Raw genomic sequence first — 56,991 nt, 5'->3', positions numbered from 1 at the left:
GTGATTTCACGAATTGTTCATAGTATTTTTATGTGTTTTTGTTACAATATTTAGGGAGAGGAGTGGAATGATGCAAGATATTAGTATTTTTTTAGCGTTTGGCGCCGGGTTCTTATCATTTATTTCCCCATGTTGCTTACCGCTTTATCCGGCATTTTTATCGTACATAACAGGTATGTCGGTTTCTGAATTGAAAGAAGAAAATGCAATGCTTCGCAAAAGAAGTATGATACATACAGCGTTTTTCTTACTTGGATTTTCAATTATATTTATTGCAATTGGATTTGGTACAAGTTTTATTGGAGGAATCTTTACTGACTATAAAGATTTAATCAGACAGTTAGGTGGTATCTTTATCATCGTGTTCGGTTTAATTATTGTCGGGGTGTTTAAGCCGAAATTTTTAATGCAAGACCGTAAATTTACATTTAAAAATCGTCCAAGTGGCTATTTTGGATCAGTACTAATTGGATTAGCCTTTGCAGCAGGGTGGACGCCATGTACCGGACCAATTCTAGTGTCCGTAATTGGATTAGCAGCAACAAACCCAGAATCAGCAATGATTTACATGATTGCTTACATACTAGGGTTTGCTATCCCGTTTTTCGTACTGTCATTCTTTATTACGAAAATGTCTTGGATTAAAAGAAATAGTATGGCCTTCATGAAAATCGGAGGATATATTATGATTGTTATGGGTGTCTTCCTATACTTTAACTGGATGACGAAAATTATCGTATATTTCTCAAGTTTATTTGGTGGTTTTACCGGTTTTTAGTATTATTCTGCGAAAATGTTGGAAATACTAACGGAAAAGCATATAATGAAAGTATATTTTGCATATAGCCACAAAAAAGGATGAGAAAATATGAACATAGTTGTTTTATCCAGTATCGTTGCTGTTTGTATGGCTGTCGGTGCGATGTTTATTCGTTTAAAAGCAGCTAAGAAACCTGCAACATTGAAAAAAATTATACTTCCACCATTTTTTATGAGTACGGGCGCATTGATGTATGTTTTTCCTGAATTTCGATTAACTCCAGCAGAAATGTTAGAAGCGATTGGTGTCGGTTTGATTTTCTCTATTTTTCTTATTAAAACATCTAAATTTGAAATTAGAGGACAAGAGATTTATTTGAAGCGTTCAAAAGCCTTTGTTTTTATATTAATTGGACTACTTGTAGTGCGGATTGTATTTAAAACATACTTAAGCCAATCTCTTGATTTAGGACAACTTAGTGGCATGTTCTTCTTACTAGCGTTTGCGATGATTGTGTCATGGAGAATTGCAATGTATCGTTCCTTTACGAAATTACAGAAGGAAATGGAAAAAGAAGATGGTTTTTATAATGAAAAAGATATGAAGCTAACTTAAAAACTGTATATGTACCAAATAAAAAGACAGCGTCAAAGGCGCTGTCTTTTTATCGAAAATAATATGGAGTTACTTTGCGAGTAAAGATTGATAGTTAGAATAATCAATCTTTTTTTCTTGTAGTTTTTTTATTAAAAATTTATGATCACGCTTTGGTGTGGCAATGATATATCCTTTAATAATTAAGTCTTGTGTAATTTGAGAGGCATTTTCTTGTAATGCAAGTTCCCCGATTTTTCCAGCGATCTTTGATTTTGCAACATCGCGAAATAGTTCTGGAACAGGACTTACAAGCTCTTCTAACAATTGTTTTTGTTCGTCAGCCCATAAATGTCTCGTTTTATTTATGTAGTGTTCTTCCCAATCTAGAATGGACATGCCGTCTTCTTTTGGTAAACGTTTTAAAAATTTTCTGAACATAAAGTATCCACCGATAGACATAAGCCCTAATAAAATAACCGTCCATAATACAATGAACCAACTGAACCATCCTTCGAGCAAGCATATCCCCCCCTTAATGATAGCGGTTTTCTTTTATTCATATTATATACAGTGAGATTCATAGAAAGCAAGAACGCTTGGTCATTTTGACCAAGCGTTATAGTTTAAACGAAGTATAGTTGTTCAACACATAAATTATTATTATCGTCTTCAACATACTCAATAATAAGTGTGCCAACTTTACGATCTTTATCTTCAGTTGTGAAAATAGAGTAAGAAGTAAAACGTGTTTTTGATAGGCCGCTTATATGTGTAGGTAAAGAAATGTAGTCGTTATCGCGGAAGAATTCCATCAGTTCAATATCCTCAAATTCTTTTCGGTCAACTTGTTTGTTTGTATAGCGGCGTTGAAGTTGTTTTAAAGATTCATTCCAAGAAATTGCTTTTGTGTCGTATACCATTGTTCTATCTCCTTACTGTATGTAATTATTAAGAACATACGTTCTAATATAGTATACTCTTTTTATTAGAAAAGGGAAAGCAAAAAATAATGTAAGCTTGGATTTCCAAGCTTACATTATTGATGCGTCCGTCATAATCTCTATTTTTCATTATAAGTTAGATAAGAATAAGAAACAAGATGATATATATAATGTTGAGAGTTTTCAAAATTCTGTATATTATAGGTGTACTAAAGTGTAAGGGAATGATAGGCGTGGCATACGTAATTTCACTGCAAGGGCCGATGGCTAGCGGAAAAACAACATTAGCAAAAAGATTAGAAAAGAGAGGGTTTCGAGTTATAAATGAAAATCCATATCCAATTGTAGAGAAGCGAAAAAAATTGAATTTAGATATGAATTCAAAAGTAGGGTTTATTATGAATCAAAAAATGTTTATGGAAGCAAAAATTAAGGAGTTTCAAAATGTGAAAGATTCAGTCGTAATTTTTGATCGCGGACCAGAAGATATTGAGTTTTTTACACTCTTTTATCCAACGATTATAGGGGAAGAGTGGGATATAGAAGCTGAATTGAAAGATGAATTATATGAATTAAGAGAATGCCGTTCGGATGCGATTTTTTACTTAGATGTTACGAAGAAGAATGTATATGATAGAAAAAATAATGATAGAACAAGAAACAGAAGTACGTTTGAGGAGCAATTTAAATTAGTAGAAACTGAAAAAGACTGGTATAAACAATTTCCTGTAAATTATGTGGACACGAATAGATTAACAGTGAACGATTTAGAGGTATATTTTATGGACTGGTTAAAGGAGAGAGGGCTATGAAAAAAATACTTTTATTTGTATACCCAACATTTGCAGAGTTTGAAATAACAGTAGCAACGGCATTGCTGAAAACGAAGTATGAAATCATAACAGCGGGCTTAACAAAAGAAGTGATTATAAGTGAAACTGGGTTGCAAGTGCAGCCACATATAGAAGTAAGTAAAGTACGTGTAGATGAGTATGAGGGGATACTTATTCCAGGTGGAGAAGAAGTACAGTTGGAAGATGCAAAATCTCTTTTTTCAATCATTCGTCAATTTCATAAACAAGAAAAATTAGTGGCGGCAATTTGCGCTGGACCGTATGCGCTAGCAAAAGCGGGCTTATTTAAGGGGATTTCTTATACTGCGACTATAGATTATCAAAAGTTCGATTGTTTTCCAATAGAAAATTTCGTGTATAAAGAAGTTGTGCAACACTCAAATATCATTACAGCACAAGGGCATGCATTTGTACCATTCGGAATAGCAATTGCCTCTTATTTTGGAGTGGCAGACGAACATAATACCAATTTTTATGGTGGTAAAGGCAATGTAGTAATGGAGAAACTTTTACGAGAAAACGTGTAAAAGCTAGCAAATGCTAGCTTTTTTCTTTTTGACATCGATAAATTGCTAACGTTTTCGGATCGCGCCATATACTGTTATGAAGTGATAATTCATTTTCTACTTCTTCTTTTAGCCATTCCTTCATTTCCGCGTGAAGATATGTATTATCAGGTATATTTAGCGATGGAAACATGCTAGAAATATAGTTTACTATTGGAGTAGCATGATGAAAAACGAGCGCATTATGAATAACTGTTTCTTCAACAGTTGGAAAAACGGATTGTAATATCTCTTTACCGTTTTCTAAACAAAATGGAGTGACTGATGATGTTGTTTTCGGTAAATCAAATGCGTCTAACATGCGGTTACACATTTCAACTGTACGAGGTAGTGTAACGCTAGAATTTGTTGTAGCTAAAAGTGAGCCGCCGGGACGAATTACTTTATGGAATCCTTGAATTGTTTTTTCAACATCTTTCATGTGATATAACATATGTCTTGCAATTATTAGGTCATAATAATTTGTTTTGAAAGGGAGTTTACTAGCATCCCCTCGTTTCCATTCTATTAAGTTATTTGTCTTAGCAGCCTCAGCAAGCATAGCTTCGGATTGATCCAATCCGGTTAATGGGCCTTTATGACCATTTGTTTGTAAAAGGGAAAGGAATTTTCCACTAGCACATCCAACCTCTAATATGTTTTCTTCCCCTTGAAGTTGTAAATGTTTAATGACAATCGTATCTAAATCTACGTGTTTTTCTTCGTAATGTACATGTGTGTCTATGCGTGTTTGTAAATGGTTGCTAACGTTATATTGACGTTTTACATCGTTCATTTTTTCACATTCCACCTTCGTGCAAAATTGCTGAATCGCATGTGTTAATACGTCGGTTTTCTTTAAACCTTCGTAATGGAGTGCAGCTTCAAACCTTGCAAGTAATTTTTCTTCAATTCGAAAATGAATATCTTTTCGCTTCGTCATTGAAATCTCGCCCTTTTGCATCTGTTAGTGAGACTATAGCATGCTTGGAAAAATTGTGTAAATAATTTGTGTACACAAATGGAGGGGATGAAAAAATTGTTTGAATGTGAGTTTAAACTATTGACGATTTAACCGTCTTCATATATTCTTAAATTAAGTAATATTCAAATAATTCAAAAGAAATGAGAGAGTCACATGCTTCTTCAAGGAACACATCGAATTGGTCGTATGGCCATGCTGTTGGCACTTGCGGATGAAAATGAAAGTCCTGTATTATCCATTCCGAAAGGTTGGAAGTATTGTACGGGGAAAGTGGGTTCGATGAATTCGCAAAAGGTTGTCGCAGCAATGGAAACAGCGGCTAAGAGCAACCAAGTTATTGAAACAGATGTTTACAGAGAAACACATGCACTTTATCATGCAATTATGGAAGCTTTGTACGGAGTGACGAGAGGTCAAATTCAGTTAGCAGACGTTCTTCGTACAGTAGGACTTCGGTTTGCGATTGTGCGCGGTACACCATACGACGGAAAAAAAGAAGGCGAATGGGTTGCTGTTGCATTATATGGAACGATTGGTGCACCTGTAAAAGGATCTGAGCATGAGGCGATTGGTTTAGGAATTAATCACATATGATTTGCCCATAGTCTATTAGTTAGAAGGGGGCCTTACTTTTTTTAGGACAGAAGTCTGTCTTAAAAAGATAAGGTCCCCTTTTGCCTTTTTAAGGAGGAAAAATGATGATTACGTTAACAGGACATACATTGACAGTTGAAGAAATGAAGAGGTTATTACTTGAAGGAGAAGGTGTAACAGCTTGTCCAACTAGTATGCAAAAGGTAGCGGAGTGCCGCGAAGTAGTTGAGAAAATTGTAGAGGACGGAAAAGTCGTTTACGGTATTACAACTGGATTTGGAAAGTTTAGTGATGTGCTAATTCAAAAAGATGATGTAAAGGCACTTCAACATAATTTAATTCAGTCACATGCATGTGGGATAGGTGATCCATTCCCGGAAGAAGTATCGCGCGGAATGTTAATTTTACGAGCAAACACGATGCTTAAAGGAGTATCAGGCGTAAGACCGCTTGTTGTAAATATGCTTCTTGAGTTTGTAAATCGTAAAATTCACCCAGTTGTCCCGCAACAAGGTTCGCTTGGTGCGAGTGGAGATTTAGCACCTTTATCTCATCTTGCGCTCGTATTATTAGGCGAAGGTGAAGTGTTCTATAAGGGGAAACGCGTTCATGCAATGGTTGCTCTTACAGAAGAAGGTCTTGAGCCGATTGAACTTGAAGCGAAAGAAGGTCTTGCATTAATTAATGGTACGCAGGCGATGACAGCGCAAGGAGTTCTTTCTTATATAGAAGCAGAAGCAACGGCGTATCAAGCTGAATTAATTGCTTCGATGACAATTGAAGGGTTACAAGGCATTATTGATGCATTTGATGAAAATGTTCATAAAGCACGTGGTTATAAAGAGCAAGTGGATGTAGCAAGCAGAATTCGTGACATTCTTCATGATAGTAAGTTAACAACAAAACAAGGAGAACTACGTGTACAGGATGCCTATTCACTTCGCTGTATCCCGCAAGTACACGGTGCTTCTTGGCAAGTTTTAAATTATGTGAAAGAAAAGCTAGAAATTGAAATGAATGCAGCGACAGATAACCCACTTATTTTTGATGGCGGAGAAAAAGTAATTTCAGGTGGTAACTTCCACGGTCAACCAATTGCATTTGCGATGGACTTCTTAAAAGTAGGGATGGCAGAACTTGCAAATATTTCAGAGCGTCGTATTGAGCGTTTAGTAAATCCGCAATTAAATGATTTACCTCCATTTTTAAGTCCAGAACCAGGACTTCAGTCTGGTGCAATGATTATGCAGTATGCAGCAGCGTCACTTGTTTCTGAAAATAAAACGTTAGCACATCCAGCGAGTGTAGATTCAATCCCGTCGTCAGCTAACCAGGAAGATCATGTAAGTATGGGAACAATTGCTTCACGCCATGCACATCAAATTATTCAAAATGCAAGACGTGTTCTTTCAATTGAGATGATTTGTGCGATGCAAGCGGCAGAATATCGCGGAATTGAAAATATGAGTACAGTGACGAAGAGTTTCTACCATCAAGGGCGTCAGCAAGTACCTTCTATTACAAATGACCGCATATTCTCAACGGATATTGAAAATATTGCACATTGGTTAAAAACGAATTATTCGATAAAAGAAAGATTAGATGTAAACGCAGCACTATAAAATGAGAAAAGGGAGAGATTGAAATGGAAAAAGTACAACAAACAATTCGCGCGCCAAGAGGTACAGAGTTACAAACAAAAGGTTGGGTGCAAGAAGCAGCACTTCGAATGTTAATGAACAATTTAGATCCTGAGGTAGCTGAAAAACCAGAAGAATTAGTTGTATATGGCGGAATTGGCCGTGCAGCTCGTAATTGGGAAAGCTACAATGCAATCGTAGATTCATTAAAAACGTTAGAAAGCGATGAAACGTTACTTGTTCAATCAGGAAAACCAGTAGCAATTTTTAAATCGCATGAAGACGCGCCGCGCGTTCTATTAGCGAACTCAAACTTAGTACCAAAATGGGCGAATTGGGATCACTTCCGAGAACTAGAGAAAAAAGGACTTATGATGTACGGACAAATGACAGCTGGTAGCTGGATTTACATTGGAACACAAGGGATTCTACAAGGAACATATGAAACATTTGGTGAGGCAGCTCGTCAACATTTCGATGGTTCATTAAAAGGTACATTAACACTTACTGCTGGTTTAGGTGGTATGGGTGGTGCACAACCTCTTGCTGTAACGATGAATGGCGGTGTTGTCATTGCGATTGATGTAGATAAGCGCAGCATCGATCGTCGTATTGAAAAGAGATATTGTGATAAGTATACAGAATCATTAGAAGAAGCATTGGCTATTGCAAACGAGTATAAAGAGAAGAAAGAGCCTATTTCAATTGGATTATTAGGTAATGCAGCAGAAATTTTACCTGAGTTAGTAAATCGTAATATTATCCCTGACTTAGTTACGGACCAAACATCTGCTCATGATCCATTAAACGGTTATATTCCAGTAGGTTATACGTTAGAAGAGGCAGCGAAACTTCGTGAAGAAGACCCAGAACGTTACGTACAATTATCAAAAGAAAGCATGACAAAGCACGTAGAAGCAATGCTTGCGATGCAAGAAAAAGGCGCAATTACATTTGATTATGGAAATAACATTCGACAAGTTGCTTTTGATGAAGGTTTGAAAAATGCTTTCGATTTCCCGGGATTTGTTCCAGCATTTATTCGTCCATTATTCTGTGAAGGAAAAGGACCATTCCGCTGGGTAGCTCTTTCTGGTGATCCAGAAGATATTTATAAAACAGATGAAGTAATTTTACGAGAATTCGCTGACAATGAGCATTTATGTAACTGGATTCGTATGGCGCGTCAACAAGTGGAGTTCCAAGGACTTCCATCACGTATTTGTTGGTTAGGTTACGGTGAGCGTGCGAAGTTTGGCCGCATCATTAATGAAATGGTGGCAAATGGTGAATTATCAGCACCAATCGTTATTGGTCGTGACCATTTAGATTGCGGTTCAGTAGCATCTCCAAACCGTGAAACAGAAGCGATGAAAGACGGTAGTGATGCAGTAGCAGACTGGCCAATTTTAAATGCATTAATTAATAGTGTAAACGGTGCGAGTTGGGTATCTGTTCACCACGGTGGCGGCGTTGGTATGGGTTATTCACTTCACGCTGGAATGGTTATTGTTGCAGATGGAACAGAAGCAGCAGCAAAACGTATTGAGCGCGTATTAACTTCTGACCCTGGTATGGGTGTTGTTCGTCACGTTGATGCAGGGTATGACTTAGCAGTGGAAACTGCGAAAGAAAAAGGCGTTAACATTCCAATGATGAAATAAGGGGGAGAAAACATGCTGGACACTTTACTAATAAATATCGGTCAATTACTAACAATGGATCAAGAAGATGGCTTGTTAAGACGGGAAGCGATGAACACGCTTCCTGTTATCGAAAACGGTGTGGTTGGAATTGAAAATGATGTAATCACTTTCGTTGGAACAGCGGAAGAAGCGAAAGGACTTCAGGCGAAAGAAGTTATTGATTGCGGCGGAAAAATGGTTTCTCCTGGTCTTGTCGACCCGCATACTCATCTTGTATTTGGTGGATCTCGCGAAAATGAAATCGCACTAAAATTACAAGGAGTTCCGTACTTAGAAATTTTAGAACAAGGTGGAGGTATTCTTTCAACTGTAAATGCAACGAAACAGGCGTTGAAGGAAGAGCTTGTTCAAAAAGCGAAATTCCATTTAGACCGTATGCTATCTTTCGGAGTTACTACTGTAGAAGCGAAGAGCGGTTACGGATTAGATGATGAGACGGAATGGAAACAATTAGAGGCAACTGCACAATTACAAAAAGAGCATCCGATTGATTTAGTTTCCACATTTTTAGGTGCTCATGCAGTTCCGAAAGAATATAAAGGTAGATCGAAAGAATTTTTACAATGGATGTTAGACCTACTACCAGAAATGAAAGAGAAGCAATTAGCGGAGTTCGTTGATATTTTCTGTGAAACAGGTGTGTTCTCTGTCGAAGAGTCAAAAGAGTTTTTATTAAAAGCGAAAGAGCTTGGCTTTGATGTGAAAATTCATGCAGATGAAATCGACCCTCTTGGTGGTGCGGAAGCAGCGGCAGAAATTGGTGCAGCATCAGCGGACCATTTAGTTGGCGCTTCTGATAAAGGGATTGAAATGCTTGCAAATTCGAATACAGTAGCAACGTTATTACCAGGAACAACTTTCTATTTAAATAAAGAAAGCTTTGCTCGTGGTCGTAAAATGATTGATGAAGGTGTTGCAGTTGCGTTAGCTACAGACTTTAACCCAGGTAGCTGTCCAACTGAAAATATTCAGCTTATTATGAGCATTGCGATGCTAAAACTGAAAATGACACCAGAAGAAGTGTGGAATGCCGTAACGGTTAACTCATCATATGCCATTAACCGTGGTGATGTAGCTGGGAAAATTAGAGTTGGTCGTAAGGCAGATTTAGTTTTATGGGATGCTTACAATTATGCTTACGTACCGTACCATTACGGTGTAAGCCATGTAAATACAGTATGGAAGAATGGTAATATTGCATATACAAGAGGTGAACAATCGTGGAGCACGGCCACTATTTAAAGAAAAATGCAAAGTTTATTGATCGTGAAGTGACAAAATGGAGTGAGATGATTAAAGATTGGGAGGAAGGCGTAGAAATATTCGGTGCTGCCTTAATTGGAGCACCCCTTTCTAAACCATCTATTAGTCATTCAGGAGCAAGTTTTGCTCCAAAAACAATTCGTGCGATGTTAGATGCATACAGCACATATGCAATTACAGAAGAACACGATATGAAAGAAAGTGTCTTATATGATTGCGGCGATATTACGATGCATGTGACGGATATAAAAGAAAGTCATAACCGAATTGCGAAAACAGTTGGTCATGTAACGAAAGTAAATCCGAACATCATACCAATCGTTCTTGGTGGTGACCACTCGATTAGTTTTCCGAGTATAACAGGCTTTGCAAACAGTAAAGGAAAGGTCGGAATTATTCAATTTGATGCTCATCATGATTTACGTAATTTAGATGATGGAGGCCCGTCAAATGGTACACCATTCCGTAGTTTACTAGAAAATGATGTCATTACAGGAAAACAACTTGTTCAAATTGGAATTCGTAATTTTTCTAATGCACGTGCGTACCATGAATATGCAATAGAGCATGGCGTAACAGTGTATACAATGAAAGACGTACGAGAGCGAGAAATAAAAGATATTATCACGGAAAGTATTGAAGTATTAAGAAAACAAGGTGTGACTTCTATTTATATTTCTCTTGATATGGATGTACTAGACCAAGCGTTTGCACCAGGTTGTCCAGCAATTGGGCCTGGTGGAATGGATAGTACGACTTTACTAGATGCGATTGAATTCCTTGGTAAAGAACCGCTCGTTCAAGGGATGGATATAGTAGAGATTGATCCAACTCTTGATTTCAGGGATATGACGAGTAGAGTAGCAGCGCAAGTGATTATGAGTTTTCTTTTAGCGAGGGAAATAGTTAGTAAGCAGGTTAGTATATAGACGGAAAAGTAGATCTTTATCTATGCCTTATCAAAAACACATTACTACTCAAATGTAGTGATGTGTTTTTATGTTAAAAGAGAATGGATGTTTGTGGAACCGTTAATAAAATTGCGGGTTTTTATAGTGTATTATGTAAATTTAATTTCTTGCTTCTGAAGTATTGACGTGTAAAATAATTTTATGATAAAATAAAAATTTTGCTAAAAAACTAAAAGTATGTTAAGCTTGAGAAGGTTACCATATATGGAGGTGGATTATTTGTTTCAAATTGGCGATAACATTGTTTATCCAATGCAGGGAGCAGGTATAATTAAAGCCATAGAAGAGAAGGAAGTCTCAGGAGAAAAACAACAGTATTATGTTATAAAAATGTCGGCTAGTAATATGGAACTAATGATTCCAGCAGGGAGAATATTGAATTCGAATATACGACCAGTTACGGATATAACCGCATTAGCACACATAATGCATATTTTTCAACATGGGGAATCAGATAGATTACTTACGTGGAAACAAAGGTATAAATTGAACACTGATAAAATAAAGACGGGTAAAATGCAAGAAGGTGCTGAAGTTGTGCGTGATTTAATGCGTATACAGAAAGAAAAAGCACTTAATGCAAGCGAAAAGAAGATGTTAGATAACGCATATGAATTTTTGATTAGTGAACTGGGATTAATTGAAGGTATCACAGAAAATCAGATAAAAAGCTTTTGTTAAGGTTCATTACAAATAATGTATTATATCCCAAAAAAGATTTTGAATTTTTTGGGAACATAATTATAGAAAATTTATCATTTCAAAGACATTCAACTCTTTCACACCACTTTTAGAGCATTACCTCTATTGTTATTACTACAATCAAATCCATTTTTATTTTTAAATTTCATTTATGAATGTTCGAAGTTTAATTGAATACTTCGATAAAATAGTTACTTGATTTTTGCAATCCTGATTCACACTGGCACGGACGAGGAGCCGTAAGGATGAAAGAGAGGTAGGGCTTTCATTGTTTTAGGTATATAAGTTATTATTTTTAGAAGAATACTGAACCATATTCACTTCTATTGATAAGGTATTTTTTATATTAAAGAGATAAATGAATTGACAGCCATATATGTTCAACAAAAAAGGTTTCCTTCTAAGGAAACCTTTTTAATATTATTTATAGCATTTTATTTTTTTGATATTCGAATGTTTTATTGTAAAGTCGTAAAAATTGACGTTACTATCTAAAAGTAAGTATGATGCGATTATAGTAAGATTTTTTAGGGGGAAAAAAGATGACAAGTTCAAGTAATAAAGCAGCGAGTATTTATGAAGGAACAAATGTAAACGCTGGTGGATCTTTTGAAAACGTTGAAGAAACAAAGTTGTTTGATCCAATTCAAATTGGAGCTTGGTCTCTTCGTAATCGTATAGCAATGGCACCGATGACAAGATGCTTTGCAGATAATGAGACTGGAGTAGTTGGCGCTGATGTAGTGGAATACTACAGAAAACGTGCTGCGGATGGAATTGGACTAATTATTACAGAAGGAATTGTCATTAGTCCGAGAGCAAAAGGGAACCCAGGAGTACCAGGTATTTATACACAAGAACAAATCAATTCTTGGAAACCTGTTACAGAGGCAGTACATAAAGAAGGCGGGACGATTATTGCTCAAATATGGCATGTTGGGCGTATGAGTCATCATGAAATAATTGGTGGTCAAATGCCGCAAGCACCATCTGCTATCGCTGCAGAGGGAAATGTTCCACGTTTTCGTAAACCGTTTGATACGCCAGAAGCAATGACGTTAGAAGAAATACAAGAAGTGATCGGTCAATACGCACAAGCTGCGAAAAATGCGATCGAAGCTGGATTTGATGGAGTAGAAATTCACGGTGCACACGGATATTTAATCGATCAATTTACGTATGAGTTTGCGAATAAGCGAACAGATAAATATGGCGGTAATTTAAAACAAAGGTTAACGTTTATGAAAGAAGTAACGGCGGCTGTAATAGAAGCTGTTGGAGCTAATAAAACACTTCTTCGTTTCTCTGCTTTCAAAGGTGATAATCCTGCTTATATGTGGGAAAACCCTGAGCTTGCAATTGAAACGTTCGTAAATATGTTCAAAGAAGTTGGATTAACGATGATACATCCTTCAACGATGAACTATACGCAAGAGATTGCTGACGGAAAGAATTTTCATCAACTAGTAAGAAAATATTGGGATGGTACGATTGTAGGGGTTGGTAATTTAAATCCGAAAGAGGCCGAAGAAGCGTTGCAAGAAGGAACGATTGATGTAGTGGCATTTGGCAGACCGTTAATTGCTAATCCAGACTTTGTTCATCGAATTAAACATGCTGAAAGTTTAGTTGAATATGACGCGAAAGAGCATCTTGCTACGTTAGTATGAATAAAGATAAAAGGAGAGCACATCGAGTGTTCTCCTTTTATTATGGGATTTCATAGGGGGAAGCGGGATGAGTGAAACGCTACTCGTTATTATTAGTATATTACTATTTTTAATGTTGCTTTTAATCGTCTTTTTTATCATTACATTTTTTATAAAAAAACGAACACATCATTCTATTTTAAAGTTACATCCGTACTTAGGAAGAATGCGCTACTTACTGGAAAAGATAGGGCCTGAATTTCGACAATATTGGTTTGATCATGATACGGATGGAAAGCCTTTCTCACGTTATGATTTTCAAAGTGTTATGTTTTTAGCGAAATATCGCTCTGAAATACTTGGTTTTGGATCAAAACGAGATTTTGAATCTTCTGGCTATTATATTGCTAATACATTATTTCCAATATTAACTGAGGAATTAAGTGTGAATCTCACGCAAGAGCGGGAAGGTAAAAAGTACGTGATTCATAAAGAAGGGTTATTTTCAAGAAGAGAAAAATTGACAGCGGATACAACGAATCTTTGGCTGTATGAAGAAGAAGATGCAATTATAGTCGGTGAGAACCGTAAATATCCGTGGAAGCTACATGGCATGTTTGGTGCATCTGCGACTTCTTACGGCGCGATTGGAGAAAATTATATTTTAGCGAGTGGTTTTGGAGCAAAAATGGCAGGCGGATCGTGGATTAATACTGGTGAAGGTGGCGTTATTCCAGAACATTTACATACAGGAGCGAATATCGTTGCGCAAATTGGTCCAGGGTTATTTGGATACCGTGATGAGGACGGTAATTTTTCAATGGGAAAATTCATGGAGAAAGCGAAAGAAAGTAATATTAGAGCATTCGAATTGAAATTTGGGCAAGGTGCTAAAATACGTGGTGGTCATCTAGAGGGACAAAAAGTAAATGAGAAAATTGCTTCTGTTCGCAACGTCAGAAAGGGAGAGACGATTAATTCACCGAATCGATTTTCATTTTTAAAGAATGCAGCGGATACACTTTATTTTATTCAACAGTTGCAAGAAAGCGGCGGTAAACCAGTTGGAATGAAAATTGTAATTGGTCAGCAGGAGCCTTTGGAAGATTTAATAAAAACAATGAAAGAACTAAACATTTACCCAGATTTTATTACAATAGACGGTTCAGAAGGCGGATCAGGGGCAACGTATAAATCGATGGCAGATTGTATGGGACTGCCACTTATTCCAGCATTACTTACATTTATCGATACAGCAAATTATTATGGTGTGCGTAACAAGTTTAAAGTATTTGCATCGGGTAAATTAATCACACCAGATAAAGTGGCGATCGCTTTAGCGATTGGAGCGGATGCTGTAAGTTCAGCCCGCGGATTTATGATGGCAAGCGGCTGTATTATGGCTCTTCAATGTAATTCTGGCCAATGTCCATCTGGTGTAGCTACGACGAATCCGCATTATCAAAAAGCGTTAGATCCGTATGAGAAGAAGTGGCGAGTCATGAATTATATTATTAGTATGAGATATAGTTTATTTTCATTAGCAGCGGCAGCCGGAGTGAAGAGCCCGCGCCATTTAACGAGAGAGCATATTGTGTTTAAAGATGAGGTGGGGAGAGTAGTTCCTCTTTCGGAATTGTTTCCTATAGTAAATCAAACCTAAAAGTATATTTGATATGTAAGATTTTTTAAAGGAATAATCATATTTTTGGAAAAATTAGGAGTATAATAGGGAAGTATTTTAAAAATGACTATTTTTAGGGAGAGATTCACTTGCAGCAAGGTTCTTACAGTATTACAATTTTTTTACTCGTCATAGGGCTCGTTATATTTAGACGCATGCGCTCTATGAATCGACCAATTAATAATAAAGGAAGACGACTACTATTGCCATTATTTTTCTTATTACCAGGTTTTTCTTTATATGCTGCACCGATACAACTTGCTGATTGGCAAATTGGTATAGCTGCTGGGATCGGACTGTTATTGTCAATTCCACTTATTATTTTAAGTGGGTATGAAGTCAGAGAAGATGGTCAAATTTATGCAAAAAAAAGTATCGCTTTTATTGCTACATTTTTAGTTATCGTTCTTTTACGTGCTTATTTTAGAAGACATTTACAAGGTTTAGATCCAAAGTCAATCGGCATTCTTTTCTATACTCTTGCGGTTTGTTATATAGTACCTTGGCGTATTGGATGCTATATGAAATTTCGTAAAGTATATGTAGAGAAAGCGAAAATTGAGACGTCAATAAGCTAAAAGTCATACATTTGTATGGCTTTTTCTTTTAAAATTTATCGGGTAAACGAATGAAAATAAGGTGTGAAAAAACACTGTTTAATCTTCTGAATATTATTACTTTAATTTCTTGAAAAATCATTGTAATCCACTGGGATAAAGGCGTTTATAAAGGTTTTCACATGTAGTAAAAAGTGCTCGTTCACTTGAAAGAACAAAAAATGTTTGTTAAGGTAGGGAACCATAAGCGAAAACAAGAAAATAGAAAAAGTCATTTTTCGAAATTTTGAATGGCTTATGGAATAAGGGAGAGATTTGGTGAAGATTGAAATTATGGTTTCGCTTGCTATTTATATGGCAGGTATGTTGTATATCGGATATTGGTCTTATAAGAAGACATCCGATTTATCAGATTATATGTTAGGTGGAAGGGGACTCGGTCCAGCAGTTACAGCTTTATCAGCTGGTGCTTCTGACATGAGTGGTTGGATGCTAATGGGATTACCTGGTGCGATGTATGCAACAGGATTATCAAGTGTATGGATTGCGATAGGTTTATTAATAGGTGCTTATGCAAACTATTTAATCATTGCCCCACGTTTACGAACGTATACAGAAGTGGCAAATGATTCAATTACAATTCCAGACTTTTTCGAGAATCGGTTTAAAGATCGTACGAAAATACTTCGTTTTGTCTCCGCTATCGTCATTTTAGTATTTTTCACATTTTATGCGTCGGCTGGTTTAGTTTCAGGTGGACGTTTGTTTGAAAATTCTTTCAACCTGGATTATAAAATTGGTTTATTTGTAACAGTGGGTGTCGTTGTTGCGTATACACTATTCGGTGGCTTTCTAGCCGTAAGCTGGACGGACTTTGTACAAGGTTGTATTATGTTTATTGCGCTTGTACTAGTGCCAATTGTTGCTTTTACGGATGTAGGTGGTGTAACAGAAACATTTAATACGATTAAACAAGTCGATGCATCGCATTTAGATATGTTTAAAGGGACCACAATACTTGGCATTATTTCATTTTTAGCATGGGGACTTGGGTATTTTGGTCAACCGCATATTATTGTCCGTTTTATGGCAATCACCTCTATTAAAGATTTAAAGACTTCTCGTAGAATCGGTATCGGTTGGATGACGATTTCAATTATAGGTGCAATGCTTACTGGTCTAATTGGTATCGCTTATTATGCTAAAAATAATGCGACATTACAAGACCCAGAAATGGTCTTTGTAACATTCTCAAATATTTTATTCCATCCGTACATTACAGGATTTTTATTATCAGCTATTTTGGCTTCGATTATGAGTAGTATTTCCTCACAATTACTTGTTATTTCAAGTGCAGTAACGGAAGACTTCTATAAAACATTTTTCCGTCGTAACGCAAGTGACAAAGAACTTGTATTTATCGGTAGATTGTCAGTATTAGTAGTAGCTATGATCGCAGTTGTTTTAGCGTATCATCCAAGTGATACAATTTTAACACTTGTAGGTTATGCTTGGGCTGGATTTGGTTCAGCATTCGGACCAGCCATTTTATTAAGTTTATATTGGAAAAGGACGAATAAATGGGGCGTTCTTGCAGGTATGATTGTTGGTGCAGTAGTTGTTATAGCATGGGTACAAATTCCAAGTTTAAAAGCAATTATGTATGAAATGGTACCTGGATTCTTCTGTAGTTTATTAACTGTTATCGTTGTAAGTTTATTAACGAAAGAACCCGTTAAGGCAGTTTATCGTGAATTTAATGAGATGGAAGCAGTACTGGAAGAAGAAATGAAATGATTTGCAAAAAGAGTAAACGATGAATAGCGTTTACTCTTTTTACATGTAAAATGAAAGTAAGGACTTATTGACAATAAAAAATAAGTAACTTATAATAAATCTTGAGTTCGAGATAAATAACATTCTAAATCAAGGTTTATTATAATTATAGATTGAACAAATGTTTTTTTGTAGATTATCTCGAATTCGAGATGATTTCTATAGGTTAGACACTAATGCGTAATTTTATAATCGATATCTCGAATTCGAGATAAAATTATAATGACGGATTTTACTTTGTAGCATGGACAAAATGAATAATGAATTTAAATGTAAAAGAATTTTTATAATGAAATAAAAAAGGAGTGGAAGAAATGGAAAAGAAAACAATGGGAATCCATCACATTACAGCGATTGTAGGGAATCCACAAGAAAATGTAGATTTTTATGCTGGTGTATTAGGGTTACGTTTAGTGAAACAAACAGTGAATTTTGATGATCCAGGTACGTACCATCTTTATTTTGGAAATGAAGGAGGAAAGCCCGGAACAATTATTACGTTCTTCCCATGGGCAGGTGCTCGTCAAGGTATTATTGGCGACGGTCAAGTAGGAATTACGTCTTACGTTGTACCAAAAGGTGCAATGGAGTTTTGGGAAAATAGATTAGAAAAATTCGATGTTTCGTATACAAAAATGACTCGTTTTGGAGAGCAGTATTTAGAATTTGATGATCCGCATGGTTTGCATATAGAATTAGTTGAAAGAGAAGAAGGCGAATTAAATAATTGGAGTTTTGGAGAAGTTACACCAGAAGTAGCAATTAAAGGGTTTGGAGGTGCTGTTCTTTTATCTGCACAGCCTCAAAAAACAGCTGAATTGTTAGAACATATTATGGGTCTTGAGAAAATTGGAGAAGAGGGTGAATTTGTTCGATTCCGTTCTTCTGCTGACATTGGAAATATTATTGATTTGAAATTATCAACAATTGGTCGTGGCCAAATGGGCGTTGGTACAGTTCATCATATTGCTTGGAGAGCGAGTGACGATGCTGATCAGCTAGACTGGAAAGAGCATGTGTCTCGTTTTGGATATCACGTAACTCCTGTACAAGACCGAAATTATTTTAACGCGATTTATTTTAGAGAACATGGTGAAATCTTATTTGAAATTGCAACAGATCCTCCTGGTTTCGCTCATGATGAATCGTTAGAGACGATGGGTGAGGAATTAAAGTTACCGGAACAATATGAACAACATAGAAAACAGATTGAACAAACGCTTTTACCATTTGAAGTGAGAAATTTAGATTAAAGTGATTGAAAGGGGAAAAGGATTATGATGAAACATGTTTTTCAAAAAGGAAAAGATACGTCAAAACCAGTGTTGTTATTACTTCATGGCACAGGTGGTAATGAATTAGATTTACTACCACTTGCAGAAATAATTGATCCGGAATCGGCGGTATTAAGCGTTAGGGGAAATGTGTTAGAGAATGGGATGCCGCGTTTCTTCCGCCGATTAGCAGAGGGCATTTTTGATGAAGAGGATTTAATTTTCCGTACGAAGGAATTAAATGAATTTTTAGATGAAGCGGCTAAAGAATATGAATTTGATAGAAACAACATTGTAGCTATCGGTTATTCGAATGGAGCAAATATCGCAGCAAGCTTATTATTCCATTACGAGAATGCATTAAAAGGTGCTGTGCTTCATCACCCAATGGTACCTAGAAGAGGAATGCAATTAGCAAATTTAGCAGGGAAATCTGTGTTTATTGCTGCTGGGACAAATGACCCAATTTGTTCATCAGCAGAGTCAGAGGAATTGAAGGTATTATTAGAAAATGCAAATGCAAATGTAACAATGCATTGGGAAAATCGAGGGCATCAATTAACAATGGGTGAAGTAGAAAAAGCAAAAGAGTGGTATGACAAAGCATTTTAAAAAAAGAAGCATCTGCTAACGATTAGCAGATGCTTCTTTTTTATTTAAGACTGGATTGCAAGATGAGATGAAGAAAGTGGCAACTGAATATCAACGATAGTACCTTTATTTAATTCGCTTGAAATGTGTAATTTACCATGATGTTCTTCAATTATTTTGTAACATATCATTAAACCTAGTCCTGTGCCTTTTTCTTTTAAACTATAAAATGGTTCACCTAAACGAGAGATACGATTTTCTGGGATACCGCAACCTTCATCCATAATGCGTATTAAGATAAAGGAATCTTCTACTGGTTTTGTTTGTATTAAAATATTTCCGCCATTTGGCATTGCTTCTATAGAATTTTTTAATATATTTATGAAAACTTGTTTTAATTGGTTACCATCACATTGAATATCATGTTTGTAATCAAAGTGATCCATAATGATATGAACACTATGCATAATAGCAGTCGGTAAAATAAATGTGACTACCTCTTCAATTAAAGTTTGTATGTTACAAGTTTGCATAGACAATACTTGTGGTTTAGACATTGCCATAAATTGACTCGTGATAGATTCCATTTGTGAAATTTCGCTTAACATCACATCGACATACCATTTATTTTCCTCATTTATTTCAGGGAGTAGTAATGTTAAAAAGCCTTTTAGAGAAGTGAGCGGATTTCGAATTTCATGGGCAATTCCAGCTGTCAGTTGTCCGACTACCGCGAGCTTTTCTGATTTTCTTAATAACTTTTCAGTTTCTTTTAGCTCGGTAACATCTCTTCCCATCACGATAAGACCTTTACGGGAACCGTCGGGATGATAAAGAGGGACTTTTGATATGCTTAAGATTAGGTCGGAATCATCCCTATGTATAATAAATTCTTCTCCATGAAGAATTTGCCCTTGTTGCCATGCGAGTTCATCAACTTTTTCACAGTGTAAAAAACCTTCTCGGTACGCTTCATTATATTGAATGAGTTCATTGTCCTTTTTTCCGTGATAAGGTACATGGTGGAAATTGAAACATGTAAGGGCGTAGTCATTTGCTTCAAGCCAACGGCCTTCATGATCCTTAAATATAACAAATGCAGGCATTGCATTCATTAATGTACGTAATCTCTTCTCACTTTCTTTTAATCTTTGTTCAATTCTTTCTGATTTTTCAAGAGGTTTCATTATTGCATATACACCGGTTAACCGATTTTTTGAAAAGATAGGAACTAGTTTTGTTATGACATCTAGTAAATAGCCGCCTTTATGATAAATAGATAGGATATACTCTTGTTGATTGTCCGCTTTAGTAGTTTTTATATATTGTAATACTTGCTCAGAAATATGAGCTTCTAAAATAGAGGTAATGTTTTTACGTTCTAATTCTAAAGAAGTGTAACCAAGTATTCTTTCAGCAGAAGGATTAATATGTAAAATAGTTCCCTCTAAATTGAGTGAAATAATACTATCAGGATTGTGTTCGAACAGAGATGCGTACATTTCTGTTAATGAACGATCGTGCATATGGTTTCGCAAACGTCCAGAAATGCTCGGATGACGTTTTCTTTGAGTTGATGAAATTTTTTTACGACTCATAATATTTCCTCCGTACAACTAGCATCTAAAAAGATTTGTCTATTCATAACTATAATATAGGTATAACCCATATTTCTATAAAAAATGAAGTTACAGAATTGAATTTATTTTCTTTTTTTACTAAAAACATAAAATGCAGTAATAAGAGAATCTTATATCGTTTTATTATTTCTTTGTAAGTTACATTGAAATGATTTTGTTATAACATAAGGGTAGAGGGGGGATGGAAAATGAAAAGTTATATTAGAGGGATTGATCACGTGCAAGTAGCTGCACCTGTAGGGTGTGAAGAAGAGGCACGTGATTTTTATGGGAATACAATTGGTATGGAAGAAATTCCAAAGCCAGAAGAGTTGAAAAAACGAGGTGGATGTTGGTTTAAGTGTGGAAATCAAGAAGTCCATATTGGTGTCGAGCAGAACTTTACACCAGCTAAAAAGGCTCATCCAGCTTTTTATGTGAATGAAATTAATGAATTTAAGCAAACGCTTATAGAGCAAGGTGTCAAAGTGATTGATGATTATGCACGACCAGATGTAATTCGATTTTACGTGTCAGATCCATTTGGAAACCGAATTGAATTTATGCAAAATAAAGACTAGGTGGATTCCCACCTAGTCTTTAACTTCTTCTGAAAAGTCCTAACACTTCTACAGTTTCTGTAATATTAACGAATGCATTCGGGTCGATTTCAGAAATTGTTAGTTTCATACTTGCTAATTCTTCACGAGAAACGACTGTCATAAGTACACGCTTTTTCTCGCTTGAATAAGCGCCTTCGCCATCAAGTAACGTTATTCCACGTACAACAGTTGAAAGAAGCTGTTTTTTCATTTTTTCTGCTTCATTTGTTACAATCATAAGTGTAACTTTACGATGTTTTGTATGAACAGCATCAATTACTTTACCAGTTACATAAATTGAAAGTAAGCTTGTAAGTGCAACATCCCAAGTGAAGAAGAATCCTGCGATTATTACAACGACTGTATTTAAAACAATAAGGAATCCGCCAAGTTTAATGTCTCGCTTGCGGGATAAAAGCATACCGATAATATCAAATCCACCAGTGGATCCATTACAGTTAAAAACAAGACCAATACCAGCTCCGGCGATGACACCTCCGAAGATAGAAGATAACAATGGATCTGTTGCTACGACTTTTACTGGAACGTAGTATAATGCAACAGATAATACAACTACAGAGACAACTGTGTTAAAAATTACTTTTTTTCCAAGACCTATGTACCCTAAAATAAGGATAGGTAAGTTTAATACAAAGTTAATAATGCCTGTGTTTACAGGGGTTACAATCCCTAAAATAATAGCAATTCCGCCAATTCCACTACTTAAAATTTTGTGGGGGATAAGGAAAAGATTAAAGGCAACCGCAATAATAATAGAACCGATAATAACACCAAGGAATCTGACCATTTCTTTCCCGTCCTTCACTGAAAAATTCATATTATTTCAAGATTATATATGATATTGAAAGTTTTGGGTGAAAACAGTTTATTTAGGTAAATTAGATTAATCAAAAGAATTTGAGTATTTTATCATTTGAAAGGGGATACAGTTGTGAAGATAAAAACATATCAACAGAAAAGCCCGTTGAAGCAAGAATGTGAGGATTCTTATTTTTGTAATAAAGAAAATAAGATTTATGGTGTATGTGACGGTGCAACACCACTTGTCCCGTTTCGTGATGAAAAGGGACATAATGGAGCATACATCGCTTCGCATTTATTTGCAAGTTATTTTACTGCATTACGAGAGAATCATAGTTTACAATTTGCAGTTGCCAAAGCAAATGAAGCATTGCAAAGCAAAATGTTAGAATATGAAGTAGACACGAGAAAAAAAGAGTATTTGTGGTGCACATGTATCGCGGCAGTCCAAATAGTTGGTGAGAAAATTGAATATGCGCAGCTTGGGGACTGTATGATTGTCGTAACTTTTCAAAATGGAACGATGCAAGTATTAACGAAAGACACAGTTGAAGGAATTAGTAAACGAGCAAAAAAGAAGAGGGAAGAAGATCGTAAAAAAGGATTATCTGTACCAGAAGAATATGTTTTTCAAGATGTTCGAGAACAGTTAAAATACAATCGTTATCTTGCAAATATGCCAAATGGTTATTCAGTTGCAAATGGAATGAAAGAAGCGATACATTATTTACAACATGGTGAATTACATACAGATGAAGTGAGTGGAATTTTTATTTGTTCAGACGGGTTATTTCACCCAGATTGGTCATTAGAACAAACCGTTGCATATATAAGAAAGAATAGTATAAACGAATATGTAGCAATCATTGAAGAGCTAGAAGGCGAAAAAAGAATAAGGCCAGATGATAAAACGATTATTATGATTGATTTTTAAGAGGAGGCAGTTCAAATGGAAATTAAATGTGTCAATCTAACATTTCAAGATGAATTAGTTCCTTTAGAAAAAGTAAATAAACTGATTATTCACCATACAGCTGAAGATGGATGGGACGTGTATAAAACGCATGAATTTCATCAAACTGTAAAAGGGTGGAGCGGGATTGGTTACAACTATTTTATCGAAAAGGACGGAACTGTAGTGGAAGGGCGAGGTTTACATATTGGAGCGCACGCGAAAGACCATAACCGTCATACAATTGGAATATGTATGACGGGAAATTTCGATAAATACGATCCCACTCCTGCACAAGTGAATGCATTATATTCTTTATGCAAAATGTTTATGAAGCAATTTGCTATAAAGAAAGAAAATATACTAGGTCATAGAGAGTTAGAAGGAGTTACAAAAAGCTGTCCTGGTAATCGTTTTTCTATGGTAGAGTTAAGGAAGATATTATCTTAAATATAGAGGAGTAACAGCGATGATGAATATAAAAATACCAAATGATAAAAAAGAAGAGCTTGTAGCGCAAATTCAGCAATTTTTCATGGAAGAAGATTTAGATGAAATTGGACGTTTCCAAGCAGAGCGTTTAATAGAAGAAATGATTAAATTAGTTGGACCATTTGCATACAATCAAGCAATTGGAGATGCAAGAAAGCTTGTAAGTGAGAAATTAACGAATATCGAAGAAGATTTATACGTGCTAGAGAAGAATGAAGGAAAATAAAAAAAGAGCCGATGGGCTCTTTTTTTATTTGATTGATAGCAAAAAAACATGGAGAAAACACGGAAAGGACATTGAAAATACACCTTTTATTTTTAGAATATTCTTAGTTTTAAAATACTTCAGAAAGGAAGATTGTAATGAGATTAACGCCAAGAGAAATTGATAAACTGCTAGTAGTTGTTGCGGCTGATTTAGCTTATCGACGAAAGGAGAGGGGGCTTAAGTTAAACTATCCAGAAAGTATTGCTATTATTACGTATGAAATTTTGGAAGGAGCAAGAGATGGTAAAAATGTAGCGGAATTAATGGAGATTGGAAAAACCATTTTAAGTGCTGAAGATGTTATGGATGGTATTGCAGACATGATATCAGATATTCAAGTTGAGGCAACTTTTCCTGATGGAACAAAATTAGTAACTATTCATCAACCAATTCATTAAAGGAAGTGAATGTTATGATTCCAGGGCAATATATCCTTGCGAAAGAAGACATAGTATGTAATGGAAATAAAAAAGCAACGAAAGTCAAAGTACTAAATCAGGGAGATAGACCTATTCAAATTGGATCTCATTACCACTTTTATGAAGTGAATGAGGCGTTAAAATTCAATCGAAGTGTAGCAATTGGACGACATTTAAATATTCCAGCAGGTACAGCGGTAAGATTTGAGCCTGGAGATGAAAAAACGATTGAATTAGTTCCATATTCAGGGGAACAAGAAGTATATGGATTTAAAAATAAAGTGGATGGCGATATTCAATCTTATACAAAAAGAGGGAGATAGCATGAGTTTTAAGATGTCACGTAAACAATATGCTGATTTATATGGTCCAACTACAGGAGATTCTATTCGTTTAGCGGATACACAATTATTCGCACATGTTGATCGAAATGCCACTGTATATGGTGATGAAGCTGTCTTTGGTGGAGGAAAATCAATTAGGGATGGTATGGGACAAAATTCACAACTTACAAGAGAACAGGGGGTTGTGGATGTTGTTATTACCAATGCAATTATTATTGATTATACAGGAATATATAAAGCGGATGTTGGTATAAAAGATGGAAAGATTTCAGCAATAGGTAAGAGTGGTAATCCTTCAGTTATGGATAACATTGATATCATCATTGGAACATCAACGGAAGTAATTTCTGGTGAGCGGAAAATCGTTACAGCTGGAGGTATTGATACACATGTGCATTTCATATCCCCACAACAAATTGATACAGCATTAGCTTCAGGTATAACAACTTTAATTGGTGGGGGAACAGGACCGGCAGAAGGGACTAAGGCAACTACAATAACACCTGGATCTTGGAACTTAAGAAAAATGCTAGAAGCAGCAGAAGCTTTTCCTGTAAACCTTGGGTTTTTAGGGAAAGGAAATAGTTCAAGTCTACCTGCCCTGGAAGAACAAATATTTGCAGGGGCTATCGGATTGAAAATCCATGAAGATTGGGGAGCGACTTCTTCAGCAATTAATCACTCGTTACAGATTGCTGATAAATATGATATTCAAGTCGCTATTCATACGGATACTTTAAATGAATGTGGTTTTGTGGAAGAAACGATAAAAGCTATTGATAATCGTGTTATTCATACGTACCACACTGAAGGAGCTGGAGGTGGGCATGCACCAGATATTATAAAGATTGCTGCGCTGAATAATATTTTACCATCTTCAACGAACCCGACCTTGCCATATACAGTGAATACGCTGGATGAACATTTAGATATGCTCATGGTATGTCATCATTTAAAAGCGAATATTCCAGAAGATGTAATGTTTGCAGATTCAAGGATTCGAAAAGAAACAATCGCGGCAGAGGATATTTTGCAAGATCTAGGGGTTTTCAGCATGATTAGCTCTGACTCACAGGCGATGGGAAGGGTTGGCGAGGTTATTATTCGCAATTGGCAAACTGCCGATAAAATGAAAAAGCAGATTGGTAGTTTAGAGGGAGATAAAGAATATAACGATAATAATAGAATTCAACGTTATATAGCTAAGTATACAATTAATCCAGCTATTACACATGGGATTTCAGAATATGTTGGCTCTATTGAAGTAGGAAAGTATGCAGACCTTGTAATATGGGATCCACAATTTTTCGGTGTTAAGCCAGATATGGTTTTGAAAAATGGGATGGTAGTGATGGCATTAATGGGAGACGAGAATGCTTCGATTCCTACCCCACAACCATATTATGAAAAAAAGATGTTTGGTGCATATGGAAAAGCAGTACAGTCAAGTTCGATTACATTTGTATCGAAAGTAGCTTATGAGAATAATATTAAAGAAAAATTAGGTTTAAATAAAGTTGTATTACCTGTTAAAAATACGAGAGAGATTTCGAAGCGAGATATGAAACTAAATAATGCAACACCAAAAATTGAAGTAGATCCGCAGACATATGAAGTTAAAGTTGATGGACAAGTAATCACGTGTGAAGCAGTAGATATACTACCTATGGCTCAAAGATATTTTTTATTTTGATATAACGGGGGAGATAAAATGATTATTGAAAAAATTAATAACAACGTATGTAATATGAATAATTTTTCAAATACAACAAAGCATCTTGATAAAATATCGATTTCTAGTGAGCTTTTACTGAAGAGGGTTCAGAAATTATATTCAGAATCTGGTTTTGAAATTGGGGTGTCTTTAGATAGTGGAGAAACATTAAAGAACGGTGATATTTTATATGAAGATGAAAATCGAATTGTATATATTGAAGTATTACCAGAAGAGGTGATTGTAATTACTCCAACATCAATAAAAGAAATGGGAATTATTGCTCATAACTTAGGAAATAGACATTTACCAGCACAATTCGATGAAGGGTGCATGATTTTGGCAAATGACTACTTAGTAGAAGATTTACTTAAAAAGGAAGGTGTTCCTTATCAAAAAGAAAATAGAGTATTACCAAAACCATTCAAGCATGCTTCACACAAACATATTTAACCTATTTAACCTACTCCAAATTAGTGATTCGAACTTCCCAACAGGAAGTTTTAGTCACTCTTTTGGATTAGAAACGTTTATTCAAGAGGGACAAGTTACAAATAAAGCCGAATTTTTCAAATGGGTTAATCGATATATAAAGGTCCAATTAACATACACGGATGGCTTAATTTGCAAATGTACTTACGAAGCAATTAAGACTAATGAGGGAGAACAAATTACATTTTTAGATGATTTAATAACAGCACAAACACTGCCTTTTGAATGTAGAAAAGCAAATAGAATGATTAGTAAAAGTACTTCTAAATTATTGTGTGAATTGTTCTCATTTGTAAATTTAAATATATATAAAGAAAATATTATGGGTAATAAATTACAAGGTCATCCGAGTATCGTATACGGAATATTAGGGGCGGAATTGAAAATGACAATAGAAGAAACGCTCTTAGTTTTCTTATACTCAAGTGTTGGAAGTATAATTCAAAACGGTGTGAGAGCCATTCCTCTTGGACAAACAGATGGTCAAAAATTATTACAAGAATGCCATGAATTAATCTGTGAATCTATTGATAGAATTCAAATACTTTCATTAGAGGATTTTGGATTGAATGATCCTGAATTCGAAATAAATCAAATGCAACATGAAGATGTAAATGTAAGGGTCTTCATGTCATAGGGAGGAAAAAATAAAATGATAAAGCCTATTAGAATTGGTATCGGTGGCCCAGTAGGTGCTGGGAAAACAATGTTAGTTGAAAAGTTAACAAAACATCTAAATACAGATTATGAAATTGCAGCAATTACAAACGATATTTATACGAAAGAAGATGCAAAAATTTTATTGAAAACAGGTGTTTTACCAGAAGATAGAATTATTGGTGTAGAGACAGGAGGGTGCCCGCATACAGCAATTCGAGAGGACGCTTCTATGAATTTTGAAGCAATTGAAGAACTTATGATGAGACATAATAATTTAGATATTATTTTTATTGAAAGTGGGGGTGATAATTTAGCTGCCACATTTAGTCCGGAGCTAGTGGATTTTTCAATTTATATTATTGATGTGGCACAGGGAGAAAAGATTCCGCGTAAAGGTGGACAAGGAATGATCAAATCTGATGTATTTGTAATTAATAAAACGGATTTGGCACCTTATGTAGGGGCTGATCTTGGAGTTATGGAGCAGGATACGAAAAATTACCGACATAATAAACCATACTTTTTTACAAATTTGAAGGATGAAGAAGGTTTGCAAGAATTAATAAATTGGATGCGACAAAACATTATGTTAGAAGGATTGAAAAAATGAAATCCCCTACAGGTGTCTTAAATATTGATGTGATGGAAAAGAGACATAAAACCGTACCTATTAAGGTTTATCATAAAGATGCCTTAAAAGTAACGCAGCCAATATATTTGGACGAGTATGGTAGAGCATATTACTATATTATGAATTCTGGTGGAGGCTATTTAAAAGGAGATTTCTATTCTATAAATATAAATGTTGGTAAAGATGCGAAAACATATATAACAAGCCAATCGGCAACGAAAGTTTACAAGACTCCAAATAGTTATGCTTTGCAAGAATTGAATTTTTATATTGGTGAGAATGCTGTTATGGAATATCTACCAGACCCGTTAATTATGTACAAGGATGCAGCATATAAGCAAAAAACCAATATATATATGCAAAATAATTCTACATTGATTTTATGCGATTCAGTTACGCCCGGTTGGTCGCCAAATATGGAGAAGTTCACATACCAATATTTTGATTCGTTAACAAAAATATATATGGAAAATAAACTTGTAGTATACGATCATCTATTGTTAAACCCTTTCAAAGAGTCGTTAGATCAAATGGGAATATTAAATCAATATTCCCATTATGGTACTTTCATAGTTATTAATGAGAACATTACAAATGATTTAATTGCAGCATTGAAAACATCACTATCTAACACTAACAATATGAAAATTGGAATATCTTCTACACCATGTAAAGGCTTTGTCATACGCATACTTAGTCATAATACAGAGGATATCGAGTCTATATTTTTTCAGTGTCATCGTTTTGTTAGAGAGCATTGTCTACATGAAGAATTAACATCCTATCGAAAATATTAAGTAAGAGAAGGGGATACTATGACTAATGTGGGATTATTGTTTGTCGGTGCAGTTCTATTTATGAATTCACTAGCAGCTTTTAAACTCATTGATAGCAAAAGTGTAGGATACTTTAATTTATTTGTAGGGGCATTACAAACTTTGACACCATTATATTTATTATTTACAGGAAGTCAATCCGATGAGTGGACTATCCTATCTAGTGGAACTATTTTTTTATTTGGTTTTACTTATTTATATGTTGGTCTTACGAATATATTAAAACTTGATTCTTCAGGTGTAGGTTACTATTCTCTTTGGGTTGCTATCATTGCAACGGTTATGGGAATAGTGAATCAATTACATGAGAGTGGAAGTTTACAAAGTACAATAATTTGGTTCTTTTGGGCATTCCTTTGGTTTTTATTTTTCCTACAAGATGGATTGAAAAAGAAGATTCATATTTATGTAGGTATTGTTTGCTTCGTTGAATCCTGGATTACTGCAACAGTACCAGCTCTGTTAACACTTACAAATCATACAGACGTGTTAAATAATTTTGTAATTATTTTAGTGACTATTATAACGATTGTAGTTTTTATTATGGCACTTTTCTTTTTCAAAAGTATTCAATTTAAAGTAGAAAGGGTTAGTAACTATGTGGAAAAGTGAACTAAAAAAGGCAACTAACTTTTTTGTTATTATTATATTTCTTCATGTGCTTGGAATTCTCTTATTATTACCGGCACTGTATAAAGGTAATAGCATAATCGGAATGGCTATTATTGCATATTCTTTAGGATTGCGTCATGCGTTTGATAGTGATCATATTGTCGCAATTGATAATACTGTTCGGAAATTAATTGAAAAAGGTAAAAACTCACAGGGGGTGGGATTTTACTTCTCACTAGGACACTCTACAGTAGTATTTGTGATGATTGTATTAATTGCTTTAATTGGAAAAACTGCAAAACATGGGATGGAGAGTTTTTCAACTATAGGCGGTATTATTGGTACAATCGTTTCTAGTACATTCCTTATTATTATCGGTCTTACCAATCTGTTGTACCTTATTAAAGTGTTACGAAGTCAAGAGGACAAACAGCTAGAAAACCTGGGATTTATATACCGTTTCACGCAGCGCTTATTTACATTTATTGATAGTCAGAAGCAATTGTATATGATCGGTTTTTTATTTGGGCTTGGTTTTGATACAGCGAGTGAAATTGGATTAATTGCTCTTTCTACAGTAACTGCAACAAGTCAATCTATTCCACTTGTAAGTATATTTGCTTTCCCCATTTTATTTGCTGCAGGAATGTCATTGATGGATACATTAGATAGTACATTCATGAATACGAATTATAAGTGGGCAATGGAAAATAGTCGAATAAGAAATTCATATAATGTATTAATTACCTCAATATCTGTTATAACGGCTTTTTTAATAGGGGGGTATCAACTATTATCTTTGCTTATTGAAAGCTATAATTTACAGGGACCGTTTTGGAATCTCATACAGGTAGTTAATTTTGATTATCTGGGTATATGTCTTGTAGTATTCTTTATTATTTCTCTTACTGTTTTTGCTGTATGGAATAGAAATGCCTTTAAAAAACCACTTACAAAGAGTATAGAGAAATAAAAATATATCATATGTTATTTGGTTCATTATATATAAAGTAAAATAAAAACACGTTAGATGAAAATACATCTAACGTGTTTTTATTATTTATGTTCCTTATATTCATGTACTTGTTCTTTCACATTACCAACTGTATCTTTAGCGGTGCCTTTCACCTTATCCCATTTTCCTTCAGCTTGTAACTTCTTATTGTCAGTTACTTTCCCGACAACTTCTTTTACTTCGCCCTTTACCTTATCAATGGCACCTTCTACTTTTTCTTTTAAACCGTGTTCGTGCTTAGTCATACATTTCTCCTCCTTGTAGTTTGATTAGAATTTTCTTTTCATATTGCAAGTTGAATGATGTATCTAGTAATAGCGTAACAAATTTAGTTTGAATATTCAAATGATTAACGGGATAGAAAAGGAATTGTCATAAAATGTTTAAAAATGTAACGGAAGGAGAAAGAAAGTAAATTATATGTCTTTTGCAGTCCATATCGATTTCGTATAAGCGATTTTCATATGGGCACGTTCCATATTATTTTGACTGCCGCTACCGAACCTTGCTTGTCCAACTATTAAAGTACAATTGGATTCAATAGCTGTCTTAATTCGTCTTTGAATTAATGCAGTGTGACAGCCTTTACGCTGAAATTCTGGCAAAGTAGCAGACGCAGCTAATGATGCGACACCTTTATTTATATACAGGACACCAATACCAGCAGGGATATTTTGAACTGCAGCTATGAAAAAATGCCATCCTGGTTCATTGTAAAGAATTTCGTTATTTTGGCGAACAGCATCTTTTGTAAAGGATGGCATATTAAATCCACGTACATATATGTCTGCAAAAATATCAAATTCATTTTCTTTTAGTTTTCGTATTGTAATATTAGAAGGAAGAAGTGATGAATCCTCTCTCGGTATACTATACAAAGCAGTATGGAAGCTAGATTGGTAAAAACCTTTTTGAGATAAGTATTGAAATAATTCAGTTGTACCTTGTGCTGGGGTAATTTCAAAACGACAAGGGATTTGTAGTGATTCATAATAAGAAATGATTGCATCAATCGCATCTGCATTTGTAATACCTTTTACCGTATTAAAAGCAGGACCGGCAATTATTTTTGATGAAAAGGCAGTGGCACTACCGAACTTTTTCATTTGCACTTGCATTGGATTTCCGATTATTGCTTGTAGTCCCTCTAATCTAGAAGAGAGCATATCAATTTCTGCATTTTCAATTTCTGTTGCTATATCGAGTGTCATAACAGTAGTCATAAAATTCCTCCATTAATAAATATCTTTCATAGTACATATACGATTTTTGTTTTGAGATTCCTGTTGTAATGTAAGAGAATAAGAAGTTTTTTGGAAGGGAAATGGAATTGAACTGTCGAAGGGAGTAGAAACAGATTAAAGGTGGTGCTCTCATGAAACAAAAAGCCGTGCAGACATGCTCTAATTGTGGTTCTCAAAACATAGGAGAAGGTGAGTTTGTCGGATATGCACAAATACGGAAAAAGGAAACGATGTTCACATCTTCACCGGTGGATGCTTATATTTGTACAGACTGCGGAAATATCCTTTCATTAAAAGTACGACATTATGAAAAGTTTAAGCAGAAGCCGTTATGATTATTGAAAAGTGTTTTTATTAAAGAAGCTAATAGGAGTAATATTTTACATATATATGAATATGCCTTATATAAAGAGATGACAACATATACTGTGTGGGATGCTTATTAATCGTTGCACAACATACAAAAATATATAGAAGAAATTGTGAATTAATATGAGAAAGAAAATTAGCCCTTCTTGGAATATTTCATATCGAAAACTCCTTTAAATGAATAAGGGAGTTTTTATTTTTTTGTAACAATAATTACCTTTAATTGTTATAATTTGTTATTGGAATGAAATGTTTGATTAATGTCATAATCGTAGAAGAAAACTAGCTAAATCGTATGAAAAACCACTATATAACACATTCGCAACCGTAAGTTGACAAAGTGCAACCGCGGGAAGATAGAGATAAGGGGAATGTTTACATACAATTTAGGTAAGAAAACAAAGGGGGACACACATATGGGATTTGGTGAAAAGCTTTTTAAATTAAGAAAGGAAAAGGGCCTTTCTCAAGAAGCATTAGCTGAAAAATTAAATACAACAAGGCAAGCGGTTAGTAAATGGGAAAACGGTCAAGGTTTTCCTGAAACTGAAAAGTTAATAATGATTGGAAATGTATTTGAAGTATCACTTGACTATTTATTAAAAGAAACTGCTGAGCAAAGTAACGAAAAGGAAAATGGTTATTATGTAAGTAAGGAAATGGCAGAAGGGTATGTAGTGTATGGACAAAAAATTTCTAAATATATTGCATTAGGATTTAGCTTGCTTATTTTATCTACAATACCGTACTTATTATTTAAAGAAAATGCAACAATGTCTACGTTTCTTGTCATTATCATTGCAGTGCTTGGGATCGGAGCAATGATGGCATCTGTAACGATAGAAGAGAGTCGATACAATGTATTGAAAAAGGAAGAACTACTATTTGATCAAAACTTTCTAAAAGAATTGACCAAAAGATATGCGACTATTAAGAAGAAGTATACGGCAGTAGTGATCGTTGGATTTTGTTTTATTGCAGCAGGAGCGATACCGTTTTTATTTGAGAAAAAACGAATTACTTCAGGAGAACTCGTACAGTATTATCCTTATTGTGTTGTACTTATTGCTATCGGAGTTTATCTTTTTGTACGTGTGTTAGGAGTGTTAGAGACGTATCGGATTTTAGTAGAAAATAAGGAATACAGTAATCGTTTTATTTTTAAATTGAAAAAGAAAGTAAGGAAAAAGGTAGATAGTTTATAAAAAATAAAAAACATGTTTCGAATCAATGTATTCAAAACATGTTTTTTATCGTTCTGAATTATTTCCAGAGAAATAATTCAGAAAATACAGAAAAATGTCGTAATCATTTGTAGAAGTCTGTTATAATAAACGAAAAAATGAAAACGTTTTAAAGGGGGACATAACCAATATGATGATGAATGTACCGCTAACAATTAGTTCTATGATGGAAAGAGCAGAGAAACTGTTTTCGAAGAAAGAAATTGTTTCACGGACACATGATACAGTTACAACGTTAACGTATAAGCAGTTAGGGGAAAGAACGAGAAGACTTTCCAGTGCGTTGAAAAAGCTTGGAATTAAAGAAAGTGAACGTGTAGGAACGTTAGCGTGGAACCATCATCGGCATGTGGAAGCGTATTTTGCTATTCCAGGTATTGCTTCTGTTTTGCACACAATTAATATTCGTTTATCTCCTCAACATATTTCATACATTATTCAGCATGCAGAAGATCGAATTCTACTTATAGATGAAGATATTGTACCACTCGTTGAAAGTATTCAATCCGAATTATCAACTGTACAAGCCTACATTGTTATGACTGATAAAGATGAGCTCCCAAAAACTACACTTCAGCCTGTATATCATTATGAAAAGCTATTAGAAGAAGGCGATCCCAATTTCCAATTTGTAAAAGATATTGATGAAAATACACCTGCTGGTATGTGTTATACGTCAGCGACTACAGGAAATCCAAAAGGTGTTGTATATACGCATCGTAGTACTGTATTACACTGTATGGCACTCGGTTTAGCTGATACAGCTGCTTTATCGGAAAGTGATGCAGCAATGGCAATCGTCCCGATGTTTCATGTGAACGCTTGGGGACTTCCTTTTGCGGCTACTTGGTTTGGATCAAAACAAGTTCTTCCTGGACCGATGTTTACTCCGAAAATTTTATTAGAGATGATTCAATCAGAAAAAGTGACGTTAGCTGCGGGTGTGCCGACAATTTGGCTCGGCATATTACAAGAGTTAGAAAATAATAGTTACGATTTATCTAGTATGACGAGAATACTATGCGGAGGTGCAGCGGCGCCGAAAAGTGTTATTAAAGCATTTGAACAGAAACATAATGTTCCGTTCATACATGCATATGGTATGACTGAAACGAGTCCACTCGTAACACTTGCACGTTTAAAAAGTTATGAAACGGAATTATCGTATGAAGAGCAACTAGAAATTCGCTCCAAACAAGGATATCTTGTACCTGGTGTCGAGATGAAAGTAGTCGGTACAAATGGTGAAGTGAAGTGGGATGGTACTGAGATGGGAGAATTATGTTTACGAGCACCTTGGATCGCTGAAAGCTATTATAACGATGATCGTACTGTCGAAGGTTTTCGCGATGGATGGTTATATACTGGTGATGTTGTCACAGTCGATGAGGAAGGTTGCGTGAAAATTGTTGACCGTACGAAGGATGTTATTAAAAGCGGGGGAGAATGGATTTCTTCGGTCGATCTTGAAAATGCTTTAATGGCACATGATGCTATATTTGAAGCGGCTGTCGTTGCAGTTCCTCATCCTCAGTGGCAAGAGCGACCAATTGCCTGCGTTGTTCAAAAGAAAAATAGTACGGTTACAAAAGAAGAAATATATGAGTTTTTAAAACCACAGTTTGCGAAGTGGTGGTTGCCAGACGATATTGTTTTTATGGAAGAAATACCGAAAACATCTGTTGGGAAGTTTTTAAAACAGGCGCTTCGGAAAGAACTGGAGCATTTGCATAGAGAGAAATAAGTGAACTTCTATTTGTAAACTCTAATACATTAATGGTTGACAAAAGAGGGGTGGAAAGATAATATAATTTTTGTGATATGTTATCTAAAATAAATTTTAAGTTTACAAATAGGAGAAGCAAATATGAATACAAAAAACTTAGTTTTTGTCGCTTTATTTAGTTCTATTATGGGAGTGTTAGGGTTAATACCTCCGATTGCTCTTTCTATTACACCAGTTCCAATTACATTGCAATCACTCGGTGTTATGCTTGCGGGTGGGTTGTTAGGCTCACGACTAGGTGCATTAAGTCAGCTTATTTTCTTACTTATTGTAGGAGTAGGAGCACCATTACTTGCTGGTGGACGCGGTGGCCTTGGTGTATTTGTTGGACCAAGTGCAGGATATTTACTTGGTTACATTATTGGGGCGTTTGTTATTGGTTATTTAATTGAGCGTTTACGTGAAGTTTCTATTATAAAAGTATTATGTATTAATATAATTGGTGGTATTTTCGTAGTTTATGTATTTGGTATTACTGTACAAGCGTTCTTAATGGATGTTTCTGTATGGGAGACAATGAAAGTGAGTGCTGTGTTTTTACCAGGGGATTGTATAAAAGCAATTATTGCGGCAGTTCTCGTAACAAAATTACATCGTTCATTGAAACATATTATTACGCCCGCTTTAAAGAATGGAAAATATACAAATGCGGGATGATAAAGGGAAGAAACACGTTAATTGCGTGTTTCTTTTTATTATTTTTGTAAAGAAAGGACGTCTCATATGAGTGTTACAAAAGAATACAAAAAGCATGCTTCTTTACAACCAAATAAAATAGCGATAAAGGAAAATGATAGAGTATTAACATATAAAGAGTGGTTCGAGTCAGTTTGTAAAGTAGCAAACTGGTTAAATGAAAAAGAATCGAAGAATAAAACAATAGCAATCCTATTAGAAAATCGTATAGAGTTTTTACAACTATTTTCTGGTGCCGCTATGGCCGGGTGGGTTTGTGTTCCGTTAGATATAAAGTGGAAACAAGATGAGCTCAGAGAAAGAATTGAAATCAGTAATCCGGATATGATTGTGACAGAACGATATAAGGTAAATGATCTATTAGATGAAGAAGGAAGAGTAATTGAAATTGATGGGTGGAAAAGAATGATAGAGAAATATCTTCCTACATATTCCACTGTAGAAAGTGTACAACATGCTCCTTTTTATATGGGATTTACATCAGGATCAACAGGAACAGCAAAAGCATTTTTACGTGCACAACAATCGTGGGTTCATAGTTTTGATTGTAATGTACATGACTTTCATATGAAAAGGGAGGATTCGATTTTAATAGCTGGGACGCTCGTTCATTCTCTTTTCTTATACGGGGCAATAAGTGCATTATATGTAGGACAAACGGTGTACATTATGAGAAAGTTCATTCCAAATCAAGTACTAGATAAGTTAGAAACTGAAAATATATCAGTTATGTATACAGTTCCGACAATGCTTGAATCTTTATATAAAGAAAATAGAGTAATAGAAAATAAAGTGAAAATTATTTCGTCAGGAGCGAAATGGGAAGCTGAAGCGAAAGGAAAAATAAAGAATATATTTCCTTATGCGAAAAGATATGAATTTTATGGTGCATCAGAGTTAAGTTTTGTAACAGCACTAGTCGATGAAGAAAGCGAAAGAAGGCCAAATTCAGTAGGAAAACCTTGTCATAATGTGCAAATTCGAATATGTAATGAAGCAGGCGAAGAAGTACAAAAAGGTGAAATAGGAACTGTTTATGTGAAAAGTGATCAGTTTTTTATGGGATACATAATAGATGGGGTTTTAACACGGGAGTTGAATGCAGAAGGCTGGATGACAGTGCGAGATGTAGGCTATGAAGATGAAGAAGGCTTTATATATATTGTTGGTAGAGAGAAGAATATGATTTTATTTGGAGGAATTAATATTTTCCCAGAAGAAATAGAAAGTGTATTACATGAACACCCAGCTGTAGATGAAATAGTTGTAATTGGTGTGAAAGATAGTTACTGGGGTGAAAAGCCCGTCGCGATCGTAAAAGGAAGTGCTACAAAGCAACAATTAAAGAGTTTTTGCTTACAACGATTATCTTCGTTTAAAATACCGAAAGAATGGCATTTTGTAGATGGAATACCTTATACAAATAGTGGGAAAATCGCTCGTATGGAAGCAAAAAGTAGGATTGAAAACCGGGAGAAGATATATGAATAGAGCGGTTATTGTAGAAGCGAAAAGGACGCCCATTGGTAAGAAGAATGGGATGTTTAAAGATTATGAAGTTCAGCAATTAGCAGCGCCGCTTCTTACGTTTTTAAGTAAAGGAATTGAGAGAGAGATAGACGATGTTATATTAGGGAATGTTGTTGGACCGGGAGGGAATGTTGCAAGATTATCTGCTTTAGAGGCAGGACTTGGCTATTATATTCCTGGTGTAACGATTGATCGGCAATGTGGTGCTGGATTGGAAGCGATTCGCACCGCATGTCATTTCATTCAAGGCGGGGCAGGTACTTGTTATATCGCAGGAGGAGTAGAGAGTACAAGTACGTCACCTTTTCAAAAAAGAGCACGATTTTCACCTGAAACAATTGGTGATCCTGACATGGGAGTAGCGGCTGAATATGTTGCGGAGCGTTATAACATAACGAGAGAAATGCAAGACGAGTACGCTTGTCTTAGTTATAAGCGGACACTGCAAGTGTTAGAAAAAGGATATATACATGATGAAATATTTTCTTTTAATGGATTATTAGATGAATCTATAAAGCTAGAAATGAATTATGAACGAATCATTAAAAGAACAAAGCCCGCATTTTTAAAAAATGGTACAGTAACGGCAGGTAATTCATGTGGTGTAAATGATGGGGCATGTGCTGTTCTTGTTATGGAAGAGGGGAAAGCTCGGAAATTAGGTTATAAACCTGTTCTTCGTTTCGTTCACAGTGCTGTGGTTGGAGTGGATCCTAATCTCCCGGGAACGGGTCCAATATTTGCGGTGAATAAATTATTAAATGAAATGAATGTAAAGGTAGAGGACATCGATTATTTTGAAATAAATGAAGCGTTTGCTTCAAAAGTTGTAGCTTGTGCAAATGAATTACAAATTCCTTACGAAAAATTAAATATAAATGGTGGTGCAATTGCGCTCGGTCATCCGTACGGTGCATCTGGATCTATGCTTGTAACACGCTTGTTTTATCAGGCGCAAAGAGAGTCTATGAAATATGGAGTTGCTACATTAGGAATTGGAGGTGGGATAGGGATTGCGCTATTATTTGAGAAAGTAGAAGACTAGCGAGGTAACTAGTTTTCTACTTTTTGAGGAATATAAACATTACTACCAGGCTTCGCTTTCATTTCGTTCCAAGCAGCAATCGCATCAGCTTTTGCTTTCCCTTTATTATTTGGATCTTCGAAAAAGTCACGAGTAAAGCGATTGTATTCAAATTGTGCACCGATAGTTGTTTTGTATGTAGGTTCTTTTTTTCGTTCGTTTTCTTCATGCCAAAAAGCTACCGCGTCTTCATATGTTTTTCCAACATTCTCTTTGAAAAATTTTTGAAGAGCTACTGTAAAGCGGAAGTTTGTTCCGATTTTTTCTTTGAAAAAAGCACGAACATCTTCGCTACAGCGGTGATTTTTAGTAATAATCGTTTGAAGAGAAAGGTCTTTATAGGATAGGGAAGCTTTAGTAACCTTTTGAACAGAGCTGTTTTTTAATATTTTACCAGTAGTTAAATAATGTGAGATACGCTCGGTTATCTCGATCTTAGAGCCACTAGCTGGAAAATCATGTTCACGACAAAATGTTTGCAGTTCTGCTTTTAACCAATAATAGTTTTGGAAATCTTCAAGTGATATAGACTTAGTTAAAGGTGGACGCATGAATATAACAACTTCTTTCTTCCATAATTTCCTTTAATTATAAAACGTATGTTCTTTTTGTGGAAGGATTAATTTGTAAATTTAATAGGGAAGGAGATTATATATGGAAAATGTAATGCAAGTTCGAGTTACGGGAATTTTAATTGAAGATGAAAAAGTATTGCTAGTAAAGCAAAGAGTTGCTAATAGAAATTGGTCTTTACCTGGAGGAAGGGTAGAGAACGGTGAAACGTTAGAAGAAGCAATGATTCGAGAAATGATAGAAGAAACAGGGTTAGAAGTTAAAATTAAGAAGCTACTCTATGTTTGTGATAAACCGGATGCCAGTCCATCTTTACTACATATTACATTTCTACTTGAAAAGATTACAGGGGAAATTACGTTACCCTCAAATGAATTTGATCATAATCCGATTCATGATGTACAAATGGTGCCGATTAAAGATTTAAGTCATTATGGTTTTTCGGAAACTTTTATAACTCTTATAAGTGAAGGTTTTTCAAATGCAGGGAGTTACCAAGGATTGAAACAAAATATTGGCCTGTAACTATAGGGGAAGGATAGCTATTAGCTATCCTTCCTAAAAATGTTTTACACCGCCGACTGTAAAGAAGAAACAAGCTGATTTAAAAATTCATCTCCGCTCATAATTGCTTTCCCGCCGCCACGGGCACTCTTTTTATTTCCGCCACCTTTTCCTTCAATTGGAGGAAGAGCATCTTTTAAAAGAGCATTCATATCAAGCGTTACAGTTTTTCCGCAAGCGAGAATACATTGTAATTTGTCCTCGTTTTCAATAACGAAATATGTAATTGCATGCTCTTGTTGTTCTGTAATAATAGCGGAAAGCTTTGCGATTTCTTGCATAGAACGATTTGTAAATACTTTAGAAATAAGTATGCCGGCATGTATTTCCGTAGGGTGTTGAAGTAGTTCATTTGCCTCTGCAAATAATAATTTTTCATTCATTGTTTGTATTGCTTTTTCGTTTTCTTTTTGAGAAGTAAGCAGTTGCGCCACTTTTGCTGGAATATCAGTTTCGCTACTGTTTAATTGTTTAGAAATATCTTTCATAATTTGTTGCTGTTGTCCCATTAATTTAAGTGTACGCCAACCAGCGATAAACGTTAAGCGTATACCACCTTTATTGCGCTCCCATCCTAGTACTTGAATAGGACCAACTTCACCAGTTCGTTTCGGATGCGTTCCACCACAGCCGTTGTAGTCAAAGTTTTCGATAATAACAACCCGTATATTTTCTGTCATAGTCGGTTCTTTACGAAGAGGCAACGTTTTCGCTTCTTCTAAGTCCATCCACAGAGTACGGATTGGATGGTTTTCAAAAACAATTTTGTTTGCAATTTGTATTGCTTTTTCAACCGTTTCTGCATGAAGATTTTCTGTTTCTAAATCAATTGTTACCGTTTCTTTACCAAGATGGAATCCAATCGTAGGTATGTTAAAATGATCCCAAAAAGCAGCAGATAAAATGTGCTGAGCTGCATGTTGCTGCATATAATCAAACCGGCGCTCCCAATTGATTTTACCTTCTACGTCTTCTGTGTGTAATTGTTCTGCAATGAAGTGGCGGATTTCTTCGTCGATTTCTTCAACATCAAATACAGCAATACCATTTAAAGTTCCAGTGTCGTGTGGTTGTCCGCCACCAGTCGGATAAAATGCGGTTTCGTTTAAAACAACGTATAAGTTACCGTCTTTATCATAATCTTGCTTTATAATTTTAGTAGTAAATTCTTGCTTATAAGCGTCAGTGTAATATAATTTGTGCTCCAATTTTCTTTCTCCTCTCGCATTAACTAGTTTCATTGTAAAGCAATTGAAATTAGTTTCCTAATATTTCAGAAGAAAGAAACTATTTTTAGAATTTTCTTGCTATAATAAGAAAAAGAAAATGCGGGGGTGGAATGAATATGTTATATGAAAACGGCGTAGATAAACTGCTTAGTTTAAGCAAAAATATTTCTGAACTGTATCGAGAATTAAATGAAATGACCCGGATTTTAACGGATTGTAATCGAGAAAGTGTTAAGTTTGATCGGTTATATGTAAAAGAGGTACTGTGGAAGAAAGAAGATGTAATAGAGAAATATGACCAGCTGCTTGTGCAACTTTGTATAAATGAATGCTTTGATCTAAAAAGTGTCATTACAGGCGAATATAAGTATACATATGAAGAAGTAGAGAACATCGTTTTACAATTTAATGAGAAGTATAATGTTGCAATATTAATTAAAGATGTTTGTAAAGAATTACAGTTTACATATGGCATAGATATGGATATAACGAGAACAACGAGGGTATCAACAGCTCAAGTATAAAAAGGGAAAAGAAAGCAGATCCTTTGCTTTCTTTTTTTTATGTAAGAATTGGGAGAGAAGGTTTGAAGATGAAGGGGAAGTTGCAAAATATTCATCCGTTAGGAATGACAATTATAATAGGGACTTTATTTGCGAGGTTTGCCACGTCAATGAGTATTCCTTTTTTAGCAATTTATTTAACGACTGTTAAAGGCGTATCAGCAGGAATGACGGGTGCTATTATCGGAACGAGTGCACTTGTTGGGGTGTTCGCTAGTTTTATTGGAGGGAATTTATCGGATCGATTTGGCCGAAATATGATTATAATATGCTCCATGATCGCTTGGGTGTTTGTATTTATAGGTTTTTCACTTGCAAATCATGTTTTAAGTTTCTTTTTATTAAATGCTTTGAATGGATTATGTAGGTCTTTTTTTGAACCGACGTCAAGAGCGTTATTATCAGATTTAACGAAACCAGAGTATCGTTTACTCGTGTATAATTTGCGTTACGGTGCAATCAATGTTGGCGTAGCGATTGGCCCACTTGTCGGATTACAGATTGGAAGCGCAAAATCTACAATTCCTTTTTTAGTAGCAGCTGGAGTGTACATTCTATATACAGCTATATTAGCATTCCAATTTAAGAAGTATCCAATTGAAAAAAAGAAAGTAAATACAGAAAAACCTGTCACAATGTTAAATGCAATTCGCATTTTGCGAAAGGATGTCGTATTTTTAGTTGCTTTAGTCGGTATTATTTTGAGTAATTGTGGTTTTTCTCACTTAACGACAACAGTATCTCAATATTTTGCAAATGCACATATATTTCAGGATGGAGTGAAATTATTTTCATATATGTTAGCTTTAAATGCGATTGTTGTAGTCGTAATTCAATACCCTGTTATTCAAATGTGTAAAAAGTATACACCGTTAGTATCCATTATGGTTGGAACTTTATTTGTGAGCGGAGGACTGTTTGGATTTGGAATAGCAGAATCTACGCTAGGTGCTGCCATTTGCACAATTATTTTTACAATTGGAGAAGTTCTCATGTTTTCAATGACGGATGTATTTATAGATGGTATAGCTGTTTCACATTTAAAAGGAACGTATTTTGGAGCAATGGGTTTTTCAGGAATTGGAGCAGTAATTGGTCCGTGGCTTGGGGGAGTACTTCTTGATTACTACGGGTACCAAAATGGATTTATTGTCTTTTCAGCGCTAGCTATATTTTCAACTGTAGCATTTCCTGTGCTTGTAGTTACAAAGGGTTTATTGAAAAAAAGAGATGATAGAAATTGTAATTTAGAATTACATGCGAAATAAAATAAGCCCCAGCAGACGACTGGGGCTTATTTTTGTATTCATCCCGCTATTTGTATTTGCGGGCAGTAAAACTCCTATTGATTAAAGTTTCACTTTATTTTAATTCTCAATTTGAAAAAGAACTTTTTTTTCATGTTTATTAGCAACTTCATTTTTCGAAATATGAATGGCTAAATATCCATTCTCTAAGCAGGCCAGCATCTTCTTGTAAATAATAGTAGCGGGTAAAGGAATGATCCGCTGCAAAGAACTATTATTATGAAGTATGCAAATATTTAGGCCTGTCTCCATCTTTTTAATAACTACATTTTGTTCGGATACATTTGGTACATCTGTTTCCAAAATATACTCTTGTTCAGTTTCACAAAGGTCAATATGAATTTGATTTGGGAAACTAAAGTTACTACAAGAATCGGAACAAAATTGATCCATCCATTCTTCGAAACCATCAACATGAAAAAGACAATCCTTCTTTTTCTTGCCCATGTAAGACACCCTCCGTAAAATCTCAATTCATACTATGTTATGCATGAATGAAGTAGGGGTGAAGAATAAATGGAAAAATATAAACATTGTATGTGGCAAAGGTAGCTAGTGTGAACCTTTTGTTTTACATATCATGATGTGCATGATTCTTTTGACGTGAATGGTTACGGTTTTTTACTTTATGAGATCCGCTTAATGGTTCAGGTTGTCCTTTTTTTTCTTTCGCTTCACGATTGTTTTTGCCCATTATATGTGACACCTCCTCTTTCTCTTTAGAATGAGAGAAGTTTGTAAATTTATACGGGAATGTTTTTAGAAAAAAAGGTAAAGATAAATAGGACTAACTATTATGGAAAGGGGATTATATAATGCCATATCATAAAGATAAGCAACAAGCCTTTCAAGCGGCACAGCAAGGAGTTACACAAGCAGAAAATGCATTTAATAATATTGTGAAAAATGACCCTAACTACGGTCATGATTTAAAAGAGTTACGCCAAGAGGTCCAGGAAGCATATGAACAAATTCAAAATGCACTAGAGGTAGCTTCAGAAACACAACGTCCACAACTTGAGCAATATGAAAATAATCTCCAAAATATAATGCGAAATGTAGATCAATTAGAAAAGTAAATAAGGTTGTTGTCTATTCGACAACCTTGCTGCTTTAGTGAACGTTATGTTAAAACAGAAAATTCTTTTAATAGTTTTTTCTTTATTATGCGCAGTACATATATTTCAAGTGGAAAAAGTGGAAGCGAAAATGTTGCTCAGAAAAGAGTTAGAACCAACTGGTTATGTAACATGGGAAGTACCTAATAATGAAAAAATCATTGCAATTACATTTGATGATGGGCCAGATCCAACGTATACACCACAAGTTTTAGATTTATTACGTCAATATAAGGCGGAAGCGACATTTTTTATGATTGGATTTCGAGTTCAGCGTAATCCATATTTAGTGAAGCAAGTGTTAAAAGAGGGACATGAAATTGGAAATCATACGATGAATCATTTGTACGCAAGTAATTCGTCAGATGAAAAATTAGAAAATGATATTTTAGATGGAAAGAAATTTTTTGAAAAATGGGTGAAAGAACCTTTGCTATTCCGTCCTCCTGGCGGATATATTAACGATGCTGTATTTAAAACAGCGAAAGAGGCTGGCTATCAAATTGTTCTATGGTCGTGGCATCAAGACCCACGTGATTGGGCAAATCCAGGGGTTGAATCCATTGTAAATCATGTAGTGAAAAATGCTAAAAGTGGCGATATTGTATTGTTACATGATGGAGGAAATGATCGTAGTCAAACGGTAGCAGCGCTAGCAAAAATTTTACCTGAGCTGAAAAAGCAGGGCTATCGATTTGTAACGGTTTCGGAATTACTACGTTATAAACATTAGAAAAAATCCCAAAAGGAAAATAGACCTTTTGGGATTTTTCTTTACTGGTTCTTTTTACGTTTCTTATTATTTTGTCGCTCTGCTGGAGTTAAAGGCTCGTTTGCAAATTCTTCATTGTAACCAGTTCCTTGTCCTTGTGCAGATGCAGTATTCATTCCTGAAATAGTATGATTTGCTTTTCTTTTACCCATTTTATTTCACCTCTATAATATTTTTTGTATGTTGAATGATGAGCAGTTCATAGTATGTATGAACTGTAAGTAAACCGCTAATAGAGCACTTTACTTTATGATAATAGTATTCATAAGGAGCATGAAAGCTATTCAAATTTAGAAACATAAAGAAAACTTATGATAATCTATAAGTTTCTTATTATTTACTTATTTAGAAAGTTGTAATAAGATATTATCGTAAGGTATTGAAAAGTTTGTCTACATTTTATATTCAGACAACTTAGTCACGTTTAACAGGGGGGAAACATAATGGTCAAACATAATCCATTTCAATCACGTGCAACTTTTGAAGTAGATGGAAAAACGTATCATTATTATGATTTGAAAGCGCTTGAAAATGCAGGGGTTGGCAACGTATCTCAATTACCATATTCCGTGAAAGTTTTACTTGAATCAGTACTTCGTCAAGTAGATGGACGTGTAATCACAGAAGAGCATGTTACAAATTTAGTGAAATGGGGAACGAAAGATGTGCAAGATATCGATGTTCCATTTAAACCATCTCGTGTAATTTTACAAGATTTCACTGGTGTTCCAGCTGTTGTTGATTTGGCTTCGCTTCGTAAAGCAATGGCAGACATGGGTGGGGATCCTGACAAAATTAATCCTGAAATTACTGTAGACCTTGTAATTGACCACTCTGTACAGGTTGATAGAGCGGGTACGGCAGACGCGCTTGCATTCAACATGGACTTAGAGTTTAAACGTAATGAAGAACGTTATAAATTTTTAAGCTGGGCACAAAAATCATTTGATAACTACCGTGCAGTTCCACCAGCTACAGGCATTGTACACCAAGTAAACCTTGAATATTTAGCACCAGTTGTTCATGCTGTGAAAAATGCTGAAGGTGACTTAGTTGCATACCCAGATTCATTAGTTGGAACAGACTCACATACAACAATGATTAACGGTATCGGCGTTCTTGGATGGGGCGTTGGTGGTATTGAAGCAGAAGCAGGAATGCTTGGACAGCCTTCATACTTCCCAGTACCTGAAGTAATCGGTGTGAAATTAACTGGCACACTTCCAAGTGGTACTACGGCAACAGACGTTGCATTAAAAGTAACACAAGTATTACGTCAAAAAGGTGTAGTTGGTAAATTTGTTGAGTTCTTCGGTAATGGACTAAAGAGTATGCCTTTAGCTGACCGTGCAACAATTTCAAATATGGCACCAGAATACGGCGCAACTTGTGGATTCTTCCCAATCGATGATATTTCATTAGAATACTTACGTTTAACAGGTAGAGATGAAGAGCAAATTCGTATTGTTGAAGAATACTGTAAAGCGAACGGTTTATTCTATACAGCAGACAGTAAAGATCCAATCTACACTGATCTTGTTGAAATTGATTTAAATACAATCGAATCTAACCTTTCTGGACCGAAACGCCCACAAGATTTAATTCCACTTTCAGATATGAAAGATGCGTTCCACAAAGCTGTATTAGCACCAGTTGGAACACAAGGGCTTGGATTTAATGAGCAAGAGTTCGATAAAGAAGTGAAGGTTACATTAGAAGATAAAGAAGTAACGATGAAAACAGGTGCAATTGCAATCGCTGCAATTACAAGCTGTACAAATACATCAAACCCATACGTATTAATTGGGGCAGGTCTAGTTGCGAAGAAAGCAATTGAAAAAGGACTTGTAGTACCTGAGTACGTAAAAACATCATTAGCACCAGGATCTAAAGTTGTTACTGAGTACTTAGATAAATCAGGTTTAACAACATATTTAGACCAATTAGGTTTCCAAACAGTTGGTTACGGCTGTACGACTTGTATCGGTAACTCTGGTCCATTAGCGCCAGAATTAGAAGAATCAATCGCAGCAAACGACTTACTAGTAACATCTGTTTTATCTGGTAACCGTAACTTTGAAGGTCGTATTCATCCTCTTGTAAAAGCAAACTACTTAGCATCACCACCACTTGTTGTGGCATATGCACTTGCAGGTACTGTTGATATTGACCTGAAAAATGATGAAATCGGTAAAGATGCAAATGGCAATGCTGTTTACTTCAACGATATTTGGCCATCAGCTAAAGAAATTGAAGATGTAGTTCAAAGTGTTGTTACATCTGAACTGTTCAAGAAAGAATATGCACAAGTATTTAACAGCAATGAGCGTTGGAATGAAATCCAAACTTCAAACGAAGCTTTATATACTTGGGATAATGATTCAACATACATTCAAAACCCACCATTCTTTGAAGGTTTATCTAAAGAGCCAGGTGAAGTTGAAACGTTATCAGGTTTACGCATAGTTGGTAAATTTGGTGATTCTGTAACGACAGACCACATTTCACCAGCAGGTTCAATTGGTAAGCACACACCAGCTGGACGCTACTTATTAGAAAACGGCGTACAACCAGTTGACTTTAATTCTTACGGTTCTCGTCGTGGTAACCATGAAGTTATGATGCGTGGTACATTTGCAAACATCCGTATTAAAAACCAAATCGCACCAGGCACAGAAGGCGGATATACAACATATTGGCCAACTGGTGAAGTAACATCTATCTATGATGCTGCTATGAAATATAAAGAAGATGGAACAGGTCTTCTAGTTGTTGCTGGTAAAGATTACGGTATGGGAAGTTCTCGTGACTGGGCTGCGAAAGGTACTAACTTATTAGGTATTAAAGCAGTAATCGCAGAAAGCTTCGAACGTATTCACCGCAGTAACTTAGTGTTAATGGGTGTATTACCACTTCAATTTAAAGATGGCGAAAGTGCTGAAACGTTAGGTCTTGTTGGTAACGAGTCATTTGAAATCCAAATTGACAAAACAGTTAGACCACGCGATCTTGTAAAAGTAGTTGCAACTGATTTAGATGGCAACGAAAAACAATTTGAAGTAGTAGCTCGTTTCGATAGTGAAGTTGAAATTGATTACTACCGTCACGGTGGTATTCTGCAAATGGTTCTTCGTGAGAAAATTGAAGAGTCAAAAGTGTCGAACTAAATAATTGAAATGAAAAATAAGGAAGCTAACAATAGTTAGCTTCCTTATTTTATGGAAAGGGATGAAACCATATGGTTTCATCCCTTTCTTTTTACTACGAAAAGTGGAGGGAACGTCATGAAAGAATATAAAAGAATATTGTTGCCGTTACGAAAAGAGAAAATATTAGTAATGGCAGCTGTATGTAGTGGGATAATTGCTGCCATTTTAAACTTATCACGCCCAATTTTCATGGGATTAATTGTAGACAATCTTATTCAAAGGGAGCTAAAAGGTGCGTATTTATATATAGCTTTGTTTGCGGGTATTCGCTTTTTAATGTGGACGAACAATCTTTTATTTGATTATATAAGCTCAAAAGCGAGTCAACGTATATTACAAACGAAACGTATAGAATTATTGCGTCACTATTTCTCATTACCGTTTGAAGAGAGCGAGAAGATTAAGCAAGGGGAGTTAGAAACTTTGGTCGTATCTGATATTCCGAACTGGGTCAGATTATATGGTTCTATATTAATAGAGTATATACACGCTATTGCCCAATTTATTGGAGCTTTCATAGCACTACAACATATAGATATACAGTTTATATTGTGGGTAACTCCGTTTTTATTTTTAAGTGCAATTGTTCCAATACTGATGGGAGAAAAGGTAAGGGATATTGCAAGCATTGCTCAAAAAAATCAATCGAGTGTTGTAGAGATGGTGTCACAGTTTGTAAAGGCTATACAAGATTTACGTAGTTTACAAAAAGAAAAATGGGCCATTCGCTTATTTAAAGGAGTAACGGCACAATCTTATAAATCGGAAGTAAAGAAGACGATGATGCAACATTGCATTGGAGTAGTTGGAACAGTGATTGAAACAGGAGCATATATCGTTGTTCTCATTGTAGGCGCACAAAAAATAATGAAAGGGGAAATGGAAGTTGGTTCACTCGTTGCAGTGTTAGCTACAATTGAAATGCTCTTTTTCCCAGTCCGTTACGTGGGCGATTTATTAATGATGACACAAGTTGCAGTCGCTTCGGCAAATAGAGTTTTTTCCTTTTTAGATAAAAGAATGGCAGATAGTAATGTAGAAAGAGCGATGGGGATGAGGATAACAAATGTTTCATTTCAGGAGAATGATAAAGAGAAATGCAGAATTCATAATATTGATTTGCAAATTCGTCCTGGTGAACTCGTTATTATTGTGGGAGAAAGCGGTGCAGGAAAAACAACGCTTTTAAAATTAATGACAGGTTTGTATAAACCATCTAACGGTAGTGTTGTTTATTATGGTCAAAAGGCTCGAATGACTACAGTGTGGCAAGAACCTCGTTTCTTTCGGACGACAGTAAAAGAGAATATGTATTTCCGGGAGGAGTATTTAGAAAACGAATTAGAAAAAAATATTGACCTTATAAATATGAAGCCGATAATTAGAGATTTACCTAAGGGGATTCAAACTGTACTACATAAAAGTGGAGAAGAGCTTTCGGGAGGAGAAAGAAAACGTCTTGCATTATTACGAGCAATTGGTTCAAATCCGAATCTTATTATTTTAGATGAACCGACTGCGGGGTTAGATCCGAGTAATCAAGAAACTGTTTGGAATATGATTGAAGGACTAGGAAGAGATGTAACGAGAATTGTGGCAACACATGATGTAGAGAAAGTGATACTAGCGGATCGTGTTGTCATAATGAGAGAAGGAAGTATTATTGCATGTGGAAGTCCTGAAAAATTAATAAATAGTCATTCATTTTGAAAGAGATGTGAATAAAGATAAGAGCAGTGCCCTTATCTTTATTCAACATCATTTATTTGATATTGGATAGATTCTGAATGATTTAGATCTACATTAAAAGTAGCAGTCATAAGGAAAGTTGCAATTCCAAGGATTAAGAAAAGGACGAATGAGACTAGAGAGATATAAAGACAAATACGCCCTACTTTCTTCTTTTCAAGATCGTTACTAAAGAGTGAAATGATCCATGTAATAATACCGATTGGGTATAAAAGAAAACTAAGAATATATAATGTTATTTTTTCGAATGAATTCATAAAAAATCCCCCTTTTGTTGAAGTTTATATAACTACGAAAGTAAAAAGGTGAATGGGCCCATTAGAAGATAAACAACACCTCATCTGTTTTTCTAATTATATGATAAAAAGGAAAAGATTACACTTTAAATGAGAATATTCTAATTATTTCGACTCTGAATATTTCCAAGCTTGTCCGTATAAGCTAAAATAAGGTATATAGTATTTGAGTAATTAAGTTATAAGAAGATAAATACGTTAGGGTGATATAACATGTGGCGGAAGCTTACGATTATTGTAGTGTTACTTTGTTTAGCGGGATATGCAGCTTATGAACAGTTTGGTAAAAAAGAGCAGGTGGTACAAGGGGAGCAAGAACAAAGTGAAGCTGCGATGAAAGAGATGATTGCAAGTAATGGTATTGAAATAGGGAAGAGTGCGCCAGACTTCGAATTAACGAAGTTAGATGGAACGAATGTAAAGCTATCAGATTTAAAAGGAAAGAAAGTGATTTTAAACTTTTGGGCAACGTGGTGTGGACCTTGCCAACAAGAAATGCCGGATATGGAGGCTTTCTATAAAGAACATAAAGAAAACGTAGAAATTTTAGCAATCAACTATACGCCTTCAGAAAAAGGTGGGGGGGAAGAAAAGGTAAGCAATTTTGCTAAAGAAAAAGGAATTACTTTTCCTATTTTATTGGACAAGAACATTGATGTGACAACAGCGTATAAAGTAATTACGATTCCAACTTCGTATTTTATAGATACAAAAGGTGTCATTCAAGATAAGTTTATTGGGCCGATGACGCAAAAAGAGATGGAGAAAAGGGTTGCTAAATTAAAATAATGGTGAAAAGGTAGAGGTGGAGAGCTCCCATTTCTGCCTTTTCTTTTTCAAGTAGTAATAACTTCATGATATGATGTAAGAAATATAATCGTTTAGAGATAAAGGAGTGTATGGAGTGGGGAATGTATCCTTACCGTTAGATTATGTTGTAATTGATTTTGAAACAACAGGATTTAACCCTTATAATGATAAAATTATTCAAGTTGCAGCGGTGAAATATCGTAATCATGAACTGGTAGATCAATTTGTTTCATACGTGAATCCAGAGCGGCTAATTCCGGACCGAATAACGAGTTTAACCGGTATTACCAATTATCGTGTTTCAGATGCACCGACGATTGAAGAAGTATTACCTTTATTTTTAGCATTTTTACATACAAATGTTATTGTGGCCCATAATGCTTCTTTTGATATGCGCTTTTTGAAAAGTAATGTAAATATGCTAGGGCTACCTGAACCTAAAAATAAAGTAATAGATACTGTATTTTTAGCGAAGAAATACATGAAGCATGCGCCTAATCATAAACTTGAAACGTTAAAGCGAATGCTTGGCATTCGTTTAAGTTCTCATAATGCATTTGATGATTGCATTACGTGTGCTGCTGTTTATCAAAAGTGTGCAGCGATTGAAGAAGAAGGACAGAGAAAAGTAAATAAGGTCTCACTTGATGAAATCGTAGTATACGAAGCGGTGAAAGAAATGCTTGCACGTAATAAACGTAATGTAGAATGGCTACGTTGTATGAACGTAGGAAGTTATTTAGATATAAAAGCTTTTTATCCGGTTATGAGAGTAAAGGTAACAGGACGAAAGAAATATGTATTAACAGATATATTAGAAGATGATGTGAAAGAAATATGTACAAGCTTAAAATGTGAACCAGCGTTAAAAAGTGAAGTTGGTAATACGAGAATTATGCTTAATAGCTTAGAGGATGTTACGAAATTAGAAAGTTATATTTTAGAGCAGTATGATTTTGTATTACAGGCGCTTCATGATTATAAAGAAAATGAAATGAATGCAGATGAAAAGTTGAAAGAGTATTTAAATATTATGGTATAAAAAACTCCGTGTGCAATATATTGTACACGGAGTTTTTTTAGGAGTACTAAAACATAAAATTTTCTTACAAATCTGATTAAAGAGTTTTTCGTTTGCTCATACTATGTAATAAGAAAGCGAAGGAGAGAGGGTGAACAACATGAGAAGAAGTCGCCGTAAATCGTTTGAAGAACTTGTAAATGAAAATAAACAACAATTATTAAGCGATCGTGATGCAATTGATCGCATTGAAGAGCGCATTGAAAAACGTTATGAAATGAAACTTTTTAAGCAAGCTGAATAATTCTTAACACTAGTACGATACTAGTGTTAAGGAGGCGATAGTAATGGGTAATCCGAAAAAAAATTCAAAAGACTTTGCACCAAATCATATTGGAACACAGTCGAAAAAAGCTGGTGGAAATAAAGGAAAGCAAATGCAAGATCAAACAGGTAAACAACCGATTGTTGATAACGGTTAAAAAGGAGAATGTTATCATTCTTCTTTTTTGTGAGGAAATGAAAGATGAGTTTTTAGCAGTAATATGAAAAAAAGGGCTGACTTTTGTCAGCCTTTTTTCGTAATCGTAAAATTTTCAACGAGTAAACGCCAATTTTGTGGGAATGGTAAACCGATTTTCCAGTAACTAATACCGCCTATACCTTGTTCTTTCATTAAATTGAATTTACTTTGAACAGACCGTGAATCTTCAAACCAAACTTCGTGTTGCACGCCGTTTTCATCAAAATAATTAAAATGAGGAGCTTGGGCTGTGAAATCATAACGAATAGGAACATTATATTTACGAGCTAGTGCAACAGCTGCGACGGAGCTAATTGCTTTTGCAGGTGGATTTCCTTGTTTAAATGGAAGCTTCCAATCAAACCCGTATAAATTTTGCCCCATCATAATTTTTTGTGGAGGCATTTGAGATTTTGCATATTGAAGTACTTCTTTCACTGGACCGATAGGAGAAATCGCCATCGGTGGCCCGCCCTGCCATCCCCAGTCATATGTCATAATGACGACGAAATCAACAATTTGCCCTTGCGCTTTATAATCATGAGCTTCGAAAAATTTGCCCTTTTGATTGGAACTTGTTTTCGGTACGAGAGTTGTGCTCAATGTGTACCCACTAGGTAAGCGTGTTTTTACATTTCGTAAAAAGCGATTATACGCCTCGCGGTCTTCAGGTGCTACACTTTCGAAATCGAAATGAATGTCTCGCATGCCATATTTTTCAGCTGTTTGCAAAATGTTAGTAATAAATTTGTTTTGAATCGTTGCGTCGCGTAAAATAACTGATGTTAGATCGGCACTGAAATTACCATTTTCAATATTTGTAATAACGAGCATAGGGATTGTTTTACCTTGCGTTGCAATATTAGCGATTTTAGCTGTTTCAGTAGGTTCTTTTAATGTGCCATCTCTTTTTGCCTCAAAACTAAAATAAGCTAAGTATGTTAAGAATGGATTGATGGCACGTGTAGCATTAACTAAACTCTCTTTAATCGGTATAGTTGAAGGTTGTAAATAAGCGATGGATTCTACAGCTCGTTTTGTACCTTTTGGTACGTATAATTGTTGTCCGACATGGAGAATAGATTTTAAAGATAAATTATTCACTTTAGCTAAACTAGCGAGGGGGACATTATATGTTTGAGAAATTCGATATAGGCTGTCACCAGGCTGTACATAATAATTATTCCCTTTCGTATTAACGATAAGTGCCTGACCAACAACGAGTGTTTCAGCTGGATTTAATCCATTGTCTTTTACTATTTCGTCAGGTGTTGATCCATATTTTGATGCCAAGCTATATACGCTATCACCACTACGAACAGTTACAATTTGAATCATATGCTGGCTCCTTTCGGGAAAAGATTCACTATTTTTATTTTATTTTTGATGTCACTGTATTATGATTAAATGTATGCAAGGTAGCAGAAGTGAAAGAAGGCGAATACATATGTTTGTAGCAGAACATGAAGTTGAAATCCGTTATGCGGAAACAGATCAAATGGGTGTTGTTTACCATTCAAACTACTTAGTGTGGCTTGAGTTAGGTCGCACGAAACTTATACAAGATTTAGGTTTTTCATATGTTGAAATGGAGAAAGAAGGAATTATTTCTCCTGTGTTAGATTTACAAATTTCATACCGTAAAGCGATGCGTTACGGAGAAAAAGCAATCGTAAAAACATGGGTAGATACTGTGAGCCCACTTCGCGTTGTATATGGATATGAAATATATAATGGTGATGGTGAACTTTGTATTACTGCAAGTACGACGAATATTTGTGCGAAAAAAGAAGGGTTCCGCCCTGTATCATTTAAAAAGTTATATCCTGAGTGGTATGCGAAATATGAGGAAATTAAGAAAAAATAAAAAAGCGTGGCAGAAGCCACGTTTTTTTATTTTTCATAATTAAATTGTGGGAAGTCGTCACCTTCGTTAAGTGTAACAGATAAATTATGTCCATCGAAGAACCATTCATCATCGCCTTCAATAAAGAAATTAATACCTTCTTCTTGAATTTGAACAGCAGGATGTGCAGGATCATCTTTACGAATACCTAAAGAAAGTCCTTTTTGCACAGTACTGCAACCACCGTATTGTACGAAAAAGCGTAGTGTTTCATTTGATTGTAAGTTTAATTCAGTTTTATACCATTGTGCTGCTTCTTTTGTTACGGAAAGATTCATGTATAGTTCCTCCAAATTATGTTGCTTTTTCTTTAGTATAAAAAATAACGCAAAAAGACGCTATTAATATGCTTCACGTTTTCTTTTTGCGTTATGTGGGTTACGATCTTATTTTTGCTTTTTTGAAAAGTTTGCTTTAGGCTCAGTTTTATTTATAATTCGTCTGATATTTGCACGGTGTTTATAAATAACCATACCTGCTAATAAACACATCGCAATAATGAAGATTTTATCCCCGCTAACAATGGATGCAATAACAGCAACAACTGCTGTTACCATAGAAGAAAGTGATACGTATCTTGTTGTAAATAAAAGGGTGAAAAATACAACAGCTAATATTGCAAAAACAACTGGTGAATAGCATAATAGCACCCCAGCAGAAGTTGCAACTGCTTTACCACCGCGGAATTTCGCGAAGATCGGGTAGACATGTCCAAGAACAGCCGCTAACCCGAACCATAGTGGGTGAATATCTAATCCGAAAATCATTGGTAGACTTGTTGCTAATGTCCCTTTTAAAATGTCAGCAATTGTAACGGTAAAACCTGCTTTTTTCCCTAATGTGCGGAATGTGTTTGTTCCGCCTAGATTACCGCTCCCGTGCTCACGAATATCGATTCCGTAGCCAATTTTTCCAACAACTAGTGCAAATGGAATCGAGCCAAGTAAGTAGGCAACGATAAATAAAAGATATGTAGTAACCATAAGTTCAGTCTCCTTTATTCAAATGTGTTGATAAAGGGTAAAAAGAGTTTTTCCCGTATATTGTACCATACATTTGTAAAGAGCACATTTCTTTTTTGTAAATGAAAAATTCATTATTTCGTGAAAAAAATTTCACAGTAATGTTACATTTCTCACAGAAACAGTAAGACTATATGTAGTAACATTTTAATCACAAGACAACAACATATTGGTGGAGGGTTATAAATGTTACGAAATATTACACGTGGAGAAGAATTAATGAAAGTGTTTGAGACGATAGTCCACGGCAATGAACAAGATTTAATGCAAGAAAATGCAAATGTAGACGGCCGCTCTCCAATGGGCGTAATGGGAACGTTCGCATCTGAGAGTGCAAAATATTATGCTGTTGAGAATTTATTGTCAGATCAAGTGAAAAAAGCGATAAATGAAAATATATTATATCCACATGATTTAGATTTTTATACGACAGGAACGACGACTTGTTCGCAAATTCCGTTAGCGCAAATGCTTGCTAACGGTTTTCATACTGGACATGGACATATGAGACAACCGCAAGACATTAAAAGTGCATTGGCTCTTTCGTCTATTATTTTTCAAGCGAATCAAAATATGCAGCATGGTGGTCAATCGTTTGCACTCTTTGATATTGATTTAGCACCTTATGTACGAAAAACAATTGAGAGACATAAAAAACGATTACAATCATATCCGCTTACGAAAGAACAAATAGAAGAATTCGCGTGGAAAGAAACGGAAAATGATACGTATCAAGCGTGTGAGGCTTTCGTTCATAATTCGAATAGTATGCATAGTAGGGGCGGAGGACAAGTACCGTTTATTTCTATTAATTACGGAACAGACACATCAAAAGAAGGAAGACTGTTGATTAAACAACTTTTAAAAGCGACACAAGCTGGGCTTGGTAAAGGAGAGACACCGATTTTTCCGATTCAAATTTTCAAGATGAAAAAAGGTGTGAATTTTGAAGAAAGTGATCCGAACTACGATTTATTTGAATTAGCATTAGAGACAACTGCAGAGCGATTATTCCCTAACTTTTCATTTTTAGATGCTCCGTTTAATGCAGTGCATTATGATGGAAGACCAGAAAGTGAAGTATGTTACATGGGATGTCGTACCCGTGTTATGTCTAATATACATGGAGAAGAAACAGCGATTGGTAGAGGGAATTTATCATTTACGTCTATTAATTTAGTGAAATTAGCGTTAATTAGTGGTTCAAAAGAAGCATTTTTTGAAGCGCTAAACTACTATTTAGATTTAGGAATTAAGCAGCTATTAGAAAGATTTGCGTATCAATGTACGAAGCGAGCAAGAGATTTTCAGTTTTTATATTCACAAGGTGTATGGCGTGGTGGAGAAACATTGCAGCCTGAAGACTCCGTAGCTTCGATTTTAAAACAAGGGACGTTAAGTATTGGTTTTATCGGTCTTGCGGAATGTTTAGTAGCTTTAACAGGAAAGCATCATGGGGAAGATGAAGAATCATGGAAACTTGGGTATGAAATTATTTCCTTTATGAGAGATAGAATGGATAAAGCGACAGAAGAACATCAACTGAATTTCTCGATAATTGCAACTCCAGCGGAAGGATTGTCAGGGAAGTTTGTGAAAAAAGATAGAGAAGAATTTGGCGTGATTAGCGGTATAACGAACCATAATTACTATACGAATTCATTCCATATTCCAGTTTATTATAACATTCAAGCGATAAAAAAAATCCGTTTAGAAGGCCCGTTCCATGCTCTATGTAATGGAGGACAC

Annotated in this window: 65 protein-coding genes (2 of these 65 running past the window's edge); 49 read left to right on the top strand and 16 right to left on the bottom strand. The window is 35.3% G+C overall.

Annotation, left to right across the window (positions count from 1 at the left end; translation table 11 throughout):
• The 3 genes from RT27_RS36220 to RT27_RS13820 all read left to right on the top strand — a co-directional run.
• Window positions 1-54 carry the final stretch of a hypothetical protein gene (locus tag RT27_RS36220; RefSeq protein ID WP_002152557.1) on the top strand. 96 nt of this gene lie to the left of the window's left edge, so only the last 54 of its 150 coding nucleotides appear in the window; its start codon lies beyond the left edge, outside the window; the stop codon is at window positions 52-54.
• A 16-nt stretch (window positions 55-70) separates the two neighbouring features.
• Window positions 71-778, top strand: a complete 708-nt coding sequence (ccdA, locus tag RT27_RS13825; protein WP_001152674.1) for a cytochrome c-type biogenesis protein CcdA — start codon at window positions 71-73, stop codon at window positions 776-778.
• Between the two features lie 90 nt (window positions 779-868).
• Window positions 869-1,375, top strand: a complete 507-nt coding sequence (locus RT27_RS13820; RefSeq protein WP_001028640.1) for a cytochrome c biogenesis protein CcdC — start codon at window positions 869-871, stop codon at window positions 1,373-1,375.
• 69 nt (window positions 1,376-1,444) lie between these two features.
• On the opposite strand, the gene RT27_RS13815 is transcribed toward RT27_RS13820, so the two are convergent.
• Both RT27_RS13815 and RT27_RS13810 read right to left on the bottom strand, forming a co-directional pair.
• Complete coding sequence (locus tag RT27_RS13815; protein WP_000889371.1) at window positions 1,445-1,876, bottom strand: DUF2621 domain-containing protein; 432 nt, start codon at window positions 1,874-1,876, stop codon at window positions 1,445-1,447.
• Window positions 1,877-1,980: 104 nt separating this feature from the next.
• Window positions 1,981-2,277 (bottom strand): hypothetical protein, encoded by a 297-nt coding sequence (locus tag RT27_RS13810; protein WP_000262400.1) that lies wholly within the window; start codon window positions 2,275-2,277, stop codon window positions 1,981-1,983.
• Window positions 2,278-2,522: 245 nt separating this feature from the next.
• On the opposite strand from RT27_RS13810, the gene RT27_RS13805 reads away from it, so the two are divergent.
• On the top strand, window positions 2,523-3,110 hold the full coding sequence (locus RT27_RS13805) for an AAA family ATPase (RefSeq protein WP_043936445.1): 588 nt from the start codon (window positions 2,523-2,525) through the stop codon (window positions 3,108-3,110).
• Complete coding sequence (locus RT27_RS13800) at window positions 3,107-3,679, top strand: DJ-1/PfpI family protein (protein WP_043936444.1); 573 nt, start codon at window positions 3,107-3,109, stop codon at window positions 3,677-3,679. The genes RT27_RS13805 and RT27_RS13800 overlap by 4 nt, the downstream gene beginning before the upstream one ends.
• Before the next feature lie 13 nt (window positions 3,680-3,692).
• Here RT27_RS13800 and RT27_RS13795 read toward each other — a convergent pair whose 3' ends face one another.
• Complete coding sequence (locus RT27_RS13795; protein WP_043936443.1) at window positions 3,693-4,640, bottom strand: class I SAM-dependent methyltransferase; 948 nt, start codon at window positions 4,638-4,640, stop codon at window positions 3,693-3,695.
• Window positions 4,641-4,835: 195 nt separating this feature from the next.
• On the opposite strand from RT27_RS13795, the gene hutP reads away from it, so the two are divergent.
• From hutP to RT27_RS13735, 12 genes are all read left to right on the top strand, one after another.
• Window positions 4,836-5,276, top strand: coding sequence for a hut operon transcriptional regulator HutP (gene hutP, locus RT27_RS13790; protein ID WP_000926516.1), 441 nt, complete (start codon window positions 4,836-4,838; stop codon window positions 5,274-5,276).
• A 104-nt stretch (window positions 5,277-5,380) separates the two neighbouring features.
• The gene (gene hutH / locus RT27_RS13785) at window positions 5,381-6,898 is read left to right on the top strand and encodes a histidine ammonia-lyase (RefSeq protein ID WP_000631871.1); all 1,518 of its coding nucleotides are present in this window, start codon (window positions 5,381-5,383) and stop codon (window positions 6,896-6,898) included.
• Between the two features lie 23 nt (window positions 6,899-6,921).
• Window positions 6,922-8,580: a urocanate hydratase gene (gene hutU, locus RT27_RS13780; RefSeq protein WP_000416938.1), complete on the top strand. Its 1,659-nt coding sequence runs from the start codon at window positions 6,922-6,924 to the stop codon at window positions 8,578-8,580.
• 12 nt (window positions 8,581-8,592) lie between these two features.
• Window positions 8,593-9,864: an imidazolonepropionase gene (hutI, locus tag RT27_RS13775; RefSeq protein WP_043936442.1), complete on the top strand. Its 1,272-nt coding sequence runs from the start codon at window positions 8,593-8,595 to the stop codon at window positions 9,862-9,864.
• The gene (hutG, locus tag RT27_RS13770) at window positions 9,843-10,814 is read left to right on the top strand and encodes a formimidoylglutamase (protein WP_043936441.1); all 972 of its coding nucleotides are present in this window, start codon (window positions 9,843-9,845) and stop codon (window positions 10,812-10,814) included. Before hutI ends, hutG begins: the two co-directional genes overlap by 22 nt.
• A gap of 261 nt (window positions 10,815-11,075) precedes the next feature.
• The gene (locus tag RT27_RS13765) at window positions 11,076-11,537 is read left to right on the top strand and encodes a CarD family transcriptional regulator (RefSeq protein WP_172452095.1); all 462 of its coding nucleotides are present in this window, start codon (window positions 11,076-11,078) and stop codon (window positions 11,535-11,537) included.
• A gap of 563 nt (window positions 11,538-12,100) precedes the next feature.
• A complete protein-coding gene (locus RT27_RS13760; RefSeq protein ID WP_043936440.1) occupies window positions 12,101-13,228 on the top strand; it encodes an alkene reductase in 1,128 nt (375 codons plus the stop codon).
• A 67-nt stretch (window positions 13,229-13,295) separates the two neighbouring features.
• Window positions 13,296-14,870 (top strand): FMN-binding glutamate synthase family protein, encoded by a 1,575-nt coding sequence (locus RT27_RS13755; protein WP_043936439.1) that lies wholly within the window; start codon window positions 13,296-13,298, stop codon window positions 14,868-14,870.
• 110 nt (window positions 14,871-14,980) lie between these two features.
• Window positions 14,981-15,469: a cytochrome c biogenesis protein CcdC gene (locus RT27_RS13750; protein ID WP_043936438.1), complete on the top strand. Its 489-nt coding sequence runs from the start codon at window positions 14,981-14,983 to the stop codon at window positions 15,467-15,469.
• 297 nt (window positions 15,470-15,766) lie between these two features.
• A complete protein-coding gene (gene putP, locus RT27_RS13745; RefSeq protein ID WP_016080642.1) occupies window positions 15,767-17,245 on the top strand; it encodes a sodium/proline symporter PutP in 1,479 nt (492 codons plus the stop codon).
• Between the two features lie 353 nt (window positions 17,246-17,598).
• Entirely contained in the window at window positions 17,599-18,537 is a 939-nt protein-coding gene (locus tag RT27_RS13740) for a ring-cleaving dioxygenase (protein ID WP_016080643.1), read from the top strand.
• A 24-nt stretch (window positions 18,538-18,561) separates the two neighbouring features.
• A complete protein-coding gene (locus RT27_RS13735; protein ID WP_043315358.1) occupies window positions 18,562-19,170 on the top strand; it encodes an alpha/beta hydrolase in 609 nt (202 codons plus the stop codon).
• A gap of 44 nt (window positions 19,171-19,214) precedes the next feature.
• Here the strand turns inward: RT27_RS13735 and RT27_RS13730 are convergent, their stop codons facing one another.
• Entirely contained in the window at window positions 19,215-20,747 is a 1,533-nt protein-coding gene (locus RT27_RS13730; protein ID WP_043936437.1) for a BA3702 family sensor histidine kinase, read from the bottom strand.
• 230 nt (window positions 20,748-20,977) lie between these two features.
• On the opposite strand from RT27_RS13730, the gene RT27_RS13725 reads away from it, so the two are divergent.
• Window positions 20,978-21,349: a VOC family protein gene (locus tag RT27_RS13725; RefSeq protein WP_016080646.1), complete on the top strand. Its 372-nt coding sequence runs from the start codon at window positions 20,978-20,980 to the stop codon at window positions 21,347-21,349.
• A gap of 19 nt (window positions 21,350-21,368) precedes the next feature.
• Here RT27_RS13725 and RT27_RS13720 read toward each other — a convergent pair whose 3' ends face one another.
• Window positions 21,369-22,178 (bottom strand): YitT family protein, encoded by an 810-nt coding sequence (locus RT27_RS13720; protein ID WP_000251348.1) that lies wholly within the window; start codon window positions 22,176-22,178, stop codon window positions 21,369-21,371.
• A 126-nt stretch (window positions 22,179-22,304) separates the two neighbouring features.
• Here RT27_RS13720 and RT27_RS13715 point away from each other — a divergent pair, with 126 nt between their 5' ends.
• The 12 genes from RT27_RS13715 (at window position 22,305) to RT27_RS13660 (ending at window position 30,585) form a co-directional block, all read left to right on the top strand.
• Window positions 22,305-23,126, top strand: a complete 822-nt coding sequence (locus RT27_RS13715) for a protein phosphatase 2C domain-containing protein (RefSeq protein WP_029443047.1) — start codon at window positions 22,305-22,307, stop codon at window positions 23,124-23,126.
• 15 nt (window positions 23,127-23,141) lie between these two features.
• Window positions 23,142-23,594: a peptidoglycan recognition family protein gene (locus RT27_RS13710; protein WP_029443046.1), complete on the top strand. Its 453-nt coding sequence runs from the start codon at window positions 23,142-23,144 to the stop codon at window positions 23,592-23,594.
• A gap of 19 nt (window positions 23,595-23,613) precedes the next feature.
• A complete protein-coding gene (locus RT27_RS13705; protein WP_000981064.1) occupies window positions 23,614-23,862 on the top strand; it encodes a DUF2164 domain-containing protein in 249 nt (82 codons plus the stop codon).
• A 137-nt stretch (window positions 23,863-23,999) separates the two neighbouring features.
• Window positions 24,000-24,302 carry an urease subunit gamma gene (locus RT27_RS13700; RefSeq protein ID WP_043936436.1) on the top strand — a complete coding sequence of 101 codons (303 nt, stop codon included), beginning with the start codon at window positions 24,000-24,002 and terminating at the stop codon, window positions 24,300-24,302.
• Between the two features lie 14 nt (window positions 24,303-24,316).
• The gene (locus RT27_RS13695) at window positions 24,317-24,646 is read left to right on the top strand and encodes an urease subunit beta (RefSeq protein WP_016080650.1); all 330 of its coding nucleotides are present in this window, start codon (window positions 24,317-24,319) and stop codon (window positions 24,644-24,646) included.
• Window position 24,647: 1 nt separating this feature from the next.
• Complete coding sequence (ureC, locus tag RT27_RS13690) at window positions 24,648-26,360, top strand: urease subunit alpha (RefSeq protein ID WP_043315353.1); 1,713 nt, start codon at window positions 24,648-24,650, stop codon at window positions 26,358-26,360.
• Window positions 26,361-26,378: 18 nt separating this feature from the next.
• A complete protein-coding gene (locus RT27_RS13685; protein ID WP_016080652.1) occupies window positions 26,379-26,834 on the top strand; it encodes an urease accessory protein UreE in 456 nt (151 codons plus the stop codon).
• Entirely contained in the window at window positions 26,812-27,510 is a 699-nt protein-coding gene (locus tag RT27_RS13680) for an urease accessory protein UreF (protein WP_043936435.1), read from the top strand. Before RT27_RS13685 ends, RT27_RS13680 begins: the two co-directional genes overlap by 23 nt.
• Before the next feature lie 15 nt (window positions 27,511-27,525).
• Window positions 27,526-28,143, top strand: coding sequence for an urease accessory protein UreG (gene ureG, locus RT27_RS13675; protein WP_016080654.1), 618 nt, complete (start codon window positions 27,526-27,528; stop codon window positions 28,141-28,143).
• Window positions 28,140-28,961 (top strand): urease accessory protein UreD, encoded by an 822-nt coding sequence (locus tag RT27_RS13670; protein WP_016080655.1) that lies wholly within the window; start codon window positions 28,140-28,142, stop codon window positions 28,959-28,961. The genes ureG and RT27_RS13670 overlap by 4 nt, the downstream gene beginning before the upstream one ends.
• Before the next feature lie 18 nt (window positions 28,962-28,979).
• Window positions 28,980-29,612, top strand: coding sequence for an AmiS/UreI family transporter (locus RT27_RS13665; RefSeq protein ID WP_043936434.1), 633 nt, complete (start codon window positions 28,980-28,982; stop codon window positions 29,610-29,612).
• Window positions 29,599-30,585, top strand: a complete 987-nt coding sequence (locus tag RT27_RS13660; protein WP_016080657.1) for a Ni2+-Co2+ transporter (NiCoT) family transition metal uptake transporter — start codon at window positions 29,599-29,601, stop codon at window positions 30,583-30,585. The genes RT27_RS13665 and RT27_RS13660 overlap by 14 nt, the downstream gene beginning before the upstream one ends.
• Window positions 30,586-30,668: 83 nt before the next feature.
• On the opposite strand, the gene RT27_RS13655 is transcribed toward RT27_RS13660, so the two are convergent.
• Window positions 30,669-30,872, bottom strand: a complete 204-nt coding sequence (locus RT27_RS13655) for a CsbD family protein (protein ID WP_016080658.1) — start codon at window positions 30,870-30,872, stop codon at window positions 30,669-30,671.
• Window positions 30,873-31,043: 171 nt separating this feature from the next.
• Window positions 31,044-31,850 (bottom strand): GNAT family N-acetyltransferase, encoded by an 807-nt coding sequence (locus tag RT27_RS13650; RefSeq protein WP_043936433.1) that lies wholly within the window; start codon window positions 31,848-31,850, stop codon window positions 31,044-31,046.
• Between the two features lie 152 nt (window positions 31,851-32,002).
• Between RT27_RS13650 and RT27_RS13645 the strand changes: the two genes are divergently transcribed.
• The 6 genes from RT27_RS13645 to RT27_RS13620 all read left to right on the top strand — a co-directional run bounded on the left by RT27_RS13645 (window position 32,003) and on the right by RT27_RS13620 (window position 38,541).
• Window positions 32,003-32,206 (top strand): hypothetical protein, encoded by a 204-nt coding sequence (locus tag RT27_RS13645; RefSeq protein WP_000810194.1) that lies wholly within the window; start codon window positions 32,003-32,005, stop codon window positions 32,204-32,206.
• A 450-nt stretch (window positions 32,207-32,656) separates the two neighbouring features.
• The gene (locus RT27_RS13640) at window positions 32,657-33,445 is read left to right on the top strand and encodes a helix-turn-helix domain-containing protein (RefSeq protein WP_029443041.1); all 789 of its coding nucleotides are present in this window, start codon (window positions 32,657-32,659) and stop codon (window positions 33,443-33,445) included.
• Window positions 33,446-33,614: 169 nt separating this feature from the next.
• Window positions 33,615-35,228, top strand: a complete 1,614-nt coding sequence (locus tag RT27_RS13635; RefSeq protein ID WP_043936432.1) for a long-chain fatty acid--CoA ligase — start codon at window positions 33,615-33,617, stop codon at window positions 35,226-35,228.
• A gap of 123 nt (window positions 35,229-35,351) precedes the next feature.
• Window positions 35,352-35,927 carry a biotin transporter BioY gene (locus RT27_RS13630; RefSeq protein WP_001093334.1) on the top strand — a complete coding sequence of 192 codons (576 nt, stop codon included), beginning with the start codon at window positions 35,352-35,354 and terminating at the stop codon, window positions 35,925-35,927.
• Between the two features lie 66 nt (window positions 35,928-35,993).
• A complete protein-coding gene (locus RT27_RS13625) occupies window positions 35,994-37,457 on the top strand; it encodes an acyl-CoA synthetase (RefSeq protein ID WP_043936431.1) in 1,464 nt (487 codons plus the stop codon).
• Window positions 37,450-38,541, top strand: coding sequence for an acetyl-CoA C-acyltransferase (locus RT27_RS13620; RefSeq protein WP_043936430.1), 1,092 nt, complete (start codon window positions 37,450-37,452; stop codon window positions 38,539-38,541). Before RT27_RS13625 ends, RT27_RS13620 begins: the two co-directional genes overlap by 8 nt.
• An 8-nt stretch (window positions 38,542-38,549) precedes the next feature.
• Here RT27_RS13620 and RT27_RS13615 read toward each other — a convergent pair whose 3' ends face one another.
• On the bottom strand, window positions 38,550-39,131 hold the full coding sequence (locus tag RT27_RS13615) for a DUF6434 domain-containing protein (RefSeq protein ID WP_043936429.1): 582 nt from the start codon (window positions 39,129-39,131) through the stop codon (window positions 38,550-38,552).
• A gap of 103 nt (window positions 39,132-39,234) precedes the next feature.
• Between RT27_RS13615 and RT27_RS13610 the strand changes: the two genes are divergently transcribed.
• Window positions 39,235-39,678: an NUDIX hydrolase gene (locus RT27_RS13610; RefSeq protein ID WP_043936428.1), complete on the top strand. Its 444-nt coding sequence runs from the start codon at window positions 39,235-39,237 to the stop codon at window positions 39,676-39,678.
• Between the two features lie 44 nt (window positions 39,679-39,722).
• On the opposite strand, the gene RT27_RS13605 is transcribed toward RT27_RS13610, so the two are convergent.
• Window positions 39,723-40,925: a DHHA1 domain-containing protein gene (locus RT27_RS13605; protein WP_155417070.1), complete on the bottom strand. Its 1,203-nt coding sequence runs from the start codon at window positions 40,923-40,925 to the stop codon at window positions 39,723-39,725.
• Between the two features lie 137 nt (window positions 40,926-41,062).
• On the opposite strand from RT27_RS13605, the gene RT27_RS13600 reads away from it, so the two are divergent.
• The gene (locus tag RT27_RS13600) at window positions 41,063-41,470 is read left to right on the top strand and encodes a hypothetical protein (protein WP_000965142.1); all 408 of its coding nucleotides are present in this window, start codon (window positions 41,063-41,065) and stop codon (window positions 41,468-41,470) included.
• A gap of 68 nt (window positions 41,471-41,538) precedes the next feature.
• On the top strand, window positions 41,539-42,777 hold the full coding sequence (locus RT27_RS13595; protein ID WP_043936426.1) for an MFS transporter: 1,239 nt from the start codon (window positions 41,539-41,541) through the stop codon (window positions 42,775-42,777).
• 99 nt (window positions 42,778-42,876) lie between these two features.
• Here the strand turns inward: RT27_RS13595 and RT27_RS13590 are convergent, their stop codons facing one another.
• Together RT27_RS13590 and RT27_RS13585 are read right to left on the bottom strand one after the other, a co-directional pair.
• Entirely contained in the window at window positions 42,877-43,263 is a 387-nt protein-coding gene (locus tag RT27_RS13590; protein ID WP_000516738.1) for an Hsp20/alpha crystallin family protein, read from the bottom strand.
• Window positions 43,264-43,387: 124 nt separating this feature from the next.
• Complete coding sequence (locus tag RT27_RS13585; protein ID WP_000517650.1) at window positions 43,388-43,510, bottom strand: small acid-soluble spore protein P; 123 nt, start codon at window positions 43,508-43,510, stop codon at window positions 43,388-43,390.
• A gap of 121 nt (window positions 43,511-43,631) precedes the next feature.
• On the opposite strand from RT27_RS13585, the gene RT27_RS13580 reads away from it, so the two are divergent.
• Together RT27_RS13580 and pdaB are read left to right on the top strand one after the other, a co-directional pair.
• Window positions 43,632-43,895: a hypothetical protein gene (locus tag RT27_RS13580; RefSeq protein ID WP_001146295.1), complete on the top strand. Its 264-nt coding sequence runs from the start codon at window positions 43,632-43,634 to the stop codon at window positions 43,893-43,895.
• 46 nt (window positions 43,896-43,941) lie between these two features.
• Entirely contained in the window at window positions 43,942-44,667 is a 726-nt protein-coding gene (pdaB, locus tag RT27_RS13575; protein WP_043936425.1) for a polysaccharide deacetylase family sporulation protein PdaB, read from the top strand.
• A 41-nt stretch (window positions 44,668-44,708) separates the two neighbouring features.
• Here pdaB and sspO read toward each other — a convergent pair whose 3' ends face one another.
• Window positions 44,709-44,858: a small acid-soluble spore protein O gene (gene sspO / locus RT27_RS13570; RefSeq protein WP_016080671.1), complete on the bottom strand. Its 150-nt coding sequence runs from the start codon at window positions 44,856-44,858 to the stop codon at window positions 44,709-44,711.
• A gap of 291 nt (window positions 44,859-45,149) precedes the next feature.
• Between sspO and acnA the strand changes: the two genes are divergently transcribed.
• Window positions 45,150-47,873, top strand: coding sequence for an aconitate hydratase AcnA (acnA, locus tag RT27_RS13565; RefSeq protein WP_043936424.1), 2,724 nt, complete (start codon window positions 45,150-45,152; stop codon window positions 47,871-47,873).
• Between the two features lie 117 nt (window positions 47,874-47,990).
• A complete protein-coding gene (locus RT27_RS13560) occupies window positions 47,991-49,625 on the top strand; it encodes an ABC transporter ATP-binding protein (RefSeq protein ID WP_029443032.1) in 1,635 nt (544 codons plus the stop codon).
• Window positions 49,626-49,663: 38 nt separating this feature from the next.
• Here the strand turns inward: RT27_RS13560 and RT27_RS13555 are convergent, their stop codons facing one another.
• The gene (locus RT27_RS13555) at window positions 49,664-49,921 is read right to left on the bottom strand and encodes a hypothetical protein (RefSeq protein WP_001083876.1); all 258 of its coding nucleotides are present in this window, start codon (window positions 49,919-49,921) and stop codon (window positions 49,664-49,666) included.
• Window positions 49,922-50,173: 252 nt separating this feature from the next.
• Here RT27_RS13555 and RT27_RS13550 point away from each other — a divergent pair, with 252 nt between their 5' ends.
• The 4 genes from RT27_RS13550 to sspN all read left to right on the top strand — a co-directional run bounded on the left by RT27_RS13550 (window position 50,174) and on the right by sspN (window position 52,273).
• A complete protein-coding gene (locus RT27_RS13550; protein ID WP_000269065.1) occupies window positions 50,174-50,749 on the top strand; it encodes a redoxin domain-containing protein in 576 nt (191 codons plus the stop codon).
• Between the two features lie 115 nt (window positions 50,750-50,864).
• Complete coding sequence (locus RT27_RS13545) at window positions 50,865-51,812, top strand: 3'-5' exonuclease (protein WP_043936423.1); 948 nt, start codon at window positions 50,865-50,867, stop codon at window positions 51,810-51,812.
• A gap of 139 nt (window positions 51,813-51,951) precedes the next feature.
• Entirely contained in the window at window positions 51,952-52,095 is a 144-nt protein-coding gene (locus RT27_RS32415; protein ID WP_001254699.1) for an FbpB family small basic protein, read from the top strand.
• Window positions 52,096-52,138: 43 nt separating this feature from the next.
• Window positions 52,139-52,273, top strand: coding sequence for an acid-soluble spore protein SspN (gene sspN / locus RT27_RS13540; RefSeq protein WP_000527987.1), 135 nt, complete (start codon window positions 52,139-52,141; stop codon window positions 52,271-52,273).
• 86 nt (window positions 52,274-52,359) lie between these two features.
• Here sspN and RT27_RS13535 read toward each other — a convergent pair whose 3' ends face one another.
• Entirely contained in the window at window positions 52,360-53,652 is a 1,293-nt protein-coding gene (locus RT27_RS13535) for a glycosyl hydrolase family 18 protein (RefSeq protein ID WP_000614855.1), read from the bottom strand.
• 109 nt (window positions 53,653-53,761) lie between these two features.
• Between RT27_RS13535 and RT27_RS13530 the strand changes: the two genes are divergently transcribed.
• Window positions 53,762-54,181, top strand: a complete 420-nt coding sequence (locus tag RT27_RS13530) for a thioesterase family protein (RefSeq protein ID WP_000495812.1) — start codon at window positions 53,762-53,764, stop codon at window positions 54,179-54,181.
• A 26-nt stretch (window positions 54,182-54,207) separates the two neighbouring features.
• On the opposite strand, the gene RT27_RS13525 is transcribed toward RT27_RS13530, so the two are convergent.
• Both RT27_RS13525 and plsY read right to left on the bottom strand, forming a co-directional pair.
• Window positions 54,208-54,498 carry a HesB/YadR/YfhF family protein gene (locus tag RT27_RS13525; RefSeq protein WP_001054455.1) on the bottom strand — a complete coding sequence of 97 codons (291 nt, stop codon included), beginning with the start codon at window positions 54,496-54,498 and terminating at the stop codon, window positions 54,208-54,210.
• 108 nt (window positions 54,499-54,606) lie between these two features.
• Complete coding sequence (gene plsY, locus RT27_RS13520) at window positions 54,607-55,203, bottom strand: glycerol-3-phosphate 1-O-acyltransferase PlsY (RefSeq protein ID WP_016080675.1); 597 nt, start codon at window positions 55,201-55,203, stop codon at window positions 54,607-54,609.
• 225 nt (window positions 55,204-55,428) lie between these two features.
• On the opposite strand from plsY, the gene RT27_RS13515 reads away from it, so the two are divergent.
• A protein-coding gene (locus RT27_RS13515) for an anaerobic ribonucleoside triphosphate reductase (protein WP_029443030.1) crosses the window boundary here: on the top strand, window positions 55,429-56,991 show its 5' portion. The gene runs 294 nt beyond the window's last position; only the first 1,563 of its 1,857 coding nucleotides appear in the window; its start codon is at window positions 55,429-55,431; its stop codon lies off the right edge, out of view.

It is taken from the genome of Bacillus sp. L_1B0_5, from assembly GCF_000836715.1.
Taxonomy (GTDB): Bacteria; Bacillota; Bacilli; order Bacillales; family Bacillaceae_G; genus Bacillus_A; species Bacillus_A thuringiensis_S.
Note: the sequence above shows the minus strand (reverse complement) of the source record. Positions and strands in the feature narration are given on the sequence as shown.

Bases quoted from the DNA above. Each gene is read 5' to 3' on its own strand.
- ccdA (WP_001152674.1), top strand. From the start codon at position 71: ATGCAAGATATTAGTATTTTTTTAGCGTTTGGCGCCGGGTTCTTATCA.
- RT27_RS13820 (WP_001028640.1), top strand. From the start codon at position 869: ATGAACATAGTTGTTTTATCCAGTATCGTTGCTGTTTGTATGGCTGTC.
- RT27_RS13810 (WP_000262400.1), bottom strand. From the start codon at position 2,277: ATGGTATACGACACAAAAGCAATTTCTTGGAATGAATCTTTAAAACAA.
- RT27_RS13805 (WP_043936445.1), top strand. From the start codon at position 2,523: ATGATAGGCGTGGCATACGTAATTTCACTGCAAGGGCCGATGGCTAGC.
- RT27_RS13800 (WP_043936444.1), top strand. From the start codon at position 3,107: ATGAAAAAAATACTTTTATTTGTATACCCAACATTTGCAGAGTTTGAA.
- RT27_RS13795 (WP_043936443.1), bottom strand. From the start codon at position 4,640: ATGACGAAGCGAAAAGATATTCATTTTCGAATTGAAGAAAAATTACTT.
- hutP (WP_000926516.1), top strand. From the start codon at position 4,836: ATGCTTCTTCAAGGAACACATCGAATTGGTCGTATGGCCATGCTGTTG.
- hutH (WP_000631871.1), top strand. From the start codon at position 5,381: ATGATTACGTTAACAGGACATACATTGACAGTTGAAGAAATGAAGAGG.
- hutU (WP_000416938.1), top strand. From the start codon at position 6,922: ATGGAAAAAGTACAACAAACAATTCGCGCGCCAAGAGGTACAGAGTTA.
- hutI (WP_043936442.1), top strand. From the start codon at position 8,593: ATGCTGGACACTTTACTAATAAATATCGGTCAATTACTAACAATGGAT.
- RT27_RS13760 (WP_043936440.1), top strand. From the start codon at position 12,101: ATGACAAGTTCAAGTAATAAAGCAGCGAGTATTTATGAAGGAACAAAT.
- RT27_RS13755 (WP_043936439.1), top strand. From the start codon at position 13,296: ATGAGTGAAACGCTACTCGTTATTATTAGTATATTACTATTTTTAATG.
- RT27_RS13740 (WP_016080643.1), top strand. From the start codon at position 17,599: ATGGAAAAGAAAACAATGGGAATCCATCACATTACAGCGATTGTAGGG.
- RT27_RS13735 (WP_043315358.1), top strand. From the start codon at position 18,562: ATGATGAAACATGTTTTTCAAAAAGGAAAAGATACGTCAAAACCAGTG.
- RT27_RS13730 (WP_043936437.1), bottom strand. From the start codon at position 20,747: ATGAGTCGTAAAAAAATTTCATCAACTCAAAGAAAACGTCATCCGAGC.
- RT27_RS13725 (WP_016080646.1), top strand. From the start codon at position 20,978: ATGAAAAGTTATATTAGAGGGATTGATCACGTGCAAGTAGCTGCACCT.
- RT27_RS13720 (WP_000251348.1), bottom strand. From the start codon at position 22,178: ATGGTCAGATTCCTTGGTGTTATTATCGGTTCTATTATTATTGCGGTT.
- RT27_RS13710 (WP_029443046.1), top strand. From the start codon at position 23,142: ATGGAAATTAAATGTGTCAATCTAACATTTCAAGATGAATTAGTTCCT.
- RT27_RS13705 (WP_000981064.1), top strand. From the start codon at position 23,614: ATGATGAATATAAAAATACCAAATGATAAAAAAGAAGAGCTTGTAGCG.
- RT27_RS13700 (WP_043936436.1), top strand. From the start codon at position 24,000: ATGAGATTAACGCCAAGAGAAATTGATAAACTGCTAGTAGTTGTTGCG.
- RT27_RS13695 (WP_016080650.1), top strand. From the start codon at position 24,317: ATGATTCCAGGGCAATATATCCTTGCGAAAGAAGACATAGTATGTAAT.
- ureC (WP_043315353.1), top strand. From the start codon at position 24,648: ATGAGTTTTAAGATGTCACGTAAACAATATGCTGATTTATATGGTCCA.
- RT27_RS13685 (WP_016080652.1), top strand. From the start codon at position 26,379: ATGATTATTGAAAAAATTAATAACAACGTATGTAATATGAATAATTTT.
- RT27_RS13680 (WP_043936435.1), top strand. From the start codon at position 26,812: ATGCTTCACACAAACATATTTAACCTATTTAACCTACTCCAAATTAGT.
- ureG (WP_016080654.1), top strand. From the start codon at position 27,526: ATGATAAAGCCTATTAGAATTGGTATCGGTGGCCCAGTAGGTGCTGGG.
- RT27_RS13670 (WP_016080655.1), top strand. From the start codon at position 28,140: ATGAAATCCCCTACAGGTGTCTTAAATATTGATGTGATGGAAAAGAGA.
- RT27_RS13665 (WP_043936434.1), top strand. From the start codon at position 28,980: ATGACTAATGTGGGATTATTGTTTGTCGGTGCAGTTCTATTTATGAAT.
- RT27_RS13660 (WP_016080657.1), top strand. From the start codon at position 29,599: ATGTGGAAAAGTGAACTAAAAAAGGCAACTAACTTTTTTGTTATTATT.
- RT27_RS13655 (WP_016080658.1), bottom strand. From the start codon at position 30,872: ATGACTAAGCACGAACACGGTTTAAAAGAAAAAGTAGAAGGTGCCATT.
- RT27_RS13650 (WP_043936433.1), bottom strand. From the start codon at position 31,850: ATGACTACTGTTATGACACTCGATATAGCAACAGAAATTGAAAATGCA.
- RT27_RS13645 (WP_000810194.1), top strand. From the start codon at position 32,003: ATGAAACAAAAAGCCGTGCAGACATGCTCTAATTGTGGTTCTCAAAAC.
- RT27_RS13640 (WP_029443041.1), top strand. From the start codon at position 32,657: ATGGGATTTGGTGAAAAGCTTTTTAAATTAAGAAAGGAAAAGGGCCTT.
- RT27_RS13635 (WP_043936432.1), top strand. From the start codon at position 33,615: ATGATGATGAATGTACCGCTAACAATTAGTTCTATGATGGAAAGAGCA.
- RT27_RS13630 (WP_001093334.1), top strand. From the start codon at position 35,352: ATGAATACAAAAAACTTAGTTTTTGTCGCTTTATTTAGTTCTATTATG.
- RT27_RS13625 (WP_043936431.1), top strand. From the start codon at position 35,994: ATGAGTGTTACAAAAGAATACAAAAAGCATGCTTCTTTACAACCAAAT.
- RT27_RS13620 (WP_043936430.1), top strand. From the start codon at position 37,450: ATGAATAGAGCGGTTATTGTAGAAGCGAAAAGGACGCCCATTGGTAAG.
- RT27_RS13615 (WP_043936429.1), bottom strand. From the start codon at position 39,131: ATGCGTCCACCTTTAACTAAGTCTATATCACTTGAAGATTTCCAAAAC.
- RT27_RS13610 (WP_043936428.1), top strand. From the start codon at position 39,235: ATGGAAAATGTAATGCAAGTTCGAGTTACGGGAATTTTAATTGAAGAT.
- RT27_RS13600 (WP_000965142.1), top strand. From the start codon at position 41,063: ATGTTATATGAAAACGGCGTAGATAAACTGCTTAGTTTAAGCAAAAAT.
- RT27_RS13595 (WP_043936426.1), top strand. From the start codon at position 41,539: ATGAAGGGGAAGTTGCAAAATATTCATCCGTTAGGAATGACAATTATA.
- RT27_RS13590 (WP_000516738.1), bottom strand. From the start codon at position 43,263: ATGGGCAAGAAAAAGAAGGATTGTCTTTTTCATGTTGATGGTTTCGAA.
- RT27_RS13585 (WP_000517650.1), bottom strand. From the start codon at position 43,510: ATGGGCAAAAACAATCGTGAAGCGAAAGAAAAAAAAGGACAACCTGAA.
- RT27_RS13580 (WP_001146295.1), top strand. From the start codon at position 43,632: ATGCCATATCATAAAGATAAGCAACAAGCCTTTCAAGCGGCACAGCAA.
- pdaB (WP_043936425.1), top strand. From the start codon at position 43,942: ATGTTAAAACAGAAAATTCTTTTAATAGTTTTTTCTTTATTATGCGCA.
- sspO (WP_016080671.1), bottom strand. From the start codon at position 44,858: ATGGGTAAAAGAAAAGCAAATCATACTATTTCAGGAATGAATACTGCA.
- acnA (WP_043936424.1), top strand. From the start codon at position 45,150: ATGGTCAAACATAATCCATTTCAATCACGTGCAACTTTTGAAGTAGAT.
- RT27_RS13560 (WP_029443032.1), top strand. From the start codon at position 47,991: ATGAAAGAATATAAAAGAATATTGTTGCCGTTACGAAAAGAGAAAATA.
- RT27_RS13555 (WP_001083876.1), bottom strand. From the start codon at position 49,921: ATGAATTCATTCGAAAAAATAACATTATATATTCTTAGTTTTCTTTTA.
- RT27_RS13550 (WP_000269065.1), top strand. From the start codon at position 50,174: ATGTGGCGGAAGCTTACGATTATTGTAGTGTTACTTTGTTTAGCGGGA.
- RT27_RS32415 (WP_001254699.1), top strand. From the start codon at position 51,952: ATGAGAAGAAGTCGCCGTAAATCGTTTGAAGAACTTGTAAATGAAAAT.
- sspN (WP_000527987.1), top strand. From the start codon at position 52,139: ATGGGTAATCCGAAAAAAAATTCAAAAGACTTTGCACCAAATCATATT.
- RT27_RS13535 (WP_000614855.1), bottom strand. From the start codon at position 53,652: ATGATTCAAATTGTAACTGTTCGTAGTGGTGATAGCGTATATAGCTTG.
- RT27_RS13530 (WP_000495812.1), top strand. From the start codon at position 53,762: ATGTTTGTAGCAGAACATGAAGTTGAAATCCGTTATGCGGAAACAGAT.
- RT27_RS13525 (WP_001054455.1), bottom strand. From the start codon at position 54,498: ATGAATCTTTCCGTAACAAAAGAAGCAGCACAATGGTATAAAACTGAA.
- plsY (WP_016080675.1), bottom strand. From the start codon at position 55,203: ATGGTTACTACATATCTTTTATTTATCGTTGCCTACTTACTTGGCTCG.